This window comes from Mesorhizobium sangaii, from assembly GCF_014207355.1.
Classification (GTDB): domain Bacteria; phylum Pseudomonadota; class Alphaproteobacteria; order Rhizobiales; family Rhizobiaceae; genus Mesorhizobium; species Mesorhizobium sangaii.
The window spans coordinates 283213-337757 of sequence record NZ_JACHEF010000005.1; the positions used below are offsets into that span (position 1 = coordinate 283213).

Consider the following 54545-nt stretch of genomic DNA (forward strand, 5'->3'; position numbering starts at 1 on the left):
TCAAAAATCAAATGGCGACGGCAATGCCGCGATTGGCGAAGAAGCGGTCGAAATCGACCGCCGCCAACACTGCGTTTTCTTGTGTGGCGCTGGTATGGCCGGACGGATTGTGGAAGCGGAGACCCTTGTCCGATGCCGCGGTGACCAGCACCAGATGGCCGCCCTTCGATGGCGGCTCGCGCTCGGGCCAGCGGATCCAGCTGCTGACCGAAGCGATGAAGAACCGCGACCGCGCCAGGATCGCCGGAATATCCGATGTCGCGACATTGGTCATCACCTCGGCTTGCAGGCCGAAGGTCTCCCGCACGAAGCTGACGAAGGGTGCGTAGATCAGCCCCTTGATCGAACCCTGAGTAACGACATAGCCGCCATAGGCGGTGCAGCGCCTGGCGAGCTCGATCGTCGGCACGATCTCGCCGCGCGTCGCCAGGATCATCTTCAGGCACGCCATGCCGCAGATATTGGCGGCCCAGACCGCGTACTCGTCTGGTGTCTCAGCCCCCGAATTCTGCCACAGCGGATCGCGCCGCAGCGCGACTTCAGCACCTTCGGCGAGCACCTCCATAGTCATGTCTGATGTTTCCCACTGGCTGAAAAACGGCACGGTTTCAGGCGGTGGACTCATGCGGCTCCTCGATCAGATTCGGATTCTCGTAAACGAGGATACACGGCGATTGGAAAGCCACTCAGAGACTGTTTCGAAATTCGCTCTTGCGGTGGTGGTTTCGAGAACCGGAACGCAGCGGACATTTGGGTCCGCGAGTACCGGAAGCGCAGAAAACGCCGGCAGATGGCCGCCGGAGTAGAATTTCCCAATAGCCTCTCAGAAGGTGATCTTCACGGACGCGGCGCTGCGCTTTGCCGGGCCGTGATGCACCGCCTCGATGTTGTTGCCGTCCGGATCGAGCAGGAAGGCGGCGTAGTAGCCGGGATGATAGGGCCGCTCGCCCGGCGCGCCATTGTCCTTGCCGCCGCCGGAGAGCCCGGCCTTGTAGAAGGCATCGACCATGGCATGGTCCCTTGCCTGGAAGGCGAGATGATGACGGCCGGTGAGCTTTCCCTGCGCCGCCCGGCTGTCGGCACTGGAGACGAACAGTTCGTCGGCCCAGAAATAGTCGTCGCCGACACCGCCGATCGGAACGTCGAGCACCTGCAGCACCGCCTCGTAGAAACGCCGGCTGGCGGCGAGGTCCCTGACCACCAGCTGGATATGGTCGATGAGCCGGCCGCGATGCAGTTCCATGAAAATTCCTCCTCGTGAGCTTGCGAATTTAGGTCCGCACAGGGCGGCGTCAATGCGGGTGCCCTGCTGACCGCCAGGTCCCACCACAGTCCCACCACGAAGCCCTCGGTCCATCCTTCAAACAGAAAAGCCCGCCGGGAGGGGGATCCGACGGGCCTTTGGAAAGCTGTTACCGAGCTTTCAGATGTCTGACGGGGGGGTCAGACACGGTGAGAACTTTTATGTGCCCTAGAGGTTCCACTCGAACAAAAAAAGATTGCCAACGGATCGTCGAATTCACGCAAATTCAAGCGGTGGAGGCGATTTCTTTCGCAAAAGCCCCTCTCAGCCGGAACTTTCCCCGCCAAGGCAAGTTTTGAGGCGCGGCTGGGAGGAATCAAATTGGACAGTTTTCAGAGGCTTGAGGCGCTGATCGACAGCGCCGGTGTCGACGACGTCGAAGAAGCAAACGCCTTGCTGCATCGCTTCAAGGGCAGATCGCAGAAGATCACGGCGGCCATCGACGAGTTCATGCTGGATTTCATGACACTGGTATTCGTCGTCGAAACCAGCGGGGAAGAGTTCGAAAAACCAATCCGCAAGCAGGCTCGCAGCCGGCTTTCGAAGCTCAACCACATGGTGATCGTGGCGGCGTAGGAGTGCGGAGGCCGCCCTGGGTTCACCCCTTCAGGATGGCCGCCAGCCGCGGTATGCCCTCGCTCACCGCGCGCCGGTCGGCGAGCGTGAAGGAGAGCCGCAGCGTGTTGCGCCCGGTTGCGTCGGCAAAGAACGCGCTGCCGGGCACGAAGGCGACACGCGCCTCCTTCACCGCCCGCGCCAGTAGTGCCGTGGCGTCGGCGCCCTCAGGCAGCGTCACCCAGACGAACATGCCGCCTTCCGGGCGGCTCCAGGTCACGCCTTCAGGCATGTTGGCTTCAAGTGCTGCGAGCAGGCCGTCGCGGCGCTCGCGGTAGGCGCCGATGAGCTTTTCCACCTGGCCGTCGAACACGGCTTCGGCGACGCGGTGCATAACCACTTGGTTGATCGAGGGGCTGTGCAGGTCGGAGGCCTGCTTCATCAGCACCAGCTTCTCGACGATATGGCGCGGCGCGCAGACCCAGCCTACACGCATGCCCGGCGAGAGGATCTTCGAGAACGAGCCGCAATAAAGCGTGCGCGCCTTGTCGATGGAGCCAGAGCGAGCACAGTCGAGCGCCAGGATTGGCGGCACGCCCTCGCCGTCATAGCGCAGCGCGCGATAGGCGGCATCCTCGATGACGGCGATGTCAACTTCGCCGGCAAGGTCGAGCACCGCCTCGCGCTGCTGGCGGTTCAAGGTTTGGCCGGTCGGGTTGGCGAAATCCGGCACCAGATAGGCGAACTTGACCTTGCCGCCATTCGCGGCGGCGACCGTGCGATAGGCCGCCGGCGTCATGTTGCCGCCTTCGACAGTCAGCCGGTCGTAGCGCGGCTCGTAGGCGTTGAACGCCTGCAGTGCGCCGAGATAGGTCGGCCATGTCACCAGCGCGGTATCGCCCGGCGACAGGAACAGTTTGCCGAGATAATCGAGCGCCTGCTGCGAGCCGGAGGTGATGAAGATGTTGGCCTCGTCGCAGGCAACGCCGAGGTTGCCCATCTGCCCGGCCAGCCAGCGCCGCAACGGCAAATAGCCTTCCGAGACCTGATACTGCAGCGCTGCACCCGCCTCGCCGCCGCCGAGCACCGAGGCATAGGCGTCGCGGATCGCTGCGGCCGGAAACAGCGCCGGATCGGGAATGCCGCCGGCAAACGAGATGATGTCGGGCTGGTCGAGCAGCTTCAGCAGTTCGCGGATTTCGGACGCCTTCATGCGCGACGAGCGCGAAGCCAGCAGATTCATCAAGGTCAAGGCGCGCCTCCCGCGACAATTTCGATATAGGTCAACCTGGCTGACCTATATCACCTCTCCCCGGCAATTTGAATAGAGCCTGACAGCCATCCGCTATACGCCAGTTGGCGTCGGCCCGGAACCGCGCCGAGCATCACAAGGTCTTCTTGTAGCCGAGATGACTGCCGGTGAAGCCTAGATCCTCGTAGAAGCGGTGCGCGTCCGCGCGCGACCTGTCGGTGGTGAGCTGGACCAGGCTGCAGCCGCGCGCCCGGCATTCTCCGATCGCCCATTCGATCATCTGCCTACCGATCCCGCCCGAGCGCCTGTGGCTGGCGATCCGGACCGCCTCGATCTGCCCGCGCCAGGCGCCCTTGCGCGAGAGGCCGGCAAGAAAGGTGATCTGCAAGGTGCCAATCACCTCCGCGTCGTCCACGGCCACCGTCAGCAGCTGGTTGGGATCGGCATCGATGGCATTGAAGGCATCGACATAGTCCCGCGCCAGCGGCAGCGAGGCGTCCTCGCGGCCGGCGCCCAGCGGATCGTCGGCCAGCATGGCGACGATCGCGGGGAGGTCTGACGCTTGCGCTCGGCGGAATTCGATCATGGTTGCATGACTTACGGCGCAGTGCCGATGGCGGCAAGGCATTTGAGTTCGCAACGGGAGCGCCGCACCTCATCTGCCTGCCGGCATCTTCTCCCCGTATAGTGACGGGGAGAAGGAGGCCGCCAACGATGATTTCGCCAATCGCCGGCATTGCAGAAGAGGCGCCCGCGTTGAAGCTGCCCCTTTCTCCCCGTCACTATACGGGGAGAAAAGTCCGGCAGGACAATGAGGGGCAGCGCTAGCGTTGGAGGTTCAGCGTCAAGACGCTGCGCCTCCAGCCCCACCATCAATCCGCATCGCCAGGCTTAGCCTTGCCGCACTGCGCCAGCACCTTGCCAATGGCCGCGCTCGAGCCCTTCAGCGGGAAACTGGTCTGGCCGTATTTGGCGGCACTGACACTGACATCGCCTTTCCCGCGCAGCAGGTCCAGCAGCGGATCGGCTTTGGCCAGGTTCACCACGAAGTAGTTGTACATGGCTTCGAGCTGCAGCGTCTTGGTCACCGTCTTGCCGTCGGCCTTGAAGTCGAACGAGCCGCTGATGCCGGGCTCCAGCTGCTGGCCGGTGGCGCCGAGGTCGTAGCTCAGCACAGGCGTGTCGAAACAGGCCAGCATCAGATGCGCATCGCCTTTCGGCCCGCCGCAGACCGAGGCGGTCAGCACGCTGCCGCCCTCGTCTTCCTCCATCTCAGCGCTCCAGCCGCTGCAGGAGGCCGCAAACGCCGGCTGCACGGCCTGCAAGGCCGCCGCCGCACCCGCGACGATCAGATATCTCATGACTTCCCCCTCAGGCATTTGCCGCCGCACCCATCGGCATTCTATAGGAAAAGCGGTTCCGTGGCATCGCCCGTCGCGGCGTCCAGTCCTGATCGTGCGGAGAGCGGTGTTGAGAGCCTGTGTTCGTCTGTGCCTGTCGCTGGCCGCCCTGCTGGCCTTGCCGCTCGCCGCCCATGCCGACTGGAAGCCGGTCGAGAAGGTCGAGACCTACGCCATATCAGGCCAGTCCGGGCCGGACCTCTATCGCTCGATCGGCGACAACGGACCGAAGGTCGGCATTGCCCGCGCCATCGCCCATACCAATTTCAAGCTGACCTGGACCAGGGACTATCAGGCGCGAGCCGGAGCCTGCGTGCTGGTCTCGGCACGGCCGAAGCTCATCATCACCTACACCTTGCCCAGCCCCTCCTCGCCGCTGCCACCAGCCATCCAGAAGAACTGGGAGGTTTTCATCGCCGGCGTCAGCGGCCACGAAAAAGTGCATGGCGCCACCATCGTCGACATGGTGCGCAAGATCGAGGCAGCGACCGTCGGCCTCAGCGTTGCCGATGACCCCAAATGCAGCAAGATCCGCACCGAGATGACAAAGCGCCTGTCCGAACTGTCACAGGCGCAGCGACAGGCGAGCCGCGATTTCGACCGCGTCGAGCTCGGCCAGGGCGGCAATCTGCAAAAACTCATCCTTGCCCTGGTGAATGGCGGCTGACTCGAGCCTCCGAAACCAGACCGTCGAGAAGCGCATAACCTTCCGGCCAGTCGCCCAGGCCACTGTCGGCATTGATGTGGCCGAATGCGCCGATGACGGCCATGCCGCTGCCCCACTGCTTCGCCCTCGCCTCGGCATAGTCCGGCGCGCCATAGGGATCATCGGTGCTGGTCACCACCAGCGAGACAAAGCGCAGCCGGCCCTCGGGAATCTTGGCAAAGGCCATGCCGTAGGCCGGGAACACGGCCGCCCTCGGATCGGGAACACCGACCAGCAACGCCGCCTTGACCGGGCGCCGCGAGATCTTCTGCCAATGCGCGATCAGCAGGCAGGACAGGCTGTGCGCGACCAGCACCGGCGGCTCTGGTGCCTCGATCACGGCAGCCTCCAGCGCCGCCAGCCAGTCGGTGAAATCAGGCAGATCCCAGCTCGAGGGCTGGAACCGCCGCATCGCCGGATTGGCGCTTTCCCAGCGCGATTGCCAGTGGGCTGGGCCCGAACCGCCGCTGCCGGGCAGGATGATGAAATGCGTCATGTCGCCTTGCTCCTATCTTTTCAAGGAGCATAGTGGGTGTCTTGCCACGATCCCGGGAATGGGAAATCATCGGAAAAGTCGCGGCATTTCCGATGGATTCAAGGTGGCCATGAAAAACAACGATGAGCGCGCGCCGCTCGACCCCACCGATATCGCCATTGTCGAAGCCATGCAGGAGAACGGCCGCATCGGCATGTCCGAGCTTGGCCGCCGGGTCGGCCTGTCGCAGCCGGCGACCTCCGAGCGGGTGAAACGGCTGGAGGAGCGCGGGGTCATTGCCGGCTACACCGCGGTGGTCGATCCGGCCGCACTTGGCCTCGGCATGATGGCGATCATCCGGGTGCGCACCACGCATGAGCACATCCGGCCCTGCCTGCAGCAGTTCGCCGAGATGCCGCAGATCACCGAGGTGCACCGGCTGACCGGCGAGGACTGCTTCATCCTGAAAGTGGTCGTCCCCTCGCCGGCGCAGCTTGAAACCATCGTCGACGCGGTGGCGCGCCACGGCGCGGTCACCACGGCGCTGGTGCTACGCAGCGAGCCGCCGAAGCCAATCGGCCGCGACCTGATCCGGAGATCAGGCGGCTAGGTCAAAGGGTCTCGCCGCACTGAGGTCCTGCCTGATCCCGCCTCACCGGCTGAGATCGAGCGCCGCGCTCAAATCGCCCATCGGCGGCTGGTCGTTGTTGCGCAGCGCCTTGTCGCGGGCGACGATGCCGGGCAACACTGGCAAATCGTAGCGCGCGGTGATGAAGCGCAGGATCGACGTCGTGTCGTATTGCGTGTGGTCGACCGTGCCCATCTTCGCATAGGGCGAGATGATGAAGGCAGGGATGCGGTTGCCCGGTCCCCAGCGGTCGGCCTTCGGCGGCGCGACATGGTCCCAGAAGCCGCCATTCTCGTCATAGGTGACGACCACCAGCATATGGCTCCATTGCGGGCTTTTCTCCAGATGCGAGACGACGTCGGCGAGATGCTGGTCGCCGCTCGCCACATCGGCGTAGCCGCCATGCTCGTTGAGATTGCCTTGCGGCTTGTAGAAACTCACCGCCGGCAGCTTGCCGTCGTCGATCGCCTTGATGAATTCGGCCCCGTCGAGGCCGCCATCCCTAAGATGTTCGGCCCGCGCGGCCGTGCCGGGCGCGTATGCCGCGAAATAGTTGAATGGCTGGTGATGGAACTGGAAGTTCGGCACCGGCGTCGCGTTCTTGCCGTCGAGCGCTGCCTGCCAGGCGCCGGAATACCAGGCCCAGCTGACGCCCTTCAGCGACAACAGATCGCCGATGGTGATGTCGTGCTGCGGCGGCAGCGTGGTCGGCTGCGCCGGATCGGCAAGTGCCTTGTCGCCGCCTTCGGCCGGCTTGTTGGCGCTCGGCTGATAGGGCGGCTGCATGGTGTTGACGGCGTGGAAGTCTGGGGTGATGGCGCCGTCATTGACGAATTTCGGCGCGCCGCCGAGCGCCGAGGCCGGCGAATTGTCGGCAACCTTCAGCGTCGTGCCATCGGCCTCGACCACGGCGATCTGCCCCTTGACCGGGCTGGTGTCGGCGTTGGGATAGACCGGCACGCAGGCGCAGGCGAGAATGATGTGGTTGAGGAAGGAGCCGCCGAAGGCGCCCTGGAAGAAATTGTCGGCCAAAACGTATTTCTTCGCCACCGCCCACATCGGCAGCACCGAGCCGTCATAATGGCCCATCACCAGGCCGCCGGAATCGGCCCAGGCGACGAACATGTCGTTCTTCCCGCCGTCGATCTGCATCTGCTCCTGATAGAAACGGTGCCAGAGGTCGCGCGTGATGACGGAGGTCTTCTCGTTGAAGCCGCTGGCGTCGTCGATGGCGAAGCTGGCATTGCTGAGATGCGCCGACTGCGCCTCGGTCACCGGCGGCGTCACGCCCTTGGCGGTCAACCCGCCCCAGGCCGGCGGCAGTTCGGTCAGCGGCTTGCCGTCGCGGTCGAGCTGGCGCACCTGGCCGGCCGAAAGATTGGCCAGGCCATTGGCGCCGGGGAAGCCGCCATAGAGATTATCGAAGCTGCGGTTTTCGGCATAGATGACGACGATCGTGTCGATCTTGTCATAGCCGGGAGGGGCGGCGATGGCTGTAGCCGGAATCGAGGCCAGCGCCGTGCCGGCCAGGCAAACCGAGGTGAAAAACGTGAACCGCGTCATGGGAGGTCCTCATGGCTAGGGTGATGGCTAGAGGGCAATGTATGGCTGAGGCGACGAGCCATGGCTGCAGACGCTAGGTCGATGCCTTGTCACCTTTGTGACATTTACCGCCCGTTCGAACACGGTTGCGTGAGCAGCTGGACCGGTCATCAATCCGTTGCAGTGCGGACCTAATTGCCGAACAAACCGGGCTGAACCTCATGACCGCAAGACGATGGAAAGGCCTGATGATCGCGACCGCCGCGGCATCGATGTCTGGCCTCGCCACGGTCCTGCCCGGCAACGCCGTCAGCGCCGGAAGCGGCAGTGTCCATCCCGGACCGATGTCGCGCGCGGATGCCTTCGCGCGGGCGCAGGCGCTGACGGCGCTTGGCCGCAAAATGTTCTTCGACCCGTCGCTGTCGGCTTCAGGCAAGCAATCCTGCTCGTCCTGCCATGACCCGCACCATGCCTTCGGCCCGGCCTCGGCGGCGCCGGTCGAGATGGGCGGGCAAAACCTCGACCAGCCCGGACTGCGCGCCGTGCCGTCGCTGCGCTACCTTCAGGCGGTGCCAGCCTTCACCGAGCATTTCTACGATTCCGAGGATGAAGGCGACGAGAGCGTCGACAACGGCCCGACCGGCGGCCTGACCTGGGACGGCCGCGCCGACCGCGGCCGCGACCAGGCCAAGATCCCGCTGCTGTCGCCATTCGAGATGGCCAACAAGGATGCCGCCGCCGTCAACGCCGGATTGCGCAAGTCAAGCTATGCCGATGAATTCAAGGCAGCCTTCGGTGACACCGTGTTCGATCATCCAGACGACGCCTTCGACGCCGCCGCCGAGGCGCTCGGCACCTTCGAGCAGAGCGCCGCCGATTTCTATCCCTACTCCAGCCGCTACGACGCCTTCCTCGCCGGCAAGGCGACGCTGTCGGCGCAGGAATTGCGCGGCCGCACGCTGTTCGAGGATGAGACCAAGGGCAATTGCGCCAGCTGCCACCTGAGCGAACCCGCCAAGGATGGCGAGCCGCCGCAGTTCACCGATTTCGGCCTGATCGCCGTCGCCGTGCCGCGCAACCTGGCCATCGCGGCCAATGCCGACCCCGCCTATTTCGATCTCGGCCTGTGCGGGCCGCTGCGCACCGACTTCCATGGCCGCCCGGAGTATTGCGGCCTGTTTCGCACGCCGACGCTGCGCAATGTCGCGCTGCGCAAAAGCTTCTTCCACAATGGCTATTTCCACACGCTGCGCGACGCGGTCGCCTTCTATGCCAGCCGCGACAGCGATCCCGGCCATTGGTATCCCAAAAACGCCGACGGAACGATCCGGCAAAATGACGATTTGCCAAAGGCTTACTGGACCAACCTCAACCAGGATCCGCCCTTCGGCAAGAAGCCCGGCGACAAGCCGGCGCTGACCGACCCCGAAATTGACGACATCGTCGCCTTCCTGCAAACGCTGACCGATGCCGATCAGCAGGCCGGGGCGGTGCCGGCGAACTGATTGCCCGGGCCTGCGAATGCCCAGTCCGACTTTCTCGCACCGGCGTGCTGCGGCGCTGGGATGGACTTTCGCAATAGCGCTTCCTCATTAGCGCTTCCTAAACTGCTCTGGAGTATCCCTCACCAATTGATGGTGGGACGCCGATGAACGCATTCTGGCGAGCAGTCGGATTTTTTGTGATCCTTGTAACCGGCGCAGCGATGCTGGCGGCCTTGCATATCGACGCCCAGCGGAACTTCGCGCTTGCCAAGGAACGCTACATCGAGAACTCCCAGGCGGCGGCCAGGACAACCGCCAAGACGGTCGAAGACGCCTTGCGGGCCGTCTACGAGAATGTGCGCACGCTGAGCTACCTGCCAAGCGTCCGAAACCTCGACCGGCATGGCACCAACCTCGGCGACGAGGGCCGCGCGACAATCCAGCAGATCTACAACAACCTCGCCAACAACGTCTCCATTTCCGAGGTCTACTTCCTGCCGCTGGATTTCGACCCCGACCGCTTTGATGCGGTGACCGGAAAGCTCGAGGAGCCGATCCTCCAGTTCGACCAGCTGATCGTGAATGCCAGGGCGCGGTCCGATGCCGCCGCAGGCGCAAAGTCCGCAAAGCTTGACCAGAACACCCTGACCCGGCCCGCCGAAGAGGTCGAGACCTATGAGTACCAGGAACTGGCCAAACAGCTCGCCTGGCTGAAGGCGAACTATCCGAATTCGAGCGCCATAGACGGGCTGAACGTGCCGATCATTGGCACGAAGGAGCTCATCACCTGCGACAACACCGATTTCATCCACACCGGCAATGACGCGGATCGCTCCGGTTTCATCCTTTCGGTCCCGGTCTTCGGCCAGGATGGCAGCCTGCGCGGCTCCGTCTCGGCAATCATGCTCACCTCGGCGCTGAGGAAACTGTTGCCGAGCAGCGACTATGTCATCGTCAATTCAGGCTACGGATTTGAATCCGACCAGCACAAGATGTCGACGGCCCTGGCGGCGGATTCCCGTGCCTTCACGGCGGCCGATCCCAATCTGATCTATTCCGAAGTCATCCCGCTCTCGCTCAACGATCCCAGAAGCGCCTGGCGCCTCTGGGCCGGTTTTCCCAACAGCAGATACGACAGCAACATGGACGCCCTGTCCGTGCGGCAATTCGAACTGGCCGGTTATGCGGCGGTCGCGGTGGTCACGCTGCTGGCGCTGGCCTGCTGGTATGCGATCGGGCGCACGATGATGATGCAGACCGATGCCGCCGAGACTTTGGAGCGGCGGGTCGAGGAACGCACCGCCGAGATCCAGCACCTTGCCACACATGACATTCTCACCGGCCTACCCAACCGGGGCCTCCTGGCCGACACGATGGACGAGGCGCTGAGAAGCCTCAGGGATGGAGAGAAGCTGGCCGTCCATTGCGTCGATCTCGACCGTTTCAAACCGGTCAATGACACGCTCGGCCATCCGATCGGCGATGAGGTTCTCGGTGCGGTGGCGAGGCGCCTGAAGCAGCAGGCGGGTGAAACCGCCATGGTCGCGAGAACCGGAGGCGACGAGTTCGTCATCCTCCAGCTCCTGATCGATGGCGACGACGAGGCGGGTGTGCTGGCGAGCCGGGTCATTCATGCCCTGGCCGGCGAATTCTTGATACAGGGCCACAAGATCAACATCGGCAGCAGCATCGGCATCGCTGTCTTCCCGGACGACGGACAAAGTTCGGAAATCCTCATCCGCAATGCCGACCTTGCCTTGTACAAAGCCAAGATGGAAGGCCGTGGGACCTGCAGGTCGTTCGAGCCGGGAATGGACGCAAGACTGCAGGAGCGGCGCCAACTCGAATCCGAACTGGCTATCGGCGTCGCAAACGAGCAGTTCGTCGTGTATTATCAACCGCTGCACGACGCAAAGACCTCGAAACTCACCGGCTTCGAAGCCCTGGTGCGATGGAACCATCCGCGCCTCGGCCTGCTGCCGCCGTCGGAATTCATCCCGATGGCCGAGGAGACGGGCGTCATCGACACGCTTGGTGAGTGGATCATGCTGCGTGCGTGCGCCGACGCCGCCAAATGGCCCCTGCCCGTCAAGGTCGCGGTCAATCTCTCGCCGGCCCAGTTCAAACAGCAGGGGCTGCCGCTTCAGGTTGCCGCGGCGCTCGCGGCTTCGAACCTGCTGCCATCACGGCTCGAACTGGAGATCACCGAGTCGGTGCTGCTGGCGCACAATGAAAACACGATAACGACGCTGCACAGCCTGCGCGACCTCGGCGTCAGCATAGCCATGGACGATTTCGGCACCGGCTATTCCTCGCTGAGCTATCTCAGGTCGTTCCCGTTCAACCGCATCAAGATCGACCGCAGCTTCGTCAGCCTGATGTGCGAGAGCAGCGAAAGCCGGGCAATCGTCAAGGCCGTCGCCGAACTTGGCAGCACGCTCGGCATGACCACGACCGCGGAAGGCGTCGAGACCGAGGACCAGTTCAGGCTGGTCAGGGAGAATGGCTGCACGGATGTCCAGGGCTGGTTCTTTGGCCGTCCAATGCCGGCATCCGAGCTTCATACGCTTTTCGAAGAGCCGGAACAGCGAGGCGCCTTGACCGCGTAGGCACCACCAACGGGGCCGTGGAGCGCCAACCGGTCTAGGGTGTGTTGAGATTACTGCGTGTCCGCGTGCGCCCTCAACTCCGCCCGCTTCTCGTCCGACACCACGGCGAGGTCGAGCACCTTCTGCAGGCCGGCGGCGTGGCGAAAGCTGGGTTCGCTCTGCACGCCGCTGGTGACGGCGTCGACGAACCGCTGGTAGTTGGTTGGCACCGTGCCGGCGTCGAGCTCTTCCCATTTGGCATTCTCGACATTCTCACCGACGCAGGCCTTGAGCGCCGAACCGTCGAGATTGTGCACCACCTCGATGCCGCCTCTGTCGCCATAGATGCGCAGGCGCAGTTCGTTGAGATGGCCGGTCGCCCAGCGGCTGGCATGCACCACGCCGAAGGCACCGTTGGAAAAATCCAGCGTCATGGCGAAGCTGTCATTGGCGTCGAGTTCGTACTCGCCGATGCGGTTGCCGGGCGCCTTGTCGAAGGCGCGCAGCCGGCAGAAGACATGGTCGATGTCGAGAGCGGCACCATAGCTGGCGAAATCGAGGATGTGGATGCCGACATCGCCGAGCACGCCGTTCGAGCCATGGCCGCGTGACAAGCGCCAGAGCCATTTCGGATCGGTATGCCAGTCGCCCCAGAATTTCGACACCAGCCAGCTTTGCAGATAGGACGCCTCGACATGCCTGACCGTGCCGATTTCGCCAGCCTGCACCATCTGGCGGGCCTTCTGCAGCGCCGCGACATTGCGATAGGTGAGGTTGACCATGTTGACGAGGCCGGCAGCCTCGGCGGCATCCGCCATCTCGCTGGCCTTGCCGAAGTTCTCTGCCAGCGGCTTCTCGCACAGCACCGGCTTGCCGGCGGCGATCAGCGCCATGGTAGTCGGGTGATGGATGCGGTCCGGCGTGACATTGGCCACCGCGTCGAAGCCGCCCCAAGTCAGCGCATCCTCCAGCGAGGTAAAGCGGTTGGGGATGTTGAAGCCGTCGGCGAATTCACCAACGCGCGCCGCGTCGACATCGACGGCGCCGACGATGTCGACGCCCTCGATGGCGTTGAACCGCTTTGCATGTTCCTGCGCCATCCAGCCGGTGCCGAGTATCAAAAGCCGCATTTTTTGCTCCTTGGAGATATCAGAATCCGTCTTCTCACAGGCGCTGCCAGATCGCCTTCAGCGGCGAACGCAGGAAGGGGCAGCCTCCTTCGGTCGCCGCCTCAGATAGCGCGAATGATGCCGCCGTCGACGCGGATGTTCTGGCCGGTGATGTAGCCTGCGCCTTCGGAAGCCAGGAAGGCGATGGTCGCGGCGATCTCTTCGGAGGTGCCGTAGCGCTGCATCGGCACGCTGTCGCGGCGCTCCTCTGTGGCCGGCAGGCTGTCGATCCAGCCGGGCAAAACGTTGTTCATGCGCACATTGTCTGATGCATAGGTGTTGGCGAAGATCTTGGTGTAGGCGGCAAGCCCGGCGCGGAACACCGCCGAGGTCGGGAACATCGGGCTTGGCTCGACCACCCAGGCGGTCGAGATGTTGATGATGGCGCCGCCCTTCTGCTTGACCATTTGCGGTGCCACGATGCGCACCGGCCGGATGACGTTCAGCAGGTAGACATCCATGCCGGTGTGCCACTGCTCGTCCGTGATATCGAGGATCGGCGCGCGCGGCCCGTGGCCGCCGCTGTTGACCAGCACGTCGATGCGGCCATAGCGCTCCAGCGTCAGGTCGACGAGGCGCTGCAGATCGTCATTCGACTGGTTGGACCCGGTGACGCCGAGGCCGCCAAGCTCCTTGGCCAGCGCTTCGCCCTTGCCGGACGACGACAGGATGGCGACGTTGAAGCCATCCGCCGCCAGGCGCTTCGCCGCCGCCGCACCCATGCCGCTTCCGCCAGCCACGACGACAGCTGTTTTTTCTGAACTCATCTGATTTTCCTTCTCGGGTTGGCGGACGGGCCTTGGCAGTTGGCGGTGTATAGCCGGTTTCGTCAGCCAGTTCGAACCAGAAAGCCTGAACCAGCATGCAGAAAAACTCTCCCATGGCGCTGGGAACTCAGACGGGCAAAAGGGCGTCTGGCTTCACATTGGCGATCGAGGCGTAGGTGTGCGTTTCCCGGACGCCGGGCAGCGGCAGGATGACCCGCTGCAGGAAATCCTGGAACACCGCCATGTCGGCGATGCGCGCCTTGACCAGATAGTCGAAACCGCCGACCACCATGTGGCATTCGATGATCTCGGGCGCCCGCAGCACCGCCTCGGCGAAGCGGTCGAAGACTTGCGGCGCCGTATGGTCGAGCCGCACCTCGATGAAGACGAGCTGTGCCTGCCCGATCCTGGCCGGGTCCAGAATGGCACGCACCGCGCGAATGAAGCCTTCGGCGAACAGCCGCTTGACGCGCTGCGCCGCCCCTGTCGGCGACAACCCAACCCGCCGCGCCAGATCGAGCGTCGTACGGCGGCCATCCTCCTGCAACAAGCGCAGCAGCGAGCGGTCGATACGGTCGAGATCATCCATTTCAGGATTCACACTTTTGACCCAGAGTAAGCGTGATAGTCACGCCGAAATCGCAAAAACAGCATATTTCATCACGCCGTCAGATCGCAATACCGTTGCCGTGCACTCCAGCCGACAACGAAAGCGGAACCCATGACAACAGCCCTATCGATCTCCCGCAGCGCCCAGGCCAAGGGCGATACACCAGTCCTCTTCTTGAGCGAAGCCGAGGTGAAAACCTGCATCGACCTTCGCCAGCTTCTCGACGCGCTGGCCGGCGGCTTCAAGGCGCTGTCCGAAGGCAAGGTCGTCAATCCGGCGCGGCCGCAGCTCGATATCCCTGATGCAGGCTATTCACTGGCGATGCCGGCCTGGATGGCGGGCATGCATCTGACGGTGAAGATCGTCAATGTGTTCGAGGGCAACATCGCCAAAGGCATCCCCAGCCACCTCGCCACCATCCATCTGTTCGACCCGCAGACCGGCATGCCGGTCTGCGTCATGGACGGCACCTACATCACCGCCGTGCGCACCTCCGGCTCGGCCGTGCTGTCGGTGCGCGAACTCGCCCGGCGCGACGCCAAGGTAGCGACGGTGGTGGGCGCCGGCGTGCAGGCCGGCCAGCACTTGCACCTACTGCCGCTGGTGCGCGATTTCGCCGAGATCCGAGTCGTCTCGAAGGAATTCGCCGATGCGCAGGCGCTTGCCGTGCAGCATCCTGGCGTCGTCGCCGTCCGCGATCTCGAAGCCGCGGTACGCTCGTCGGATGTCGTCTGCCTTGCGACGCATTCCTACGAGCCGGTGATTTCGCCCAACTGGGTGCGGCCTGGCACCCATGTCTCGTCGGTGGGCGTCGCACCGCCCGGTGGCGAACTGCCGGTCGACCTCATCAAGAGGGCCAGCCTGTTCGTCGAGACCGGCGAAGCCTTCGCCCCGACCCCGGTCGGCTCCTGCGAACTCGCCGGTCTCGATCCACAAACCGGAACCGAACTCGGCGAAATGCTGCTCGGTCTACGGCCGGGACGCGTCAGCGCCGAGCAGGTCACCGTCTACAAGGCCATGGGTGTTGCCATGGAAGACATGGTGGCGGCCGACCTCGCCTATCGCGAAGCGGTTCGGCGGGGATTGGGGCGGGCTGTTGCGCTGTAGCGGGCTTGGCCGGGCTCATCGTTTAGGTCGGGCGCTGCCCCTCGTAGCCCGTACGATGGGCAGACCGGTTGAATATCAACGCGCCTTGGGCAAGCCGGGCAGCATCTGGCTTCGCACGCGATCGCCAAGGAAGACGTGATGGAAGATGGCCGCGGCGGCGTGCAGGCCGGCGAGCGATAGGATGATATCGCCAAGCGTGCCGTGGATGTCCGCCAGCGATGCACCGGCGCCCCACGGGTCGAAAAACGGACCGATGGCGCCGAAGCCGTAGACCGTCACCGGGTGGCCGCCGAACCATGCGCCGAGCATGGCGGTCGCCGGAACCGCGAACAGAAGCGCATAGAGCGCCCAGTGCGTCACCTTGGAGGCGACGGCCATCCATGCGGGCATCGGCGGTGCATCGGGAACGCGGTCGAACAGGCGCCAGATCACACGAGCGACCAGCAGCCAGAAGACGGTGAAACCGAGCGACTCGTGAAGCAACAGTGTCGAGGCGCGGGCCCCGGAATAGCCCCGCGCCGGGGGACCGCCTTCGGAGACCAGGAAGGCGATGAGCACAAGCAGTGCCGTCAGCCAGTGAAACGCCTGGGCAAGGCTTCCGTAGCGGGTTGTCGTACCGGACAGCGACATGCAAGAGCTCCGTTGGACACAATTGTCGTCAAGTGAACATCCGAGTTTGCCGTTCATGTGGCGGTGGCCTCGCGACGGCCGCGCTGGCGACGGCAAAGATGCCGCGCTGCCGACGGCAAAGCGCCGCACGGGCGGCGGCCGCGCGGAGGTGGAACGCTCCGCCGGGATATGAGACGCTCACCGCCAGGCCTGGCCAGGAGATGCAACGATGAAACCCACACTGCCGCTGCTGTTGAGCCTCAATGGCGGCTATGTCGATACGGCCGGGTTCCTGGCTCTACAGGGCCTGTTCACTGCGCATGTGACGGGAAATTTCGTCACCCTAGGCGCCTCGCTGGTGCTTGGCATTTCGGGCGTGCTGGCAAAGCTTTTGGCGTTGCCGGTGTTCTGCATCGTCGTCATCCTGACCCGGCTCGCCGGCGAGCGCTTGCGCAGACGGGGACGGCCGGCGCTCGGGCCGCTGCTGGCGGCCAAGCTGGCGCTGCTGATCGCCGGTGCTGCGCTGGCGATCCGCTTTGGCCCCTTCGCCAGCGGTGACGGTGCGGCGGCAATCGTCACCGGCATGGTGCTGGTCGCCGCGATGGCGATCCAGAATGCGGTGCACCGCGTCCATCTCGCGGCCGCACCCCCGTCAACGCTGATGACCGGCACCACCACCCAGATCATGATCGACCTCAGCGATCTCATCGGCGGCGCGAAGCCAGAGGCCCGCCCTGCCCTCATTGCCCGCCTGCGGCGCATGTCGGTGGCGGTCGCCGTGTTCGCGGCCGGCTGCGCCGTCGCCGCGCTTGGCTTTGCCTTCGCCAATGTTTGGTGCTTCGTCGTGCCGCCTGTGATTGCGTTCTTCGCCCTGCTGCTGCGGCTTGGCGCGCAGGACGGGGAAACCAGCTAGCCCTCTTCCTCCGTCCAGATCAGCCGCAGCAGGCGCAGCAGCGTCGCCCGCTCCTTTTTTGTCAGCCGGTGCAGGAACCGGTCCTCATGCCGGCGAACCTGCCGCCGCCATCCGGGCATGGCCTCCCTGGCGGCCGGCGTCAGGGCGAGCATCTGCACGCGCTTGTCGCCGGCATGGTCGTCACGCTCGACCAGCCCGCGCTCTTCCAGTTCGCCGAGCAGCGGCGCCATGTTGGCGCTCTTCATGCCGAGCAGTCGGCAGAGTTCGGCGGCGCGGATGCCGGGCTTCTCGTCGATCAGCGCCAGCATGCCATAGGTCACCGGGCGCAGCGCCGCCTCGGCCAGCTCGACCGCGAAATCGTTGAGCGCAATGGCCGAGGCGCGTTTGAGATTGTAGCCGATCTGCGCATCGAGCGCGTCTTCGGGTGCCGCGCCTGGCGCGCTGCGACTGGTGTGAGCCTCGTCCATGTTGCAACCGATCGCCGCGATCAAGCCCCTTGTCAAGCGAAAAAGACTATGCGACATAGCAAACATGATCGCTATGTTGCATAGCAATTTTCACCAGTACAGCAGGGAAACGGGAGGACCTGACCATGACCGAAGAGACCGTTGCCTGTGACGTCGAGAACGGCATCGCCTGGGTGCGCTTCAACCGTCCGGACAAACGCAATTGCATGAACCCGGCGCTCAACCGGCGAATGATGGAGGTTCTCGACGAGTTGGAATTCCGCGACGATGTCGGCGTGCTGGTGCTGTCGGGCGAAGGCAGCGCCTGGTCGGCGGGCATGGACCTCAAGGAGTATTTCCGCGAGACTGAAGCCAAGGGCCTGGGCGCCATCCGCAAGGCGCAATCCGAAGCCTATGGCTGGTGGCGGCGGCTACGTTGGTACGGCAAGCCGACCATCGCCATGGTCAATGGCTGGTGCTTCGGCGGCGGCTATGGCCCGCTCTTCGCTTGCGACCTCGCCTTCGCCGCCGACGAGGCGCAGTTCGCCCTGTCCGAGATCAACTGGGGCATCCTTCCTGGCGGCGGCGCCACCAAGGTCGTGGTCGACCTCTTGTCGATGCGCGACGCCATGTACCACGCGCTGACCGGCGAGCTCATCGACGGCAGGAAGGCCGCCGCCTGGAAGCTGGTCAATGAAAGCCTGCCGCTGGCGGATCTGAAGGCACGTGTCACCGAGGTCGCCACCCTCTTGCTCAAGAAGAACCCGATTGCCCTGAAGGCGACCAAGGACGCCATCCGCCGCGTCGCCGAGATGACCTACGACAATGCAGAGGACTATCTCGTGCGGGCGCAAGAGGCGGCCAATTCCCACGACAATGAGGGCCGCAAGGAAGGCATCCGCCAGTTCATCGACGAAAAGAGCTACAAGCCGGGTCTCGGCACCTACGACAAGGCAAGGTGATCCCGCAAAGTACAGGCAATCCTGGGGAGGAGATGCAGATGCCGGCCTGGACGACATCAGACCCCGTGGCCCTGCACGCCAGGGCGCAGCCGGATCGTCTCGCTTGTGTCGACCTGGCCACTGGCCGGCGCTGGACCTATTTCGCGCTGGACGAAGCCATCCAGCGTGCCGTCGGTGTTCTCGAAGCCGGCCATGGCATCGCGGCCGGCCAACGGGTCGCGACGATAGCCCGCAACAGCGCCGATCTCCTGATCCTTCAGCAGGCTTCGATGCGGCTCGGCGCCATCTTCGTGCCGCTCAACTGGCGGCTTGCCAGCGCCGAGCAGAAGACGATCCTCGAGGATTGCGATCCGCTGCTTCTGTTGCATGACTCGGCCCTCGATTTAGCGCTGCCCAAAAGCTGCAGGCCGGTCGAAGTCGCTGCCTTCGCGGCGGCGGTCGAGGCGCATGCGCCGGCAGCGCGCCGCCCGTTACCGGCGGACGACACGCCGTCGATCATCCTCTACACATCCGGCACGTCGGGCCGGCCGAAGGGAGTTATCGTCACCGAGCGCAACGCCTTCGCCACAGCGGTCAATTTCGGCGTGCTGGGGCGGGTCGGAAACGCCAGCATCTTCCTCTGCGACGCGCCGATGTTCCATGTCATCGGCCTCATCACCAACCTGCGGCCACCTCTGCTTCAGGGTGGCACGGTGCTGATCTCGCCCGGCTTCGACGCCGGCCTCACCAACCGTCGCCTCGCCGATCCCGCACTTGGCGTCACCCACTATTTCTGTGTGCCGCAGATGGCCAGAATGCTGCACGACCATCCGGATTTTGCGCCCGCGAACTGGACTTCGCTCACCGCCATCTTCACCGGCGGAGCGCCAAACCCCGCCGCCGAGATCAACTGGTGGCTGGCGCGAGGTGTGCGCATGGTAGACGGCTTCGGCATGACGGAGGCCGGCACCGTGCTCGGCATGCCGGTCGAGACCGAAAGGATCGCCCGCAAGGCGGGCTCGGCGGGACTTGCGGCGCCGACGATCGGCCTTCGCATCGTCGACGACGATGGCCGCGACGTCGCTGCGGGCGAACCAGGCGAGATCTGGCTGTCCGGCCCCAGCCTCACATCAGGCTACTGGAACCGGCCGGAGGAGACGGCCCGCGCCTTCACCGCCGATGGCTGGTTCCGCACCGGCGACATCGCGCGGCAGGACGGCGAAGGCTTCGTCACCCTCGTCGACCGCCGCAAGGACATGTTCATTTCCGGCGGCGAGAACGTCTATCCGGTCGAAATCGAGATGGCGCTGCTCGACCACCCCGACATCGCCGAGGCGGCCGTGATCGGCGTCGCCGACCAGCGATGGGGCGAAGTCGGGCGCGCCTTTGTCGTGGTCAAACCCGGCTGCGTTGTCGACCCGGCTGATCTGGCAAGCCACTGCGGCGCCCGCATCGCCCGCTACAAGGTGCCGAAGGAGTTCTTGCTCACCGATACGCTGCCGCGCACCGCATCCGGCAAGATCCAGAAACACATTCTACGCACCTGGACAGCACCGACCAGCGGGCAAGCCTGAGGCTCGACCGTCATTCAGCCCGCGGGCGCGGACTGAAACATCGCCACGGCCGCCGCGACGATTTCCGCATTGTCCCTCGCCATGCTGCCATCGGCGAGCGTCTTGCCGTCTTCCAACCCGACCCGCGTCGACCAGCGCTTGCGATGCGCAAGCACGACGAATGGCCAGACCGTGGCGTCGACGCCGTGCAGCAGGATCGGCCGCCGCACCCCGGCACGCTCGAGCACGGCGGCGATGCCATCCGCCTCGTCCAGCGCAGCCGGCAGGTCCTGGATATCGATCTCGATCAGGATGCGCAGCACGCGGCTGTGGTCGGCAAGACCGACGAAGCGCTCGGCATCGGCTGTTGTGGCAAGCCCCGCCTCGATGCCGACGCCGCGCTGGCGCAGCAGCTCCATTACGCCGGGCGCATCGACCTCCGACAAATTGACCGACGCATAGTCGGGCAGTTCCTGCCACGCGCCGATCGCGGCGCGGGTCCGCTCGACATCGTTCTCGATCCAGGCGCCGGTCGACACGCCAATGAGCGTGCCCGGGCAGGCCCGGCGCACCGCCAGCACGGTAGCGTCGACCGCCGCCAGGGTTTCGCGCTCGTCAATGCGCGGATGGATGTGCAGTTCGGCCGCACCGGCGGCGACACAAGCCGCGGCGTCGTTGGCCATCGCCTGTGCATCGAGCGGCAACCTGGGATGGAAATCGCGTGGACGCGCGCCGTTGATGCAGGCCTGGACGATCATCGATCCCACCTCGGACAAGGAGGTTGCAGTCTAGCCGCGCAGCAAGACGCGGCAAAGAGCTGGAGACTCGCTCCTGACAGGGCGCGCAACATTCGACGGCATTTGAATAAAAGCCGCCTGTGGATATTTACCCCGAATTCCGCAGGGCCCGGCAAAATGCATTAGGGCGGGATCATGGAGAGACCATTGACCAGTGATTTTTCAGCGGCCCGCATCCACCTCGAACGCGCCTATCACTATCTGCAAGGCAGTGACGAGACGAGCCGCATGGCATGTGACGCCCTCGATCTGTTGATCGAAACGGTGGCAGAGGCACAGCACAGGCCATCCGAGGCTGGAGTGCTGGAATTTCCGCAGTCGACGGCGCGGCGAACCGCCTAAGATGTTTTGAGACTCAGGCCGGCTGGCCCGGCCTGAATCTCAACACACCTGAATCTCAATATATCTGGGTCACGATGCCTTACGGGTCGCCACCACTTCGGTCGTGCGCGAAACGATCGCCTCCAGCGGTTCCGGCCGGTGCAGCAAGAACCCCTGGCCGAAGGCGACGCCCATGTCGCTCAGCATCGTCAACGTATCCTGCCGTTCGATCTTCTCGCCCACCACATCGCAGCCCAGACTACGGGCAATGCTGGTGATAGCCAGCACGATCTCGCGGTCGAAGCGGCTTTGCGTGATGTGCTCGACAAAGGAACCGTCGATCTTGATCGTGTCGACGGGGAAGCGCCTGAGATATTCGAACGAACTCATGCCGGCGCCGAAATCGTCGAGGCTGACCCGGCAGTGCCGCTCGCGCGCCTTGCGCACGAATTGTTCCGCGGCGTCGAAATTCGTGACCGCGGCGGTCTCGGTAATCTCGAAGCCGATGCCCGAATGCGGCACCCCGGTCTCCTCGATGACGCTGTCGACGAACGCCCACAATTGCGGATCGCTCAACGTCTGCGCCGACAGGTTGAAGCCGAGCGTCAGCGCGCCCGAGCGCAAGGCCGCGCCATGCCGCGACAGCGCGGTGCGGATGATCCAGCGGTCGAGCCTGGAAGCGATGCCGAACCGCTCGGCCACCGGAATGAACTCTCCGGGCGGCACCAGGCGGCCATTGCGCGCGACGAGCCTCGCCAGCACTTCGACATGGCGGCTCTCTTGCCACGGCCTGCCCAGCAGATGGATTTCCTGGCCGAACAGTTTCAGCCGCCCGTCTTCCATGGCGTCGACGGTGTCGGCGGCGATGCGCGCCGCATTCAGCCCGCCCGAGCCCGATGCCGTCTTGACGGAGAACACCGCGAAACGGTTTCGTCCGGCAGCCTTGGCCGCGTAGCAGGCATCGTCGGCGCACGCCAGCGCGTCGGCCACCGTGGTGCCGGCGTCATCGACGAAGGCGATGCCGATCGAGGCCGCCAGCTTGCGCGTCGATGCGGCCGGGCCGAGATCGGCTTCGCGCACCGCGCCAAGCACGGCAGTGGCGATCCGCTCGGCCTGCGCGGCATAGCAATGCGGCACCACCAGCGCGAATTCGTCGCCGCCGAGCCGCGCCGCATGCGCCGATGGCGGCAGACAAGCGCGGATGCCGGCGGCAACGCTCTTCAGCGCCAGGTCGCCGGCCGCATGGCCGGCAAAATCGTTGAGCGCCTTGAAGTAGTCGAGATCGACATAGAACACGGCGAGCGGCGCACCCGCCGCGATATGGTCGGCGAGCAGCCGGTCGAAGGCGGAGCGGTTCCACAGGCCGGTCAGCGCATCATGCCGAGCCGCGTAGGCGAGCTCCTGCTCGCGCAGCTTTTCCTCGGTGATGTCGCGCACCGTGCCGAGGATCTGGCCGGCGGCACCCGCGGCGGCGACGAAGCGGACCAGCGATTCGATGTGGCGGATCTCGCCGTCGCGTCTGATGATACGGTATTGATTGGCGATGACGGCGTCCGTTCCCATCGGTGCCCGGTGCGCGCGCTCGGTGGCTTCCTTGTCTTCGGGATGCAGATAGCTGTGCCAAAGGTCGGCCGTCACCTCGTCGGTGTCGGCGACGAGGCCGAACATGTCCCTGGTGCGGGTGTCCCAATAGCTCTTGTTGGTGGCGATGTCGTAGTGCCAGATGCCGGTGCCGCTGGCGGCGAGCGCCAGGCGGAAGCGCACATTGACCTTTTCGAGCTCGGCTTCGGCCGCCTTCTGCTTGGTGATGTCGGTCTGCACGCCCATCAGCCGCAGCGGCTTTCCGGACGTGTCGCGCTCGACGATGCCGCCGCGATCGAGCACCCATACCCAGTGACCCTGCTTGTGCTTCAGCCTGAGTTCGGTCTCGATGGCGTCGGTCTGTCCGGCAATGTGGCGGTCGCCGCTGGCCAGCGCCCGCTCGCGATCGTCGGGATGGGTCAGTTGCAGCCACAGGTCGCTGGTGTTGGCAAGTTCGCTTTCGTCATAGCCCAGCATCCGCGCCCAGGTCGCGGAATAGAAGCAATCGCCGCTCGCAAGATCCCAGTCCCAGACACCAAGATGCGCGCGTTCCAGGGCCTTGGCCCAGAACGTTCCATTGCGACTTTTCTTGTCCTGACGCGCCATCGTCTGTTTCGCTCATCCCCACCCGCGGGGCAATCTGCAGCAAAACCAGAGAAGAAACAGTTACCGAAGGAGGATTGCCCAGAGCGGCGATCCTGCGTTGCCAGCTGCGTGGGCGTTGCCGGTACCTCCCCGCCTTTCGATTGGCCGGCAAGAACCGGAATTTTGCGCCCGCCGGATCGTCCTAGTGCTTGCCCCAGGTCACCGGTGAACACGGTGATCCCAAGTCAAAAACAAGAGGACCTCCCAATGACCAAGCAAGAAGACAATAAGGCCGTCGTCGTCAGATGGTTCACCGACTTCTGGGGTGAAACCTGCGATCTGTCGGTGGTCGACGACATCGCCGCACCCGACATGCTGCTGAAATACTCGCTGCATGAGCCGCGCCGCGGCCGCGACGACATCAAGGCCTTCATGACCGACTTCCGCGCCGCCTTCCCGGACCTCAACTTCTGGGCCACCGCCGACCTCATCGCCGAAGGCGACTATGTCGTCGGCCAGTGGGAGGGCGGCGGCACGCATACCGGTCCGGCGTTCAGCGATTTCCTCGTCGGGTCGCTGCGGGCCGCCACCGGCCGCACCATGCGCTTCACCGGCACCACCGTGCTGAAAGTGGTCGACGGCAGGATCGTCGAGGAGATCGGCCTCGACGACGGCGTTGCCGCCCTTACTCAGCTCGGCCTCATCAAGGCCGCCTGAAGCGGTTCACGCAACCGCGTGTTGAGTGGCCAGGCGGCATTGGCGCCGCCTGGCCTTGCCGGCTACTGGCTTGGCGCCACCGCGTGTTCGCATGACACTTTCGGGTTCATGTCGGCGAAGGTACCGGTCGGGTTGCCCTTCCACGCCCAGACATGCAGTTCGTAGAACGCGCCCAGGCCGTAGCGGTTGGGCGCGCTGTTGAAGTTGAACAGCTGTCCGTCCAGCGACGCCGGCCCCTTCGAGGTGATGTATTCGACCGCCACCAGCTTCAGCGTGCCGTTGGCCATCGGCTCGTACATCACGGCTTCGGGACGGGCGATGTCGATCTTGTCATCCTTCAGGTACTGGCCGTTGACGTAGTGGATGCCCATGGCGCCGCCGGTGATGCCGCTGGCGCAGGGGATCGGCGCATAGCCCTCGGCCGTCGCGGCCTTGACGTCGACAAACCGGCTGTTGGCACCCCGTACCTTTTCGGCCAGCGGATTGGGTCCGGACGCAGCCGCTTCCTGATGGGCCTGCGCGAATGCGGTGCAGACGGCCAGCATGGCCCCCGCCATGAGAACCCTGTTGCAGAAGTTCGATATCATGATCATTCCATTCTTCTTGAAAAAGCACAGCTGGCCAGCCGCCGAAAATACGGAGGCCCGACACGCAAGCGCTGTGACTGTTGTTGCCTGGTGATCCCGCAATCGATGCGACGAATGCCGGGAACGGTCATCCCTTCGGCAGGTACGGGATCGTTCCGGCGAGATCGGTGTTGTCGATCATCTGGAAACGGCTGTCGCTGCCATCCTGCCGGGCCGATGCGAAGGGCGCATAGGCCGGATCGTTGGTGAACGCGCGCGCCGCCGCTTCCGACGGGAACGCCATCAGGGCGATCAGCGTGGTGTCGAGCGGCTTGCCTTCAAGCGTCTTCACATTGCCGCTGCGCGACAGGTATCTGCCGCCATGCTTGTGGACGAGGTCGTGCACCGAGGCGGCATAGGACGTCATCCACTGCGGGTCCTTCACCTTGATGTCTGCGATAATGTAAGCGGTCATGGGTCGTCTCCTGTTGTGGCGCAAGGGGTATCCCGTGCACCGGCCAAGAGCTCGCATGGCAGGGCGCCCTCCAACCAGTCCGCGATCTGTACTGGGGTGGTACAGTTTCCGTACTGGCCGCTTCATTCATGAAGGCCTAATATTCAGCCCAGGTTCGAGGGAGAGGCACCAGTCATGACCCAGCACGGATACAAGCAGTTCTGCCCGCTATCGATGGCAGCCGAGGTGCTCTGCACCCGCTGGACCATGGTTCTGCTGCGCGAACTTGTGGCAGGCTCGACCCGCTTCAACGACCTGCGCCGCGGCGTGCCGAAAATGTCGCCGACCCTTCTGTCGCAACGGCTCAAGGAGCTCGAACTGGCGGGGATCATCGAGCGCAAGGAAGTGGCGGGCGAGAAAGGCATCTTCGAATATCGGCTGACCGAAGCCGGCAGGGATTTGCGCCCGGTCGTCGAGGCGATGGGCTTCTGGGGACAGAAATGGGTCGAGTCCCGGCTGTCGCTGAAAAACCTCGATCCGTCGTTGCTGATGTGGGACATGCGGCGCAATTTGAACCCCTCGCCCCTGCCCGAGGGGCGCACGGTGATACAATTTCTGTATCAGGATTTACCGGCGTCCAAACGGTCGTGGTGGCTGATCGTCGAGAAGCACGGCGAGGTTGATCTTTGCTGGTACGATCCTGGCTTTGACGTCGATCTCTACGTCTCGACCGACCTGCATACGATGACGGCGATCTGGATGGGCTTGATCACGGTCGAGAAGGCCGGGGCAAAGGTCGCGTTGACCGGCGACCAGCATATCGCGAGGAAAATGCAGACCTGGTTGGGGCTCAGCCCGTTTGCGATCGAACCCAAGCGGGCGGCGTAGCCACTAGAGGTCGGACGACGGCGCTCGGCGGCACTTGGCAGTCCGGCGACGGCTCAGGCGCGCTTGCGGCCTCTGGCATTTGCAAGGTGGTAGGGCTGCACGAGGACGTCGGCAGGAATGTTCCATTCCTTGTTCAGTTTGAAGATCATATCCAGGGTCAGGGCGCGCTTTCTGTTCAGCACCTCAGTCGCCCGAGGCGATGACCCGATCACCTCGGCCAGAGCCTTTCGCGACAGGTTGAACAGTTCCATGTGCGAGTGAATAGCTTCGACGGGATCGGGCGCTTTGATCGGATAGTGCTTATCCTCATAAGCCTCGATCAGAGTTGCGAGAATGTCGAAGCGGTCACCATCGAGGGAGCCGACCTCCGGCTCATTCTCGAAATACTTGGTGATTTCAGCGATCGCCCAATCGTAATCGGCTTCGGTCTTAATGGGTCGAATATTTTCCATCACACCTTCTCCGGATCAATCTTGTCATACTCTTTGTGCGTCCCGACGAATTTGATCAGAACGCGGTGAAACTTGTAGGCGACATGGACAATCAAGCGAAACTTATTGCCGCCGATGTCGAAAATGAGGCGATTGTCACCCACGAAGTCGACTGTCGCCCCAAACGCGTCCTTGATGTCAGCCGGGGTCTTCCAATCAGCATTGCCAACAGCCACATACCAAGCTGTCAAAGGAGCTTCGGCCTGATTGTGTTTGGCCCAAAAGTCCTTCAGGGCTTTCTTGGCAATTATCTGCATGGCCTGTTATAGCAAGTTCCCAATTTGGGAACAAGAGGGTTTCCCAAATCGGGAAAGGCAGCTATGAGGCTTGCGCCCTCCTGACACTTGGCAGGAAACGGGTGGCGAGGCCGGCTTTTGGCGGTTTCAATGCCGGCCATGTTCATCACCCTGGCCAAAAATCTGAAATCCACGCCGCGGCCGGTTGCCGACGATCCGCGCTGGGCGCGCATCGTTGCGCGCGACAAATCGGCCGACGGAGAATTCTGGTATTCGGTGGCGACGACCGGCGTCTATTGCCGGCCCTCCTGCCCGTCACGGCGCGCCAATCCGAAGAACGTGCAATTGCACGACACGCTGGATAAGGCGCAGGCAACCGGCTTTCGCCCGTGTCGGCGCTGCAATCCGGACGGCCCATCGCTGGAGGCCGGCAACGCCGCGATGGTCGCCGATGCCTGCCGCAGGATCGAACGGAGCGAGGAGGAACCGTCGCTCGTCGAACTGGCGGCCGCCGCCGGGCGCAGCCCCGGTTATTTCCACCGCGTCTTCAGGGCCGTCACCGGGCTGACGCCGAAGGACTATGCCGCCGCGCATCGCGCCGCCCGCATCCGCCAGGGCCTTGAGGACGGTGCCAGCGTGACAGCGGCGATCTACGATGCCGGCTTCAATTCGAGCGGGCGCTTCTACGAGAAATCGACCAGCATGCTCGGCATGACGCCGACGCGCTATCGTGCCGGCGGCGCCTATGAAGAGATCCGCTTTGCCGTCGGCGAATCCTCGCTCGGCGCCATCCTGGTCGCATCGAGCCAGAAAGGCGTCGCTTCGATCTTGCTCGGTGACGATCCGGACACGCTGGTGCGCGACCTGCAGGACCGTTTCCCCAAGGCGCGGCTGATCGGCGGCGACCGCGACTACGAGGCGCTCGTCGCCCGCGTCGTCGGCTTCGTGGAAGTGCCGGCGCTTGGCCTCGACCTGCCGCTCGACCTGCGCGGCACCGCGTTCCAGCAGCGCGTCTGGCAGGCCCTGCAGGATATCCCGGTCGGCAGCACGGTTTCCTATGCCGAGATCGCAGAGCGCATCGGTGCGCCAAAGGCGACCCGCGCCATCGCCGCCGCCTGCGCCGCCAACACGCTCGCCGTCGCCATTCCCTGCCACCGCGTGATCCGCAAGGACGGTGCCTTGTCGGGCTACGCCTGGGGAGCGGAGCGCAAACGCGCGCTGCTCGATCGCGAGGCGGCGCCCAGAGAATTGGGCTCTGTGAAGGCACCCGACATCGCCGCATACCGGTCTTCAAGGGCCTGACGGCGGGAGGACCTGGCGACAATGCGCGCGATGGCAAGGTCTCCCACCACCGATGCGAAGACCCGCAACGGCGCCACCGCCAGCCCACGCACCCAAGACGCGAAATCACTGGTGATGACCGCCATTGGTCAGATGGTCGATAACGGCAAAGCCGAGTGGAACCTGACCACGACCGGCGAGATCGAGCTGCGGCTCCTGACCGGTGAAGTGTTCCTGCTCGGCGAAATCTCCGTCACCCGCCTCGCGTGACGAAGTGTGAACGGTTCAAAATCAGGGCTCTACGGTGACAACTGAATTCTTCTCAGGTGCGATTTGAATTTGAAAGCAAGCATCGGAGTGAGACACGGCCGAAACGCGACTAGGGTTCAGGCACAGACAAAGGAGTGAAGGCAATGAACCTTATGCAAACCCAAATGACCGCACCGACGGCGATGGCTGCCCTCGACACCATCGCCTATGCCATCGGCCAGTCCGCGATCGGCAAGATCCTAGCGGCGCGCAGCGATATCGGCGTCTGCGCCATCCTGATCGGCTCGGACGCCGACGCGCTGAAGCAGGACCTTGGCAATCGCTTCCCCAGTAAGATGCTGGTCGAAGATGAGACCGCCTTGCGCGACGATCTCGCGGCGATAGCGCGCTTCGTCGAAACGCCTGGCGCCGGTCTCGACCTGCCGCTCGACTTGCGCCACGGCACGCCGTTCCAGCAGAGGGTGTGGGACGTGCTGCGCACCATCCCGTGCGGCGCCACCCTCACCTACACCGCCCTTGCCCGCCGCCTTGGCCAGCCCAATGGTGCCCGCGCCGTGGCCACGGCCTGCGCGGCCAACGCGATCGCGCTCGGCATTCCTTGCCACCGCGTTGTCCGCGCCGACGGCACGCTGTCCGGATACCGCTGGGGCATCGAGCGCAAGCGCGCCCTGCTCGACAAGGAGGCAATGCTATGAACGCCCATGCCAAGGTTGCCGCTTCCGTGGTCGAGGCCGCAGAGACGCGCGTCGCCGCGTACGACTGGCCAGCCCTTGCCGCCGAGCTCGACGGCTTCGGCTGCGCGGTGATCGAAAAGCTGCTCTCGCCGCAGGAGTGTCGGCGGATCGCCGGCCTCTATCCCCATGAACAGCACTTCCGCAGCCACATCCACATGGCCAGGCACGGCTTCGGCAAAGGCGAGTACCGCTATTTCCGCTATCCCTTGCCCGACCTTCTGGGCGGCTTGCGCAGCGCGCTCTATCCCAGGCTGGCCGGCGTCGCCAATCAGTGGAACGAGCGCATGGGCCAAGCCATGCGCTATCCGGCTACGCATGCCGAGTTTCTCGAACAGTGCCATGCCGCCGGCCAGACGCGACCGACGCCACTGCTGTTGCAATATGTGCCGGGCGACTTCAACTGCCTGCACCAGGACCTCTATGGCGACCTGGCCTTCCCGCTGCAGGTGGCGATCCTGCTATCCGAGCCGGGCGAGGATTTCACCGGCGGCGAGTTCACGCTGACCGAACAGCGGCCGCGCATGCAAAGCCGGGTCGAAGTGGTGCCCTTGCGCCAGGGCGACGCGGTTGCCTTCGCCGTCCACAACCGGCCGGTGCAGGGAACCAAGGGCAACTACCGCGTCAATTTGCGCCACGGCGTCAGCCGCCTGCGCTCAGGCATGCGCCACACGGTCGGCATTATTTTTCACGACGCCAAGTGAGGCCGACTCCCCTTCTCCCCTTGTTGTGAGAGAAGGGAAGGCTCTTCATCCGGCGTCGGCGGATGCCATGTCCAGGATCCAAGGACACGCATAGTAGTCGCTGATACGGTCGATCACACCACCGTCGGCATGGATCCGCACCAGATACGCCGGACGCCAGACTTCGCCATGCAGCCGGTCGACGACCAGCACGTTCTCCCCTTCGAACGCACCTGGCCGTATGCGCCAGGGCAGCTCGCTGCGCTCAAATTCGGCGAAATAGGGCGAACTGGAGAGCAAGCCATTGTAGCAGTCCGAAACGCGCAAACGGGCATCGGCGCTGGTCAGCGCCCGCACCCCGTCCCAGTCTCGTTTGTTGAACAATTCGACATAGCGCTCGAGCAGCCGCGCCAGCTCGGCATCGTGTGCCGGTGCCGCGACCGGCTGCGCCGGCAAGACGGCGAGCTTGGCGCGACCGCGGTTGAGCGCCGACTTGACGCCGCCTGATGTCGAGCCGACCAGATCGGCGATCTCCTCAAGCGAATGGTCGAAGACATCCTTGAGCAGCACGCAGGCGCGTTCCTTCGGCGGCAGATGCACGACCAACCGCTCGATGGCACGGCCGGCGCCGGGACCGGCGGGCTCAACAGGCAGCACGATCTCGTCGCCGGCATAGCCGGCCTCGGCTCGCTGCCGCGCGCGGCGGCTCCTGATGAAGTCGATGCAGCGGTTGTGGGCGATGCGGAACAGCCAGGGCCGCAGCGCCTGCGCATCGTCGAGCAATTCGATCTTGCGATAGGCCTCGAACAGCACCTCCTGCATAATGTCCTCACCATCGAGGGCCGAACCGGTCATGCGCGCGCAGTACCGGTGCAGCTTGACGCGCAGATGCGAAACCGTCTCCAGGAACTCTTTGTAGCGCGGGTCGAACAGGCCTTCGGGGTCAAGCCGCGGCTGTATCCCTTGTGCCGGTGCAACGGATTTGCGGATCTGCTGGTTCATCGCGGCATATCGGTCAGCGTCACCACACCATTGCGCAAGCGCTCCACTTCCACAAGCACGAAGCTCGATACGACCAGCCGGCGCATGCTCATGCCGCTCTGTCGCCTGCAGCCTTGTCGCGGGTGGCTTTGTCGTTGACACCTGGCAAGCCCAGTCTCGGCCGCACCCAGGAGGCGAACCGGCCGATCGCGTCGTCGGCTTCCGGCGCCTTGCCGGCCATCATTTGGAAGGAATGCAGCATGCCTTCAAAGACGTCGAGCCGCGTCTCGACGCCGGCGAGCCTGGCGCGCTCGGCGAACATGCGGCTTTCATCGACCAGCGTCTCATCCCCGCCGGCCTGCAGGAAGACAGGCGGAAATCCGCTGAGGTCGGCATAGAGAGCACTGACCTCCGGATCGAGCCGGTCGCCATCGCCGATGAAGTTCGTCGCCAACCAGTCGACGGCAGCCTTGGCGAAAGCCGGGTCCTTGTCTCGGTTGGTCTCATAGCTGGCACCGGTCAGCGCCATGTCGAACCAGCCGGAGATGACCAGCGTCGCGGCAGGCAGCGGCCGGCCTTCCGCACGAAGGCGCTGCAGCACGCCGTAGGTCAGCACCGCGCCGCAGGAATCGCCGGCAAGCGCGATGTGCCTGGTGTCGAAGCCTTGCCCGGTGCGGTCGGTGAGCCAGTTCAAGGCGGTCATCGCCGCATTGAGCTGGGCGGGATGCTTCGCCCGATGCGCCAGCGGATAGTCGTAGAGCAACGCCCGGCAGCCGACGGCCTTGGCCAGATGCCCGACCAGCTTGCGGTGCGTGTAGATCGAGCCGCCGACGAAGCCGCCGCCATGCGCATAGAGCAGCACCCGCTGCTCGTCGGCGCTCTTCGGCACGATCCACATCGCCGGCACGCCGCCGGCATCGACCTCGATATAGTCGACGCCGCCGGGTTCGCCGGTCAGCGCCGTCCAATGCGTGTCGTTGTAGTCGATGATCGCTTGCGGGCTCGTCAGTTTGCCGGCATTGGCAGCCAGCGCCGCATAGTGGTTCCTGTTTGCCTCACTCTGTATGCTCGCCATGATGGTTCTCCCGGGGGCTGTGGATCGCGGGCCGCGCGACCTTCGAAGCCTAGGACGGACGAGCGGTCAGAAAGGATACGTGGCCGCGGATGATTTTTTCGCGGGCGCGGCTAGTGCTCGCCGCCAAACATCGCGGCATGACGCCGGGCGAATTCGACGAACGGCGTTGCCCGCACGCCAAACATCTCATGCGTCGCCAGATGCACCCGCGATTTCGGCCGCCGCAACCGCTCGGCCAGTTGTTCGTCCAGCGCATCGGCAAAGCCGGCTGAAATGCCGCCGGCCAGCAGATTGCGGCGCCGCACTTCATGGCTCACATTGACATAGCGAACCGGCTTGCCGATCGCTTGCGATATCCGTGCCGCGACATCGCACATCGTCAGCGCCTCGGGCCCGGTCATGTCGAGGCTTTCGCCTGCATGGCCGCCATCGCGCAGCAGCCGGAAGGCCACCTTGGCGATGTCCTCGACATCGACCGGCGACAGCTCGGTGTCGCCGAGTGCGAGACGGAAGACGCCCTCGGCGGCAATGGTTGGCGCGTCGCGCAGATAGACCTGCATGAACTGGCTGGGGCGCAGATGCGTCCACGCCATGCCTGCCCCTTCGAGATAGCGCTCGATCTCCTCATGCATGCGCGTGAAGCGGAATTTCGTCGCGTCATAGCCGATGTTGGATTCCGCGCCGGAAAACTTCACAATATGGGCAACACCGGCCTGCTTGCAGGTGTCGATGAAGCGGCACTGCGTTTCCGTCATGTCCTCGGCGGCGGTCGAAATCATCAGCACGCGATCAATGCCGTCGAGTGCAGCGCCCAGCGTTTCAGGCCGGCGCATGTCGCCCTCGACCAGTTGTATCCCGGCGAGTTCGTCGAGGCCCGCCGCCGAGGCCCTGGCCGGGTCCCGCACCAGCGCCCTTATCGCATGCTTCTGCCGCGCGAACTCGCGCACGATCGCCTTGCCGTTCAGGCCCGTGGCGCCTGTCACCAGGATCATGGTCTTGTCTCTCCGTTCAGGATTGATGCGCCCACCCTGCCGGCGACCGCAGCTTGAAGACGAAGAGACGCGGGCAAAGGATTCCGCCCAAACATCTTTTTATCGGCGAGATGCCTTCGCCATGCCTCGGATCACGCCGCCGGCGCATAGCGGTTGACCACCATGCCGCAGGCATAGGCTTTCGAGCCGAGCAGCCGCAGGGTCTTGAAACCGCCCTGGTCGAAGATCCGCCGTCCCGCGCCCAGCACTGCCGGGTTGACGAACAGCTGGAACTCGTCGACCAGCCCGGCAGCGATCAGCGCGGAGGCGAAACCGGCGCCGCCGAAGACGGCCATGTCGCCGCCCCCGCCCGCCTTCAGCGCCTTGACCTCGCGCGGCAGGTCGCCACTGGCCACCGTCGTGCGCTCCCATCGCGAGTCTTTGAGCTTGTCGCTCAGCACCACCTTTCGTGCTTCGACGATGCGCTGCGCAAAGGCGTAGAACGCATCGCGCGGAAATTTCTTCGCCGCATTGCCCCAATGGGTCAGGTACCCCTCTTCGGCCATCTTGCGGCTGAGCAGGATGGTGTCGATGCCGGCGAAGACAGCGTTGAAGTCCCGCTTCAGCTCCTCGTCCCAGGCACTCTCGTCGCCCCATTCCCAGAGCTGCCAGGGATGGTCCTCGTTGGCGCCGACAAAGCCGTCGACTGACAACTGCATCTGCAGGATCAGTGTCCTCATCGTCATTCTCCTCGGTTTGTCAGGCGCTGGCGAATGGTTTACTTATGGAACCATTTGACGCATTGCGCAGAATGATGTCAATAGTAAAGTGATTTAAAAATGGAACCATAGAAATGTCCACCAAGGGAAAGTCCGGCTGTCCGATCAACCTGTCGCTCGAACTGCTCGGTGACCGCTGGACGCTGCTCATCATCCGCGACCTGATCTTCGCTGGAAAAAAGCATTTTCGGGAATTCCTGCACTCCGACGAAGGCATCTCCTCGCGCACGCTGGCCGAGCGGCTGCAGACGCTGCAGGACGAAGGCATCCTCACCCGCAGCGACGACCCGACACACGGGCTGAAAACGGTCTACAGGCTGACCGAGGCCGGCATCGACCTGTTGCCCGTGCTGGCGACGCTCGGCGCCTGGGGCAGCAAGCACCGCAAGGCCGACGACAAGCTCGCCCGGAACGCCGAGGCTCTGGCGGCCGGCGGCGAGGTTGCGCTGGAGCAGATGAAGGCGGCGTTGCGGGCGGAGCATCTGGCGAAGACATGATCGCCAAAGCTCTGCCAAGGCAGGCGTTCCCTCGCGCCGATAAAGGACAATCAGCAACCATCATACTCATCGTGAAGACGAACCCAATCGCCCAGCGTATGTGACGGCCCATTTTCATTGCGGCCGACCGGAGTCAGGTCGAGATAGCTATATGTCCCGATCAGGTTCTCGCCACCACGGCCCCGCACCTGGAAAGTGCAATAGATCTTGCCATCGTCATCTTTGTAGAAAACGGTGGTACCTCCGCGATCTCTGCCTGATATCGCGACCTCCTCGAAATTGAATAGCACCTTGCCCGAGTTGATCTGGTCCTCGGTGAACGATACTTGGAGGTCGAAATTGAAATCGCTTCCGAAAGACGACACCCAGTCAAACTGCCAATTCATCCGCGCCTTGAAGTCCAGTAGCTCGATGAGAGGAGCGCGCGAGCAGACGGCCAGGGAGACGTCGTGATGCATCAGATGCTGGTTGGCGGCGTCGATGTGGTCGCAAAGGAATGAACAGCCGGTGCACCGATAGTCCGCATTGGGCGGAAACATGAAATGATAAATGATCAACTGGCTTCGGCCCTTGAAGAAGATCGGCCAGCGATTTCCTCCCCTGGGTCGTATCGAACTCGTAGGGCTTGTCGATCCGCAGCCACGGCAGTGCCCGCCGGTCCGCCGCGAGTTGTTGACGCTGGCGCGTAAACGCCTTTTCTTTCTCGAGATGGGCTTTGTGCGCTTCAAACCAATCCGTGTACGGCGCGACGATGTGGTCGGTCATGTCGTCCTCCTTCCGCTCTCTGGCGCGTGCTGACAGTCTCGTTGCCTGTCTTTAAGACGTTGTTGAAAATCGCGATCCGACGTCACCTGTGCAATTTGTGCTGACGAACGCGGCTGATAGCACCGGACGCCGACATTCTGCTTGACAGTCGTGCGTGCTTTGTTCTCTATATGTTCCGGTCTATCAGCAACTGCGGATGTGCGGTCGGGATGGAAACGACAGCCACCATCCTGCATGCCGATCTCGACGCCTTCTATGCCTCGGTCGAGCAGTTGCTCGATCCGTCGCTGCGCGGCAAACCTATTGCGGTGGGCGGCGGCGTCGTGCTTGCGGCCTCCTACGAGGCGCGCGCCTTCGGCGTGCGCGGCGGCATGCCGGGACGCAAGGCGCGCGAGCTCTGCCCGCAGCTGATCTTCGTCGGCGGCAATTTCGGCGACTACCAGCGGCTAGGCGACGCGGCGATCAAGGTGCTCGACGATTTCACGCCGGTGGTCGAGCGCATCTCCATCGACGAGGCCTTTGCCGATGTCGCCGGCTGCACTCATCTGTTCGGATCCCCGCAAGAGATCGCCACGACCATCCGCCGCCGCGTCCGGGCAGAGCTCGGCCTGCCGATCTCGATCGGCGTCGCGCGCACCAAGCATCTGGCCAAGATCGCCTCGCAGGTCGCCAAGCCCGACGGGCTGGTGGTGGTCGACCCCCGCACCGAGATCGCCTTCCTGCACGACCTGCCGGTCGGGCTGATGTGGGGCGTCGGCCCGGCGACGAAGGCGCGGCTGGCCGAAATCGGCATCGAGACCATCGGCCAGTTGGCCAGGACGCACAGCGGCGCGCTGACGCGGCTGCTCGGTCCCGCCGCCGGCGAAAAGCTGTCGGCGCTGTCATGGAACCGCGACCCGCGCAAACTGGAGACGAAGCGCCGGGCGCACTCGGCCGGCGCCCAATCGGCACTTGGGCAAAAGCCTGCCGTGGCGCGGATCATCGTGCCCACTTTGCTGCACCTGGCCGACCGCGTCGCCAGCCGGCTGCGCGCCAAGGCAAGGCCCGGACGCACGGTGACGGTGCGCGTGCGCTTTGCCGATCTCAGCGCGGTCACGCGCTCGATCACCCTCGACCAGCCGATCTCGGCGACCGCGATGCTGGCCGAGATCGCCGGCGACCTGGTGCGCGGCGCCCTTGCCGACCACCCGTACGAGAAGACGATCTCGCTGCTGGCGATCTCGGTCTCGCATTTCGAGGAAAGTGCCGAGTTGCAACTCGAACTGCCGCTCGGCCTCGCCGACGAGAAGCACAGGCCGGGCACGCTGAAAGGCCTGGCACGCTTCGGTGCCGACCGCGCCATCGACAAGATCCGCGAGCGCTTCGGCAAGCAGGCGGTCGGCTACGGCACGGTAGCGCTGGAGGCCGCACGATCCGTGCCCGACGAATTCAGGGAATTGGCGCAGAAGGAGCTCTGAGGGCAGCGGAAGCCAATCGTGCCCTGCATATGACCGCGCAAGTTGTAACCGGTAGCGGCAAAGAGTGACTTGATTTCAGGCCCTGGCTATTCGAGTAAGGTGTAGCCGCCACAAGCCATGGAATGCGATGTTCACAGCCTTCATCGTTTGCGCGTCAGTCACAGCTCTCAGCGCGGTCGTCAGTCTCGGTTTCTCCTTGGCCGCCGCCATGAACGAAACTGGCAACGCCCGCACGATAGCATTGTACGGTTGTGCACGCAGCGTGGCTTTGGTGGTTGCGAGCGCCGTGCCATTTTTCACAGGTTCGACGGAATGGCTTGAAGCCATCGCCTGGATCATGATCCTTGTGCAGGCTGGGGATGCTGTCATAGGCGCCACGATCGATGATCGGATGAAAACCTTCGGCCCGGCCAGTGCATCGCTCGCCAACCTTCTGGCTCTCCTATGGCTCATCCAGTCAGTTCAATGAGACCATGACAGGCCATCCTTGTGGCCGCCCGCCTTAGAGACTGTTTCGAAATTCGCTCTGGCGAGTCATATGGTGGTGGTTTCGAGAACCGTAGCGCAGCGGACATTTGGTCCGTGAGCAACGGAAGCGCAGAAAACGCCATCAGATGGCCGCCAGAGCGAATTTCGAAACAGTCTCTCAGCCCCTGATCGCCTTGCCGGCCTGCTGCAGCAGCTCGAACGCCGCGAAACGCTTGGCGTGCCAGCCGGCCAGCGAAGCATCGGGATGATAGATCTCGCCGAGTTCCGACATACCCGCCATGGCCGTTACTAGGTCCTTGTAGGCGCCGGCGGCGACGGCGCCCAGCATCGCCGAGCCGAGCAGCACCGGCTCCGGCGAGGTCGACGCCACCACCACCATGCCTGTCGTGTCGGCCAGCAACTGGCGCACCAGCGGGCTCTGCCCGGCGCCGCCGCTTACAACGATTGTGTCGACGGGGATGCTCTTGTCATGCTCGGCCCGCACGATCTGGCGCGCGCCGTAGCCCAGACCGCAGACCCCGGCGACATAGAGCCCGACCAGGCTGTCGAGGCTGGTGTCGAGATCGAGCCCGGCAATCAGCGCGCGCGCATCCGGGTCGGCAAAGGGCGCGCGGTTGCCGAGGAATTCCGGCACGACATGGATATCGCCGGCCAGCGCCGGCGTCGCCGCGGCACCCCCACGGCTTTGCGCCTGCAGCGAGAGCCAGGCGCTGAGGCTGAGCTCCTCGGCCTGCGCCTTGGCCGCCGCTTCGCCGGCCGCCGGGTGCATGCGCACCAGATGGTCGATGGCCGCACCTGCCGCCGATTGACCGCCCTCGTTCAGCCACAACCCCGGCACCATGGCCGAGAAATACGGACCCCAGACACCGTCGACGAAGGCCGGTTCGGCGGTCGACGACAGGGTGCAGGCCGAAGTGCCGAAGACATAGGCCATGCGTGACAAAACGCTGCCGAAATCGCCGCGCGCGCCGACCGTGCCGACACCGCCGGCATGCGCATCGATCAGCCCGGCCGCCACCGCGGTGCCGGGGGCGAGGCCGAGGTCGGTCGCCGCCTGCGCGGTTAGTCCGCCGCCGAGCGATGCTCCCGCCGGCACGATCTCGGTGCCGATGCGCGCAAACGCCTCGTCGCCCAACGCGCCGAGGCCGATGTCGCGGAAATAGGTCTCATCCCAGCGGCTCTCATGCGCCAGATAAGTCCATTTGCAGGTCACCGTGCAGATCGAGCGGGCCAGGCTGCCGGTCGCCCGCCAGGTCAGGAAATCGGCGAGGTCCAGGAACTGCCAGGCGGCGTTGAAGGTGGCGGGCATGTTTTCGGCCAGCCACAGGAGTTTCGGTGTTTCCATCTCCGGCGAAATGACACCGCCGACATAGCTCAGCACCGCCGCGCCGCTGCGGTTGATGCGGCGCGTCTGCTCCATCGCGCGGTGATCCATCCAGACGATGATGTTGCGTTCGGGATTGTTGGACGGGCCGACCGGCAAAGGCACCCCGCCCTCGCCCAGCACCACCAGCGAACAGGTGGCGTCGAAGCCGATGCCCGCGATCGCCTCGGGCGCTATCTCAGCCTGGGCGACGGCGGCGCGGGTGGCAATGCACACCGCCCGCCAGATGTCGTTGCTCGACTGCTCGACGATGTCTCCGGGCTCGCGCCAGACCTCGATGTCCTGCTTGGCCGACGCCAACAGGTTTCCCACTTGATCAAACACCCCAGCCCGCGCGCTGCCGGTGCCGACGTCGATGCCGAGATAGTGGGGCATGGGGGAAACCTTCGGTTAGGGGAGTACGGGAGTAAGGGAGTAACGCAGTAGGGGAATAGGCAGCAGACGAATGGCGACTAGATTTGAGCCCGGACTTTGGGCCGCAGAACAGCATACTGCCCTACTGCCCTACTGCCCTACTCCCTTACTCCCCTACTCCCTTACTCCCCTCACAAATCATTGCTCTGCGGCAGGATCACCAGATCGCGGATCGTCACGTTGCGCGGCCGGGTCAGCATGAACATCACCGCCTCGGCCACCTCGCGCGGTTGCATCAGTCCGCCGGCGGCGAGCTCTTCCTCGAGCTTGGCCTTCGGCCAATCATCGACCAGGGCGGTCACCACCGGGCCCGGCGCCACCGCGCCGACGCGCAGGCCGTGCTTGGCAACCTGCCGGCGCACCGTGTGGACGAAAGCCTGCACGGCATGCTTTGAGGCCGTGTAGATCGGCTCCCAGACCACCGGGACAAGCCCGGCGATCGAACTGGTGACGATGATGTCGCCGGTCTTGCGCTCGACCATGTGCGGCAATACCGCGTGGATCGAGCGGAAGACGGCGTTGATGTTGAGGTTGAGCATGCGGTCCCAGGCGTCGGGATCGCCGGTCAGCACCTCGCCGCCGACATAGGCGCCGGCATTGGCATGGAAGATGTCGAGCTGCCCGGCCTTTTCCAGGATCTGCGGCATCATGGTGGCAACGCTTGATGGCTGCATCAAATCGATCACCAGCGGGATCGCCTTGGGCCCGAGTTCGGCGCACAGGCTGTTCAGCGTCGCCTCGGCGCGGTCGACCAGCACCACGCTGGCGCCTGCCGCCAGCATGTATCGGGCGCATTCGAGGCCGATCCCCGACGCCGCCCCGGTGACGGCCGCAACTTTTCCGGACAGTTGAGTCATATCTCTCTTCCTGTTGATGGGTTCAGGCCCGGCCATGGGAAACACGCGAACGGCGGGCCAGCGAGTCGACGATGACTGCGATGGCAAGCACGGCGCCTGTGATCATGTACCGAAGCGACGAGGACAGATCGAGCAGCGTCAAGCCGCTGGCGATCGACTGGATGACGATGATGCCGAGCAGTGCCGAATAGGCGCTGCCGCGGCCGCCGAACAGGCTGGTGCCGCCGATGACGGCCGCCGCGATGGCGTTGAGATTGACGTCGCCGGTGCCGGCCTGCTGGCTGGCCGAGGCAAGCCGGGCCGCCGACAGCACGCCGCCGAACGCGGCCAGCATCGAGCACAGCACGAAAGCGCTGGAATAGATCAGCCGCACATTGATGCCGGCGCGCCTTGCCGCCTCGCGGTTGCCGCCGACCGCCGACATCGAACGGCCCCATTTCGTCCGCGTCAGCGCGTAGTGCATGGCAATGACCAGGCCGACGAACAGGCCGAACATCCACGGGATGCCGCGCGCCTGGTTGAGATAGAAGACGATGAGTTCGAGCACGATCGTGATCGCCACCGCCCGCGTGACGATGCCGCCGGTAGAAGGTGCCGACAGGTTGGCGGCGCGGCGGCGCGCAACGGTGCGCAGGCCGGTGATCAGCATGACGATGCCAGGCACCGCCGCCAGCCCGAACGATACGAATTTCGGCATCACCAGCAGCTGGCCGAAATTCACCAGGTTCGAGCCGTAAGGCAGGTTGATCGAGCCGGTGGAGCCGAGGATGTAGAGCTGCAGGCCAAGCACCGCCAAAAGACCGGCCAGCGTCGAAACGAAGCTCGGCATGCCGAGCCGGTTGAACAGCAGCGCGTAGAGTGCGCCGATGAATCCACCGACGGCGATCGCTGCGAGGATGGCGAGCGCCACCGGCCAGCCCTGGTTAACCCAAAGCGTGCCGACAAGGGCCGAGGCAAAGCCGCTGATCGAGCCGACCGACAGGTCGATCTCGCCGACCATCAAAACGCAGACGATGCCGAGCGCGATGACGCCGACGGTGGAGGAATCGAACAGCAGATTGACCAGGTTGCTGCTCGACAGGAAGATCGGATTGATGCTGGCGAACACTGTCCAGATGATGACCAGCCCGACGATGACCGGCAGCGAGCCGAGATCGCCCGAGCGCACCCGGTCGAAGAAGGCGCGAATACTGCCGCTCAAGCCGGCCTCGTGCTTGACGCGCACATCGGCGCGGTCGAGCTGCGGCGGAGCTGCCTGTTCCACTTGACGGCTCATGGGCGTGGCTCCTGGATTTGATCCTGTCGCGCCTGCCGACGCTCGGCGCGTCGCGACACCGAATTGTTCGACGCGCCGGTGATGGCGCTGACCAGTTCCTGGTTCGAGGCGTCTGGGGTGAAGATGCCGTTGTTGCGGCCAAGCCGCAGCACGACGATGCGGTCGGCGACTGCGCGCACGTCTTCCATGTTGTGGCTGATGATGACGACGCCGAGGCCGCGGTCGCGCACCCGCTCGATCAGGTTGAGCACTTCGGCGGTCTGCGCGACGCCAAGCGCCGCCGTCGGCTCATCGAGCAGGATGAGCTTGGGTTCGAGCAGCAGCGAGCGGGCGATTGCCACCGTCTGGCGCTGGCCGCCCGACAGCGACGCGACCACTTCGCGCACACTGGGGATGCGCGCCGAAAGCTCGTTGAGCAGCGTCCAGGCGCGCACTTCCATCGCCACCTCGTCCAGCCGCAACGGGTTGAGTTCGCGGCCGAGGAAGATGTTGGCGACGATGTCGAGGTTCTCGCACAGCGCCAGATCCTGGAACACGGTGGCGATGCCGAGCGTCAGCGCCGCACTCGGGTCGGCCAGCGTCACCTGCTTGCCGCGATAGCTGATGGTGCCGGAGCTCGGCTGATGCACGCCGGCCAGGATCTTGACCAGCGTCGACTTGCCGGCGCCGTTGTCGCCGACCAGCGCCACCACCTCGCCGGCATGGACATCGAGATCGATGTCGGTGAGTGCCGAGACGGCACCGAAATTCTTCGAAATGCCGCGCAGGCTGAGCACCAGCTCGCCTGTCGGAACCGGTTCGTCCGGGGTATCGATCATGCCTGGAATACCTTTCAAGAAAGGACCGGTTCAAAAAGCGGGTGGACGCTGCCTGGCCACCGCCGGAGCCTGTCCACCCCGATGCATTCGAGGTGGGACTCCAGCCTATTGTTCGGCCAGGCAGCGGAACGGGGCAAGGGTCGCGGTCAGTTCCCGATGCCCAGCTTCTTGCAGCCTTCCGCGTAGCGATCGACGCAGAGTTCGGCCGCGGTGTTGATCTTCTTGTCGATGATCTCGGCCTTCAGGTTTTCCTGCGTCACCACCGCCGGCGTGAACAGCTGCGAGGGCGTGTCGTACAGCGTCATCTCGGCCTTCGGCGTCTCGCCCGAAAGCAGCTTGATGGCGACGTTGGCGGCGGCTGCCGCCACGATCTCGCTCGGCTTGGAGATGGTGTTGTACTGGTCGCCGGCGATGATCAGCTGCAAGGCGGCGATCGTCGCGTCGTTGCCGGTCACCGGCGGCACCGGATCGACGCCGGCTGCCTTGAAGGCCGCGATGGCGCCACCACCGGTGCCGTCATTGGCGGCGACAACGCCGAGGATTTTTGGTCCGAAGCGGGTGATCTGGCCACCGGCCCATTGCTGCGCCTTTGGCGGCGCCCATTCCGGCGTGTCGTATTCGGCCAGGATCTGGTAGCCGCTGTTGTCGAGGCCTTCATGGATGCCCTTCTTGATCAGGCCCGCCGCCGCGTCGGTCGGCGAGCCGTTGATCTGCAAAACGCCGCCGGTGGCCGGATCGACCTTCAGCGCCTTCAGATGCGCGACCAGCGAGTCGGCGATCGCCTTGCCGATGCCTTCATTGTTGAACGAGACATAGAAGTCGGCCGGTGCGGTCGGGATCGGCCGGTCATAGGCGATGACCTTGATGCCCTGGCTCTGCGCCAGCTTGACCAGGGAGGCGGCGGCGGTCGAGTCCACGGGATCGAGCACGATCGCCTTGGCGCCCTGCGAGATCACCGAGTTGAACTGCTGCTGCTGGCGCGAGGCGTCGGCATCGGCGTTCTGGTAGAGCACCTTGCAGCCCGGGCACAGCTTCTTCATCTCGGCGGCGAAGCCGGGATAGTCGTGCTGTTCGTAGCGGGTCGAGGCCTGGTCGGGCATCAGGAAGGCGACGGTGGCGTCGGTAACCTCGGCGGCCCTTGGGATCGCAGCGGTGCCGGCCAGCAGCGACAGCGCAATTGCTGCCATGCCAGCGGACTTCAATGAAGATGAAAAATTGGTCATTCGGTCTTCTCCGTTTCTGGATATGGTTGTAAGAAGGTCGTTGACTGCTTTTGTTGTGAAGACACGCCTCCGCCCTCGCCCCAACCTGCAATTGGGAACCAGGGCCCGGCGTCGGCCTCGTGGCCGCGCCGACATCCTCCGCTGACGAAGGATTTCTGGGACAAGCGCTCTCCATCGCGGACCGCGCTATGCGGGCCACGTTGTCAGGCGAAAATTGTGCTTCCTCCCTTGGTTCCTCCCTGGCTCCTCCGTTAAGCGGCTTTTCCCGCGTTGATGTTATCGGCCAGCAGGCGCCTGAAGCGCGAGGGCGGCATGCCCTTCTCCGCCAGGAACTGCCGGTTGAAATTGGACAGGTTGTTGAAGCCGACCTCGTAGCAGATGTCGGTGATCGAGGCCTGCTCGTCGCTCATCAGGATCTGGCAGGCGAGGTTGATGCGCAGCCGCTTGACGTATTGCACCAGCGACATGCCGGTGTGGCGACGAAACGAGCGCGAGAAGGCGCCGGTCGACTGGCCGGCAATGGCCGCCAGATCCGTCTCGTCGAACAGCTGCGTCAGGTTTTCCCGGATGTAAGCCAACGCCTTGTTCATGCCGGCGGTCATGTAGCCCGAGGGATCGGGCCGGTAGCTGGCGCTGGCGAGCAGTTGGAATTCCTGGACCCGGCTGAGCAGGCCTGATATCATCATGAACAGCTCGATGCGGCGCACCCCTTGCGCCTGCATCATCTCTTCCATCAGCGGCGCCAGTTCCTTGCTGGTGCGGCTGGAAAACAGCACGCCGCGCCGCGACGCCTCGAGCAGCGGCCCTAGCCCCGCCAGTTCCGGCAGCACATGCATGGCGTCGCCAATGAAGCTTTCGGAAAACTGGATGATGCGGCCGCGCAGCGGAATGGAGCTGTCCCTCGGGATATCGCTCACCCAATTGTGCGGCAGGTTGGGTCCGGTCAGCACCAGATTGCCCGGCTCGAACTCGCCTATGAAGTCGCCGACGAAATAGCGGCCGTTGGTGAAGATCACCTGATGCAGTTCATATTCGGGATGGAAGTGCCAACGCACCGTGTGGAAGGGGTAGCCATGCGACCACGCCTTGAAGGACTCACCGCGTCGTATCTGGACAACTTCCAGGTCCGGTTCCATGTCCGTCTCCTCCGGGCCGGCACGGATCGTTGCCGCGTTCGGCCCACATTCTCTAAACCGGCCGAATTGGTTTCGGCTCTGCATTTCGAGACCACGCTACCGGCTCATGACAGCAGGCGCCACCACGATTCAGGGCAACGGATGATACTTTTTTAACCGGGATAGGGACGTGGAAAGGCAATATTCGGGCAGGATGGGATCAGCGCTGCTGACGGCAACGCGCATGGTTCGGGCCGAGGCAACCCTTTTGGACCTACGTTCCTAGCCATCAGCCTCGACACGGTTCAGTCGGAACCTCCTCAGTCGGGCGCCGACATGACGACGAAGTCCTGGCCGGAGCGGCTGTCGGGATGAAGCGGCGCGTCGGTGAGCACCATCACCATGCCCGGATGCATCCTCGCCTGCATGGCGTCGAGGAAGCTCCTTTGCGTGCTGAGCCGCTTGAGCATGTCCTGCTCATTGTTGAAGAACGAGCCGGAACTGGCGCTGCGGCTGATGTCGACCCATTGCCAGTCATTGGCGGCGCCCGCCACCTGCAAGGTCAGCACATGGCTGCCAAGTCCGCCGGAGCCGGCGATTGTCAACGGCGCCTGCGCGACGACCGCGCCGTTCTCGATCAGCATGATCTGCTTGTCGCCCGACGAGGCGATGATCGAGGTGACCGGGAAATCCTCCGGCTCCACCCAGTCGGCGGCGCGCTTGTGGCCGTCCTTGGAAGCGACGACGTTCTGGAACTGTCCGGCCGCGTAGCCACCCAGCACCATTCCGGGATTGGTCAGTTCGGCCGGGTCGCCGCGCGCGCCCGAAATGATGACCGGCGTACCGATATGGGTGATGCCGAACAGATTGCTCGAAAAGGCGAGCGGCAGCCGCACGCAGCCATGCGAGGCCGGATAGCCCGGCAGATTGCCGGCATGCAGCGCGATGCCCGAGGCGGATCGGGTCCCGCCCCGCCCTCATCCGAACCGGGCCGGCGTCCACACTCCATCAGCCGCATTTGACTCCACCGCCGATGCGACGAACTTCACGCCGCGCGCGCCGTCAACGACGTCAGGCACTTGCGCCGCGCGGGCCGGATCGATCGCCGCGCCTGAGCGGTGCGCGCGGATGATATCGGCGGCGTCGCGGTAGAAATTGGCGAAGGCCTCGATGTAACCTTCAGGATGCGCCGCCGGCATGCGCGACACCCGCCGGCTCTCTTCCGTCGAGCCATGGCCGCCGCGCACCAGCGTGCGTGTTTCCTCGCCGTAGATGGAGAAACGCAGTTCCTCCGGCCGCGCGCCCGACCATTCGAGCCCGGCTCTGTCGCCATAGACGCGCACGGACAAATCATTGTAGTGGCCGGGCGATGTCTGGCTGGCCAGGATCGTGCCGCGCGCCCCGCCGGTCCAGCGCACCAGCACATGCGCGTTGTCGTCGAGCCGACGCCCCGGCACTGCGGTGAACAGGTCGGCCGAAACCGCCTCGGCCTCGCAGCCCGAGATGTAACTCGCCAGATTGAAGGCATGCACGCCGATATCGGCCAGCACCGCCGACTGCCCTGCCCTTGCCGGATCGGTGCGCCATTCCGCCTGCTTCTGGCCTTCGGCGTCGATCGGCCTGGTCAGCCAGTCCTGGATATAGGCGCCATGCACGGACACGATGCGCCCGAGCTCGCCCGCCGCCACCATCTCGCGCGCCTGGCGGACCATGGCGTAGCCTGTGTTGTTGAGGGTGACGACGAAGCGGCGTTTTTTCGCCCGCGCCAGCGCCACCAGCGCTTCGGCGTCGGCCAGTGTCGTCGACAGCGGCTTGTCGCAGATCACGTCGATGCCGGCTTCGAGGAAGGCTGTCGCGATCGGCGCGTGCAGATGGTTGGGCGTGACGATGACGACGGCTTCGATGCCGTCCGGCCGCGCGGCTTCGACCTGCGCCATGACGCGATAGTCGGCATAGCTGCGCTCCGGCGCAATGCCGATCTCGGCGGCCGATGCGGCGGCGTTCTCAGGGTCGGATGACAGCGCGCCGGCGACAAGCACGATCTGGTCGTCGAGCCGCATGGCCAGCCGGTGCACGGCGCCTATGAAGGCATTGCGGCCGCCGCCGACCATGCCGACCCGCAAGCGTTGGCGTGTCGAGCCGTCCGATGTTGCATAGACCATGATTCTTCGAACTCCTCCGGACAGACGACTTTCCGACAGTGCGCAAGCTGTGACGCCGCCCGCGCTTTCGAACACGATTTCCAATTTCCATATTGTAAAAGGATCGTGCCGCGCTAGCCTGAAATCATGAGTGGGGCAGGCAAAACATCGGGACGGTCCGTTGCCGACGAAGCGGCGACCCGCAAACGCGGACGCTCGCTGGCGGCGCTCGGGTACATCCAGCCGCAGACCTATGAGGAGTTGCGCGCGGTGCTGTCGTCCGGCACCGTGCATTTCCCCAAGCGCCTGCGCCAGGTCGCGATCTTCCTGTGGCAGCATCCGAGCGATGTCGCGCTCGGCACCATCGCGCAGGTGGCGGCACAGGCCGGCGTGCAGCCTTCAACCCTGGTGCGCTTCGCCCAGATCTTCGGCTATGCCGGCTTTTCCGATTTCCAGGGCCTGTTCAAGGACCATATCAAGGGGTCGTGGCCGGAAGGACGCGGCGAGCAGCGGACCGAACCCAACGCCGATCTGCATTTCCTGCACGGCATGGTCGGTGCCTCGCAGGCCTCACTTGGCCGCGTCGAGAGCGGTTTCGACATCGAGAGTTTCGAGAAGATGGTGACGCTGCTGGCGGCCGCCGACCTGATCTATGTCATCGGGTCCAAGCGCGCCTTCCCCGTCACCACCTATCTGTCGCTGACGCTCTCGCAGCAGGGCGTGCGCAACGTGCTGGTCGACAATGTCGGCTCCACCGCGCTCGACCAGGTCGGCTGCATCGGCAGCCAGGACGCCGTGCTGGCGGTGTCCTTCAGCCCCTACAATTCGATCACGCCCGACCTAGTCGCCGTGGCGCATGAGCGCAACGCCGGCATCGTCACCATCACTGACAGCACCTTCAGCCCGCTGATCCGGCTGTCGGACACCTGGCTGGAGGTGGTCGAGTCCGACTTTGCCGGCTTCCGCTCACTGGCGGCGTCGCTGGCCGTCGGCATGGCGCTGGTCCACGCAGTCGTCGCGCGCCACGGCCAATGAGGCGCTGCTGGCACAATTGACTGCCGGGAATTGACGTTCCATATTCCGAAAAATAGAAACTTTGTTCCGGGAGGAGGAATGGAGCTTCAGCTCAAAGGCAAGGTGGTGCTGGTCACCGGCGCGACGCAAGGCATTGGCCGAGCGATCGCCGAAACGCTTGCGCGTTCGGGCGCCGGCGGCCTGCTGGTCACCGGTCGCGAGAAGGCGCGCGGCGATGCCGTGGCAGCTGAGCTTTCGCGGCTCGGCACGCCCACGGTTTTCGTCGCCGCCGACCTCTCCGACACCGAAGCCCCTGCCCTGCTGGCGCAAGCCTGCATCGATCGCTTCGACCGCATCGATGGCCTTGTCAATGCCGCTGGCCTGACCGACCGCGCGTCCTTTCTCGATGCCGACCTCGATGACTGGGCGGCACTTTTCGCCGTCAATGCGCGCGCGCCGTTCTTCCTCATGCAGGCGGCGATTGCCGACATGAAGAAGCGCGGCCAAGGCGGCGCCATCGTCAACATCCTATCGATCAATGCCCATTGCGGCTCGCCTGAGCTCGCCGTCTACTCCGCGACCAAGGGCGCGCTGGCCACGCTGACCAAAAATGCCGCCAACGCCCATCGCTTCGACCGCATCCGCGTCAACGGCATCAATGTCGGCTGGACCGACACACCGGCAGAACGCACCATGCAGGCCGAGACGCTCGGCAACGGTCCGGGCTGGCTCGACGCCGCCAACGCCTCGCAGCCTTTCGGCCGCCTGTTCTCGACTCGAGATGTGGCGAACCTCGCCGTCTTCCTGCTTTCCGACGCGGCCGGACCGATGACCGGCACGCTGGTCGACCAGGAACAATGGGTGATCGGGGCGAACCGGTGAGCGTCGCCGTCTCCCCCGAGACACTTGGGCCGGCGCTGCTCGCCCGATTGCCTGCCGCCGTCCAGAAACCGGCCTATGACCGCGCGGCGCTCGCACCCGGCATGGCGCATCTCGGCGTCGGCGCCTTCCACCGCTGCCACCAGGCCGAATACACCGACGATCTGCTGGCCAGCCATTTCGACCGCTGGGGCGTGGTCGGCATCAACATCCGCCCGCCCGGCCTCGCAGACACGCTGGGCCGGCAAGGCGGTCTCTACACGCGGTTGATCCGCGAGAACGGCAGTGTCGAGGCGCGCGTCATCGGCAGCATCATAGAGGTTGTCGACAGCCAGGCGAGTGCCACACCCGCGCTCGACATTCTGTCCTCATCCGACATCGAGCTGGTGACGATGACGGTGACCGAGAAAGGTTATTGCCACATCCCGTCCAGCGGCGAACTCGATCTCGACCATTCCGACATCATCCACGACCTCGCCAACCCCGGGACGCCGCGCAGTGTGCCCGGCCTGTTGGCGCGGGCGCTGGAATTGCGCAGGGCGACACATAGCCGGCCGCTGACGCTGCTCTCCTGCGATAACATCCCGGCCAATGGCGTTATCCTGGCCAATGTCGTGCAGGCTTTTGCCGAACGGCGCGGTAACGGCCTTGCCGACTGGATCTCGGCCAACGCCGCCTTCCCGTCAGCCATGGTCGACCGCATCGCACCGGCTGTCACCCAAGCCGATCTTGACGGCGTCGAGCAGCGTTTCGGCTACCGCGATGCGGCGGTCGTCGTCGGCGAGCCGTTCCGGCAGTGGGTGATCGAGCAGAAATTTGCCGGCCGCATGCCGCGCTGGGATCGGGTCGGCGCCAGCTTCGTCGACAACGTCACGCCGTTCGAACATCTCAAGATGCGGGTGCTCAACGGCGCCCAGACGACGCTCGCCACGCTCGGCGTGCTGGCCGGCCTCGAACACACATTCGATGCCATCGCCGACCCGCTGCTGTTGGCCTTCGTGCGCCGCATGCTTGTCGAGGAGACGCTGCCGACGCTGCTGCCGGTGCCCGGCATGGAACCGCTGGCCTATGTCGCGCAGTGCCTCGGCCGGCTGCGCAATATCGCGATCCGCCACCGCAACCACCAGATCGCCACCGACGGTTCGCAAAAGATCGTCCAGCGCCTGCTCAACCCGATCCGCGACCGCCTGAGCCAGGGCCAAAGCATCGCGCTGCTGGCGATCCCGGTCGCTGGCTGGATGGCCTATCTGATCCAGGCTTCGGCACGGTTCGGCAAACGCTGGCCAGTGTCGGACCCCTATGCCGGCAAGGTCGCCGACATATCCGACGCAACCGGCCGCGATCCACAGGCACTGGTGGCCGGCATCCTTGCCATCGACACGATTTTCGATCCCGGCCTTGCCGCGAACGATGTGTTCCGCAGGTCCGTCACATCAACGCTCGGCGAGCTGCTGTCGGACGATCCGATGGCCGCCGTCAGGCACAGTCTGGAACAGAGCGAGGCCGTACGGTTGAAGCGGCCCGCACAATCGGCATAGTGGAAGTCGGTCGTGAAGCCGCGACCAGGGGAGGCATGATGAAACTTGGACTGCTCACCGCACCCTTCGCGGAGACGCGGCTTGGCGAGGTCGCCGGCTGGGCGAGTTCCGCCGGCTTCGAGGCGCTCGAAATCGCCTGCTGGCCGAAATCGTCGGGCGCCAGCCGCCGCTATGCCGGCACCAGCCACGTCGACGCCGCCTCGACTTCCGCTGCGCAGGCCAAGGAGATCGTCGCCTCGCTGGCGGAGAAGAACCTCTCGGTCTCCGGCCTCGGCTACTACCCCAACCCGCTGCATCCCGACGCCGCCCACCGCGAGGCGGTCATCGGCCATCTGAAGAAGGTGATCGTGCTGGCCGCCAATATGGGCGTCCCTGTCGTCAACACCTTCTGCGGTGGCGATGCCGCCAAGACCGTCGACGTCAACTGGCAGGAGGCGCTCAAGGTCTGGCCCGAAATCGTCGCCCATGCCCGCGGCCATGGCGTCAAGCTCGCCTTCGAGAACTGCCCGATGATCTTCAGCTATGACGAGTGGCCGGGCGGGCACAACATCGCCTATTCGCCGCAGGTCTGGCGCCGCATCCTGGAAGTGTGGGGCGGCGATGTCGGCATGAATTTCGACCCCTCGCATCTGGTCTGGCAGATGATCGACCAGGCTCGTTTCATCCGGGAATTCGGCCCCTACATGCTGCATGCCCACGCCAAGGACCTGATGATTGATCATGATGGACTTTACGAGCGCGGGATCCTCTCGGCTGGCATAGGCTGGCAGGTGCCGCGCATGCCGGGGCTCGGCGATGTCGACTGGAGCGGCTTCTTTTCCGGCCTCTACCGGGCCGGCTATGACGGACCCATCATCATCGAACACGAGGACAGGCGATTTGAAGGCAGCGACGATCAAGTGAAGCGGGGCTTTCTGCTTGCCCGCGACGTGCTGCGTCCGTTCGTGAAATGACGGCGCAAATGCATGTCGTCCGAAGCGCGGAGGAGCGATTTTGGGACAACGACATGCATGGAACAAGAACAAGAACTTAAGGCGCGCCTCCTGAATCTCTTTCTACGCGACGCGGTTTAACGGTTTGGAACTCAACTGAAAAACAATGTGGAGGAGTCTGAAATGAAGAAATACCTGACCATGGTCCCGCTGCTTGCCGGCGCGGCCTTCCTGGCCTCGATGGGCGCCTCGTCCGCCGCGGGCAAATACACCATCGGCATCTCCAACACCGTGCAGGGCAATGGCTGGCGCGAGGAGATGGTCTGCGCCATGAAGGCGCAGGCGCTGGCTTCCGGCGAGGTCGCCAAGCTCAACATCGCCCACCGCAACACCGATGCGGCCGGCCAGTTGGAAGACATCCGCAACCTGATCAGCGCCAAGGTCGACGCCATCGTCGTCAACCCGGCCGATCCAGCCGGCATCAAGGCGGGCCTCGAGGAAGCCACCAAGGCCGGCATCGTCGTCGTCGCCGTCGACCAGGCTGTCACCGAACCATCGGCCTACATCATCTCCAACAACCAGGAGCAATATGCCTATCTCGGCGCCAAATGGCTGTTCGGCCAGATGGGCGGCAAGGGCGAGGTGTTCTATATGCGCGGCGCCGCCGGCGCGTCCGCCGACAGCGACCGCGACAAGGGCTTCAAGAAGGCGCTGGCCGAATTCCCCGATGTGAAGGTGGCGCAGGAGGTCTTCACCGGCTGGCAGCAGGACCAGGCCAAGCAGCAGATCCTTTCCTTCCTCTCGACGGGAACGCCGATCAACGGCATCTGGACCTCCGGCATCGACAACGTCATCGTCGACGCGCTGGTCGAGTCGCAGGCGCCGCTGGTGCCTATCGTCGGCGCCGACAATGCCGGCTTCGTCGGCCAGCTGAGCTCGGTCAAGGGCCTTGTCGGCGCGGCCGTCACCAACCCCGGTTCGATCGGCGGCGCCGGCGTGACGCTCGCTCTGCAGATCCTCGACGGCAAGAAGCCGGCACAGCAGACCGTGCTGGTCGAGCCGCAACTGTGGGAAAACGCCACCGACGAAGGCAAGGCCAAGTTGAAGGCCGCCGCCGACCCGTCGCTGAGCCCCGAATGGCCGGTCTCGATCTCGATCCCCGACTGGACCACCTACACCAAGGACCAGATCGTCGCCTGCAAGGGCCCGGGCGAGTAAGTCTGGGCTTTCGCCAATGGCCGTCGGTCGGCGCCGCCCCTCACCTGCCTGCCGGCATCCTCTCCCCGTATAGAGACGGGGAGAGGGACGCTGTCGCCGGCGTCCGGCAGGACAGTGAGGGCGGCGCTGACATTCGAAGTGATACGAGCACGCAACCCGAGAACAACCCAATTTGACCAGCAACCCGCTCCTCGATGCCACCGGCGTCGCCAAGAATTACGGCGCCGTTGCCGCGCTGCGCAACGCATCGCTGTCGGTGCTGCCGGGCGAGGTGCACGCGCTGATGGGCGCCAATGGCGCTGGCAAGTCGACGCTGGTGAAGATCCTGACCGGCGCTATTCCTGCCAATGCCGGGCGCATCCTGATCCGTGGCGAGGCCCGCGACATACGCTCGCCCGCCGCCGCGCGTCGCGCCGGCCTTTTGCCCGTCTACCAGGAGCCGTCGCTGATCCCCGATCTCGACGTGCTGTCCAATCTCAGGCTGACCAGCACGCCGGTCGAGCCGTTCCGCGCCTGGGTGCGCGAACTCGGCATTCCTGATCTCGATATCCGCGACACCGCCCGCGACATTCCGCTCGCCGTGCTGCGCGTGCTTGACCTCGCGCGGGCGCTGGCCGTCGAGCCCGACGTGCTGCTGCTTGACGAGATGACGGCGGCGCTGCCCGCCAACCTTGCCGAAAAGGTGCTGGAAGTCGTGCGCCGCCAGGGCGACAGCGGCCGCGCGGTGATCTTCATCTCGCACCGCTTCGTCGAGATCTCGGCGCTGTGCGACCGCGCCACCGTGTTGCGCGACGGCGAGACCGTCGGCGTCGTCGACATCGTGCCCGGCGTCGAGGAAAAGATCGTCGAGCTGATGCTCGGCACTCGCATCGTCAAGACCCATGTCGCCGCCCGCAGCGCTGCCCAAAAGGCTGTGCCCGCCCCTGCCCGCCCGCGGCTCTCCGTGCACAACCTGCGCGTCGGCACCAAGCTCAACGATGTCTCCTTCGATCTCGCCGATGGCGAGGTCGCGGGCGTCGTCGCGCTCGAAGGCCAGGGCCAGGACGAGCTGTTCGCCGCCCTTGCCGGCTCGATCCGGCCCTCGGGAGGCACCATCGAGGTCGACGGCCAGCCGGCGAAATTCTCCCACCCGATCGACGCTATCCGCGCCGGCCTCGCCTATGTGCCGGGCGACCGCGCCGAGGCGCTCGCCATGCAGCGCTCGGTGCGCGAGAACATCGCGCTGCCCTTCAGTGCCGCTTTGCGCAACTGGGGGCCAATTGCCATGCGCCAGGAGCGCGCCAAAGTGGTCAGCGCCATCGAGCGGCTGCAGATCGACACCCGCGCGCAAGGGGAAGTCCAGCGCTTGTCCGGCGGCAACCAGCAGAAGGTGACCATCGCCCGCTGGGTCGCCGCCGACACGCGGACCCTGCTGTGCTTCGACCCGACGCGCGGCATCGATGTCGGCACCAAGCAGGAGATCTACAAACTGCTGCGCGAGGTCGCCGGCCACGGCAAGTCGGTGCTGTTCTACACCTCCGAACTGGAGGAGGTGCAGCGTGTCTGCGACCGCGTCATCGTCATCTTCGGCGGCCGCGTCGTCGACATCTTCCCGGTCGAGGAGGCCGACGAGCCGGCGCTGATGCGCGCCGCCTACGGCCTGCCGCGCGGCGCCAAGGCCGACATCGGCATCCTGGCCGACCCCCATTGTTCTTCCCCGGAGAGCGCGAGTTCATCGGCTTCGACTTCGCCAGGGGCGACGCCATGAGCCATTTCCTGCGCCGTCAGGGCTGGGTCGCCGGCCTGTTCGTCCTCTTCGTCGTCCTGTTCATCATCACACGACTGATCCAGCCGGCCTATGGCAGCGGCGATTTCGGCTCACTGGTGCGCGCCGTGCTGCCTTACGCCTTTGCCGTCGCCGCCCAGACCGTCGTCGTCATCGCCGGCGGCATCGACCTGTCGGTCGCCGCCATGATGGCGCTGACCAGCGTCACCGCCGCCTCGATGATGTCAGGCGCCTCGGAGGAATACGCGCTGTTCGTGGTGCCCTTCGTGCTCGCCATGGGGTTCGTGCTCGGCGCCATCAACGGAATGCTGATCGTCATCACCCGCGTGCCAGACATCGTCGTCACCCTGGCCACCTTGTTCGTGCTGCAAGGCGCTGCCCTTTTGGTGCTCGATGCGCCCGGCGGTGCTGCGGCCGATTGGCTGAAGGCGTTGATCTCGGGCACAGTTCCGATACCCGGCCTGCCCGACGGCATCGATGCCTGGCTTCCCAAGGCGCTGCTGCTGCTCATCGTCTGCCTCTGCATCATCTGGATACCGCTCAGGCGCTCACGCCTCGGCCTCTCCATCTACGCCATCGGCTCGAGCGAGCTCGCGGCGTTCCGAAGCGGCGTGCCGGTAGCACGCACCCGCATCATCGCCTATGCGCTGTCGGGCCTGTTCGCCGCTTTTGGCGGGCTGGCGCTGACCATGAGCACCGGCATTGGCGCGCCCATTCCCGGCCCTTATCTGCTCGCCAGCGTCGCGGCGGTGGTGCTCGGCGGCGTCGCACTCGGCGGCGGCAAAGGCGGCCTGCTCGGCCCAATCGTCGCCGTCTTCGTGCTGCGGCTGGTGCGCACCGATCTGACGCTGCTTGCAATCGACCCCAACCTCACCGCCATCATCGAAGGCGCCATCATGGTCGCCGTGGTGATGTTCGGCGCCTTCATCACCATGCGGAGCCGACAGTCATGAGTGGGCATGAAATGGGGCGCCGTGGAGCACTATCCCCTCCTGTCAACCGAACCAACATCGGGCGAAGCCAGTCGCGAGCACGACCATGAGCACAACCGCGATCCAACCTGTCCCCTTCGGCCGCCGCGTAAAGCGCTTCATGGCCGACCGGCCGCTGATCCCGCTGATCATCCTGCTCATCATCCTGGTGGTGATCCTGCAGATACTGCGCCCCGGCATCGTCAACGAGCGCTGGATCGCCAATACGATAAAGTTCGCCATACCGCTGGCGATCCTCGCCGGCTGCCAGACCATGACCATGCTGACCGGCGGCATCGACCTGTCGATCGGCACGGTGGCGACGATGAGCGCCTTC

Annotated in this window: 57 protein-coding genes and 1 pseudogene (1 of these 58 running past the window's edge); 27 read left to right on the forward strand and 31 right to left on the reverse strand. The window is 64.6% G+C overall.

The window, feature by feature from the left end:
• Window positions 1-7: 7 nt before the first annotated feature.
• Window positions 8-625 (reverse strand): C39 family peptidase, encoded by a 618-nt coding sequence (locus tag HNQ71_RS24155; protein WP_184875189.1) that lies wholly within the window; start codon window positions 623-625, stop codon window positions 8-10.
• A 198-nt stretch (window positions 626-823) separates the two neighbouring features.
• A complete protein-coding gene (locus HNQ71_RS24160) occupies window positions 824-1243 on the reverse strand; it encodes a VOC family protein (protein ID WP_184875191.1) in 420 nt (139 codons plus the stop codon).
• Between the two features lie 381 nt (window positions 1244-1624).
• On the opposite strand from HNQ71_RS24160, the gene HNQ71_RS24165 reads away from it, so the two are divergent.
• Window positions 1625-1879 carry a hypothetical protein gene (locus HNQ71_RS24165; protein WP_246461960.1) on the forward strand — a complete coding sequence of 85 codons (255 nt, stop codon included), beginning with the start codon at window positions 1625-1627 and terminating at the stop codon, window positions 1877-1879.
• A gap of 22 nt (window positions 1880-1901) precedes the next feature.
• Here the strand turns inward: HNQ71_RS24165 and HNQ71_RS24170 are convergent, their stop codons facing one another.
• The 3 genes from HNQ71_RS24170 to HNQ71_RS24180 all read right to left on the reverse strand — a co-directional run bounded on the left by HNQ71_RS24170 (window position 1902) and on the right by HNQ71_RS24180 (window position 4471).
• Window positions 1902-3101, reverse strand: a complete 1200-nt coding sequence (locus tag HNQ71_RS24170; RefSeq protein WP_184875585.1) for an aminotransferase-like domain-containing protein — start codon at window positions 3099-3101, stop codon at window positions 1902-1904.
• Between the two features lie 142 nt (window positions 3102-3243).
• Window positions 3244-3696, reverse strand: a complete 453-nt coding sequence (locus HNQ71_RS24175; RefSeq protein WP_184875192.1) for a GNAT family N-acetyltransferase — start codon at window positions 3694-3696, stop codon at window positions 3244-3246.
• A 286-nt stretch (window positions 3697-3982) separates the two neighbouring features.
• Entirely contained in the window at window positions 3983-4471 is a 489-nt protein-coding gene (locus HNQ71_RS24180) for a hypothetical protein (protein WP_246461961.1), read from the reverse strand.
• Window positions 4472-4580: 109 nt separating this feature from the next.
• On the opposite strand from HNQ71_RS24180, the gene HNQ71_RS24185 reads away from it, so the two are divergent.
• Entirely contained in the window at window positions 4581-5177 is a 597-nt protein-coding gene (locus HNQ71_RS24185; protein WP_246461980.1) for a DUF922 domain-containing Zn-dependent protease, read from the forward strand.
• On the opposite strand, the gene HNQ71_RS24190 is transcribed toward HNQ71_RS24185, so the two are convergent.
• Window positions 5149-5712, reverse strand: a complete 564-nt coding sequence (locus HNQ71_RS24190; protein WP_184875197.1) for an RBBP9/YdeN family alpha/beta hydrolase — start codon at window positions 5710-5712, stop codon at window positions 5149-5151. The genes HNQ71_RS24185 and HNQ71_RS24190 overlap by 29 nt on opposite strands.
• A gap of 109 nt (window positions 5713-5821) precedes the next feature.
• On the opposite strand from HNQ71_RS24190, the gene HNQ71_RS24195 reads away from it, so the two are divergent.
• Window positions 5822-6301 (forward strand): Lrp/AsnC family transcriptional regulator, encoded by a 480-nt coding sequence (locus HNQ71_RS24195; protein ID WP_210334019.1) that lies wholly within the window; start codon window positions 5822-5824, stop codon window positions 6299-6301.
• A gap of 42 nt (window positions 6302-6343) precedes the next feature.
• Here the strand turns inward: HNQ71_RS24195 and HNQ71_RS24200 are convergent, their stop codons facing one another.
• Complete coding sequence (locus HNQ71_RS24200; RefSeq protein WP_184875201.1) at window positions 6344-7882, reverse strand: acid phosphatase; 1539 nt, start codon at window positions 7880-7882, stop codon at window positions 6344-6346.
• 251 nt (window positions 7883-8133) lie between these two features.
• Here HNQ71_RS24200 and HNQ71_RS24205 point away from each other — a divergent pair, with 251 nt between their 5' ends.
• Window positions 8134-9366 (forward strand): cytochrome-c peroxidase, encoded by a 1233-nt coding sequence (locus tag HNQ71_RS24205; RefSeq protein WP_425492267.1) that lies wholly within the window; start codon window positions 8134-8136, stop codon window positions 9364-9366.
• A 176-nt stretch (window positions 9367-9542) separates the two neighbouring features.
• Window positions 9543-11954, forward strand: coding sequence for a putative bifunctional diguanylate cyclase/phosphodiesterase (locus HNQ71_RS24210; RefSeq protein ID WP_343068229.1), 2412 nt, complete (start codon window positions 9543-9545; stop codon window positions 11952-11954).
• A gap of 50 nt (window positions 11955-12004) precedes the next feature.
• Here the strand turns inward: HNQ71_RS24210 and HNQ71_RS24215 are convergent, their stop codons facing one another.
• The 3 genes from HNQ71_RS24215 to HNQ71_RS24225 all read right to left on the reverse strand — a co-directional run bounded on the left by HNQ71_RS24215 (window position 12005) and on the right by HNQ71_RS24225 (window position 14458).
• Window positions 12005-13063 (reverse strand): Gfo/Idh/MocA family protein, encoded by a 1059-nt coding sequence (locus HNQ71_RS24215; RefSeq protein WP_184875204.1) that lies wholly within the window; start codon window positions 13061-13063, stop codon window positions 12005-12007.
• 101 nt (window positions 13064-13164) lie between these two features.
• A complete protein-coding gene (locus HNQ71_RS24220) occupies window positions 13165-13869 on the reverse strand; it encodes an SDR family oxidoreductase (protein ID WP_184875206.1) in 705 nt (234 codons plus the stop codon).
• A 127-nt stretch (window positions 13870-13996) separates the two neighbouring features.
• The gene (locus tag HNQ71_RS24225; RefSeq protein ID WP_095091332.1) at window positions 13997-14458 is read right to left on the reverse strand and encodes an Lrp/AsnC ligand binding domain-containing protein; all 462 of its coding nucleotides are present in this window, start codon (window positions 14456-14458) and stop codon (window positions 13997-13999) included.
• Between the two features lie 132 nt (window positions 14459-14590).
• On the opposite strand from HNQ71_RS24225, the gene HNQ71_RS24230 reads away from it, so the two are divergent.
• Window positions 14591-15586 carry an ornithine cyclodeaminase family protein gene (locus HNQ71_RS24230; RefSeq protein ID WP_184875208.1) on the forward strand — a complete coding sequence of 332 codons (996 nt, stop codon included), beginning with the start codon at window positions 14591-14593 and terminating at the stop codon, window positions 15584-15586.
• Between the two features lie 75 nt (window positions 15587-15661).
• On the opposite strand, the gene HNQ71_RS24235 is transcribed toward HNQ71_RS24230, so the two are convergent.
• Window positions 15662-16216 carry a cytochrome b gene (locus HNQ71_RS24235; protein ID WP_184875210.1) on the reverse strand — a complete coding sequence of 185 codons (555 nt, stop codon included), beginning with the start codon at window positions 16214-16216 and terminating at the stop codon, window positions 15662-15664.
• 208 nt (window positions 16217-16424) lie between these two features.
• Between HNQ71_RS24235 and HNQ71_RS24240 the strand changes: the two genes are divergently transcribed.
• Window positions 16425-17108 carry a YoaK family protein gene (locus HNQ71_RS24240; RefSeq protein WP_184875212.1) on the forward strand — a complete coding sequence of 228 codons (684 nt, stop codon included), beginning with the start codon at window positions 16425-16427 and terminating at the stop codon, window positions 17106-17108.
• Here HNQ71_RS24240 and HNQ71_RS24245 read toward each other — a convergent pair.
• Window positions 17105-17575 (reverse strand): MarR family winged helix-turn-helix transcriptional regulator, encoded by a 471-nt coding sequence (locus HNQ71_RS24245; RefSeq protein WP_184875214.1) that lies wholly within the window; start codon window positions 17573-17575, stop codon window positions 17105-17107. The genes HNQ71_RS24240 and HNQ71_RS24245 overlap by 4 nt on opposite strands.
• Before the next feature lie 125 nt (window positions 17576-17700).
• On the opposite strand from HNQ71_RS24245, the gene HNQ71_RS24250 reads away from it, so the two are divergent.
• Window positions 17701-18516, forward strand: a complete 816-nt coding sequence (locus HNQ71_RS24250) for a p-hydroxycinnamoyl CoA hydratase/lyase (RefSeq protein ID WP_184875216.1) — start codon at window positions 17701-17703, stop codon at window positions 18514-18516.
• Between the two features lie 32 nt (window positions 18517-18548).
• Window positions 18549-20069 carry an AMP-binding protein gene (locus tag HNQ71_RS24255; RefSeq protein WP_184875218.1) on the forward strand — a complete coding sequence of 507 codons (1521 nt, stop codon included), beginning with the start codon at window positions 18549-18551 and terminating at the stop codon, window positions 20067-20069.
• 14 nt (window positions 20070-20083) lie between these two features.
• Here the strand turns inward: HNQ71_RS24255 and HNQ71_RS24260 are convergent, their stop codons facing one another.
• Entirely contained in the window at window positions 20084-20806 is a 723-nt protein-coding gene (locus HNQ71_RS24260; protein ID WP_184875219.1) for a 3-keto-5-aminohexanoate cleavage protein, read from the reverse strand.
• A gap of 186 nt (window positions 20807-20992) precedes the next feature.
• Between HNQ71_RS24260 and HNQ71_RS24265 the strand changes: the two genes are divergently transcribed.
• Complete coding sequence (locus HNQ71_RS24265; RefSeq protein ID WP_246461984.1) at window positions 20993-21187, forward strand: hypothetical protein; 195 nt, start codon at window positions 20993-20995, stop codon at window positions 21185-21187.
• A 69-nt stretch (window positions 21188-21256) separates the two neighbouring features.
• Here the strand turns inward: HNQ71_RS24265 and HNQ71_RS24270 are convergent, their stop codons facing one another.
• Entirely contained in the window at window positions 21257-23353 is a 2097-nt protein-coding gene (locus HNQ71_RS24270; protein ID WP_184875223.1) for an EAL domain-containing protein, read from the reverse strand.
• A 246-nt stretch (window positions 23354-23599) separates the two neighbouring features.
• On the opposite strand from HNQ71_RS24270, the gene HNQ71_RS24275 reads away from it, so the two are divergent.
• Window positions 23600-24049: an ester cyclase gene (locus HNQ71_RS24275; protein WP_184875224.1), complete on the forward strand. Its 450-nt coding sequence runs from the start codon at window positions 23600-23602 to the stop codon at window positions 24047-24049.
• 62 nt (window positions 24050-24111) lie between these two features.
• Here HNQ71_RS24275 and HNQ71_RS24280 read toward each other — a convergent pair whose 3' ends face one another.
• Together HNQ71_RS24280 and HNQ71_RS24285 are read right to left on the reverse strand one after the other, a co-directional pair.
• Window positions 24112-24642 (reverse strand): hypothetical protein, encoded by a 531-nt coding sequence (locus tag HNQ71_RS24280; RefSeq protein ID WP_184875225.1) that lies wholly within the window; start codon window positions 24640-24642, stop codon window positions 24112-24114.
• A 121-nt stretch (window positions 24643-24763) separates the two neighbouring features.
• Window positions 24764-25090: a DUF1330 domain-containing protein gene (locus tag HNQ71_RS24285; RefSeq protein ID WP_184875226.1), complete on the reverse strand. Its 327-nt coding sequence runs from the start codon at window positions 25088-25090 to the stop codon at window positions 24764-24766.
• A 174-nt stretch (window positions 25091-25264) separates the two neighbouring features.
• Between HNQ71_RS24285 and HNQ71_RS24290 the strand changes: the two genes are divergently transcribed.
• On the forward strand, window positions 25265-25957 hold the full coding sequence (locus HNQ71_RS24290; RefSeq protein WP_184875227.1) for a winged helix-turn-helix transcriptional regulator: 693 nt from the start codon (window positions 25265-25267) through the stop codon (window positions 25955-25957).
• Window positions 25958-26010: 53 nt separating this feature from the next.
• Here HNQ71_RS24290 and HNQ71_RS24295 read toward each other — a convergent pair whose 3' ends face one another.
• Complete coding sequence (locus HNQ71_RS24295; RefSeq protein WP_184875228.1) at window positions 26011-26409, reverse strand: helix-turn-helix domain-containing protein; 399 nt, start codon at window positions 26407-26409, stop codon at window positions 26011-26013.
• Window positions 26409-26705: a type II toxin-antitoxin system HigB family toxin gene (locus tag HNQ71_RS24300; protein WP_184875229.1), complete on the reverse strand. Its 297-nt coding sequence runs from the start codon at window positions 26703-26705 to the stop codon at window positions 26409-26411. The genes HNQ71_RS24295 and HNQ71_RS24300 overlap by 1 nt, the downstream gene beginning before the upstream one ends.
• A gap of 138 nt (window positions 26706-26843) precedes the next feature.
• Between HNQ71_RS24300 and ada the strand changes: the two genes are divergently transcribed.
• From ada to HNQ71_RS24320, 4 genes are all read left to right on the forward strand, one after another.
• Window positions 26844-27986, forward strand: coding sequence for a bifunctional DNA-binding transcriptional regulator/O6-methylguanine-DNA methyltransferase Ada (ada, locus tag HNQ71_RS24305; RefSeq protein ID WP_184875592.1), 1143 nt, complete (start codon window positions 26844-26846; stop codon window positions 27984-27986).
• Window positions 27987-28007: 21 nt separating this feature from the next.
• Entirely contained in the window at window positions 28008-28235 is a 228-nt protein-coding gene (locus HNQ71_RS24310; protein WP_184875230.1) for a hypothetical protein, read from the forward strand.
• A gap of 143 nt (window positions 28236-28378) precedes the next feature.
• Window positions 28379-28930 carry a methylated-DNA--[protein]-cysteine S-methyltransferase gene (locus HNQ71_RS24315; protein WP_184875231.1) on the forward strand — a complete coding sequence of 184 codons (552 nt, stop codon included), beginning with the start codon at window positions 28379-28381 and terminating at the stop codon, window positions 28928-28930.
• Window positions 28927-29670 carry a 2OG-Fe(II) oxygenase gene (locus tag HNQ71_RS24320; RefSeq protein ID WP_184875232.1) on the forward strand — a complete coding sequence of 248 codons (744 nt, stop codon included), beginning with the start codon at window positions 28927-28929 and terminating at the stop codon, window positions 29668-29670. The genes HNQ71_RS24315 and HNQ71_RS24320 overlap by 4 nt, the downstream gene beginning before the upstream one ends.
• A 45-nt stretch (window positions 29671-29715) precedes the next feature.
• On the opposite strand, the gene HNQ71_RS24325 is transcribed toward HNQ71_RS24320, so the two are convergent.
• From HNQ71_RS24325 to HNQ71_RS24340, 4 genes are all read right to left on the reverse strand, one after another.
• Entirely contained in the window at window positions 29716-30651 is a 936-nt protein-coding gene (locus HNQ71_RS24325; RefSeq protein ID WP_184875233.1) for a sigma-70 family RNA polymerase sigma factor, read from the reverse strand.
• Window positions 30652-30739: 88 nt separating this feature from the next.
• Window positions 30740-31705 carry an alpha/beta hydrolase gene (locus HNQ71_RS24330; protein WP_184875234.1) on the reverse strand — a complete coding sequence of 322 codons (966 nt, stop codon included), beginning with the start codon at window positions 31703-31705 and terminating at the stop codon, window positions 30740-30742.
• Window positions 31706-31815: 110 nt separating this feature from the next.
• Entirely contained in the window at window positions 31816-32697 is an 882-nt protein-coding gene (locus HNQ71_RS24335) for an SDR family oxidoreductase (protein WP_184875235.1), read from the reverse strand.
• Between the two features lie 131 nt (window positions 32698-32828).
• Entirely contained in the window at window positions 32829-33416 is a 588-nt protein-coding gene (locus HNQ71_RS24340) for a dihydrofolate reductase family protein (protein WP_184875236.1), read from the reverse strand.
• A gap of 113 nt (window positions 33417-33529) precedes the next feature.
• Here HNQ71_RS24340 and HNQ71_RS24345 point away from each other — a divergent pair, with 113 nt between their 5' ends.
• On the forward strand, window positions 33530-33952 hold the full coding sequence (locus HNQ71_RS24345) for a winged helix-turn-helix transcriptional regulator (RefSeq protein WP_184875237.1): 423 nt from the start codon (window positions 33530-33532) through the stop codon (window positions 33950-33952).
• Between the two features lie 50 nt (window positions 33953-34002).
• On the opposite strand, the pseudogene HNQ71_RS24350 reads toward HNQ71_RS24345, so the two are convergent.
• Window positions 34003-34717: pseudogene (locus tag HNQ71_RS24350) on the reverse strand (DUF899 domain-containing protein).
• Between the two features lie 209 nt (window positions 34718-34926).
• Here HNQ71_RS24350 and dinB point away from each other — a divergent pair.
• Complete coding sequence (gene dinB / locus HNQ71_RS24355) at window positions 34927-36174, forward strand: DNA polymerase IV (protein WP_184875238.1); 1248 nt, start codon at window positions 34927-34929, stop codon at window positions 36172-36174.
• 127 nt (window positions 36175-36301) lie between these two features.
• Complete coding sequence (locus tag HNQ71_RS24360) at window positions 36302-36643, forward strand: hypothetical protein (RefSeq protein WP_210334021.1); 342 nt, start codon at window positions 36302-36304, stop codon at window positions 36641-36643.
• A 177-nt stretch (window positions 36644-36820) separates the two neighbouring features.
• On the opposite strand, the gene HNQ71_RS24365 is transcribed toward HNQ71_RS24360, so the two are convergent.
• From HNQ71_RS24365 to HNQ71_RS24400, 8 genes are all read right to left on the reverse strand, one after another.
• On the reverse strand, window positions 36821-38422 hold the full coding sequence (locus HNQ71_RS24365; RefSeq protein WP_184875239.1) for an FGGY-family carbohydrate kinase: 1602 nt from the start codon (window positions 38420-38422) through the stop codon (window positions 36821-36823).
• A 170-nt stretch (window positions 38423-38592) separates the two neighbouring features.
• The gene (locus HNQ71_RS24370; protein WP_184875240.1) at window positions 38593-39318 is read right to left on the reverse strand and encodes an SDR family oxidoreductase; all 726 of its coding nucleotides are present in this window, start codon (window positions 39316-39318) and stop codon (window positions 38593-38595) included.
• Window positions 39319-39340: 22 nt separating this feature from the next.
• Window positions 39341-40594, reverse strand: a complete 1254-nt coding sequence (locus HNQ71_RS24375) for a sugar ABC transporter permease (RefSeq protein WP_184875241.1) — start codon at window positions 40592-40594, stop codon at window positions 39341-39343.
• Window positions 40591-41412, reverse strand: coding sequence for an ATP-binding cassette domain-containing protein (locus HNQ71_RS24380; RefSeq protein ID WP_184875242.1), 822 nt, complete (start codon window positions 41410-41412; stop codon window positions 40591-40593). Before HNQ71_RS24380 ends, HNQ71_RS24375 begins: the two co-directional genes overlap by 4 nt.
• Before the next feature lie 146 nt (window positions 41413-41558).
• Window positions 41559-42635 carry an ABC transporter substrate-binding protein gene (locus tag HNQ71_RS24385; RefSeq protein ID WP_184875243.1) on the reverse strand — a complete coding sequence of 359 codons (1077 nt, stop codon included), beginning with the start codon at window positions 42633-42635 and terminating at the stop codon, window positions 41559-41561.
• 251 nt (window positions 42636-42886) lie between these two features.
• On the reverse strand, window positions 42887-43771 hold the full coding sequence (locus tag HNQ71_RS24390; protein WP_184875244.1) for an AraC family transcriptional regulator: 885 nt from the start codon (window positions 43769-43771) through the stop codon (window positions 42887-42889).
• 299 nt (window positions 43772-44070) lie between these two features.
• The gene (locus HNQ71_RS24395) at window positions 44071-44697 is read right to left on the reverse strand and encodes a hypothetical protein (RefSeq protein WP_184875596.1); all 627 of its coding nucleotides are present in this window, start codon (window positions 44695-44697) and stop codon (window positions 44071-44073) included.
• Between the two features lie 30 nt (window positions 44698-44727).
• Window positions 44728-45912: a Gfo/Idh/MocA family protein gene (locus HNQ71_RS24400; protein WP_184875245.1), complete on the reverse strand. Its 1185-nt coding sequence runs from the start codon at window positions 45910-45912 to the stop codon at window positions 44728-44730.
• A 126-nt stretch (window positions 45913-46038) separates the two neighbouring features.
• Between HNQ71_RS24400 and HNQ71_RS24405 the strand changes: the two genes are divergently transcribed.
• The 8 genes from HNQ71_RS24405 to HNQ71_RS24440 form a co-directional block, all read left to right on the forward strand.
• On the forward strand, window positions 46039-46926 hold the full coding sequence (locus tag HNQ71_RS24405; RefSeq protein WP_184875246.1) for a MurR/RpiR family transcriptional regulator: 888 nt from the start codon (window positions 46039-46041) through the stop codon (window positions 46924-46926).
• A gap of 78 nt (window positions 46927-47004) precedes the next feature.
• Window positions 47005-47787 (forward strand): SDR family oxidoreductase, encoded by a 783-nt coding sequence (locus HNQ71_RS24410; protein ID WP_184875247.1) that lies wholly within the window; start codon window positions 47005-47007, stop codon window positions 47785-47787.
• Window positions 47763-49322: a mannitol dehydrogenase family protein gene (locus tag HNQ71_RS24415; protein WP_184875248.1), complete on the forward strand. Its 1560-nt coding sequence runs from the start codon at window positions 47763-47765 to the stop codon at window positions 49320-49322. Before HNQ71_RS24410 ends, HNQ71_RS24415 begins: the two co-directional genes overlap by 25 nt.
• 38 nt (window positions 49323-49360) lie before the next feature.
• Entirely contained in the window at window positions 49361-50275 is a 915-nt protein-coding gene (locus HNQ71_RS24420; RefSeq protein WP_184875249.1) for a sugar phosphate isomerase/epimerase family protein, read from the forward strand.
• Between the two features lie 162 nt (window positions 50276-50437).
• Entirely contained in the window at window positions 50438-51472 is a 1035-nt protein-coding gene (locus HNQ71_RS24425; protein WP_184875250.1) for an ABC transporter substrate-binding protein, read from the forward strand.
• A 172-nt stretch (window positions 51473-51644) separates the two neighbouring features.
• The gene (locus HNQ71_RS24430; RefSeq protein ID WP_184875251.1) at window positions 51645-53219 is read left to right on the forward strand and encodes a sugar ABC transporter ATP-binding protein; all 1575 of its coding nucleotides are present in this window, start codon (window positions 51645-51647) and stop codon (window positions 53217-53219) included.
• Window positions 53216-54190 carry an ABC transporter permease gene (locus tag HNQ71_RS24435; protein WP_184875252.1) on the forward strand — a complete coding sequence of 325 codons (975 nt, stop codon included), beginning with the start codon at window positions 53216-53218 and terminating at the stop codon, window positions 54188-54190. The genes HNQ71_RS24430 and HNQ71_RS24435 overlap by 4 nt, the downstream gene beginning before the upstream one ends.
• An 85-nt stretch (window positions 54191-54275) precedes the next feature.
• A protein-coding gene (locus tag HNQ71_RS24440; protein WP_184875253.1) for an ABC transporter permease crosses the window boundary here: on the forward strand, window positions 54276-54545 show its 5' end (the start). The gene runs 711 nt beyond the window's last position; 270 of the gene's 981 nt are visible here — the first part of the coding sequence; it begins with the start codon at window positions 54276-54278; its stop codon lies beyond the right edge, outside the window.

What these genes read in the sequence shown, in the direction of transcription:
- HNQ71_RS24285 (WP_184875226.1), bottom strand. Translation starts at nt 25,090, where the DNA reads ATGACCGCTTACATTATCGCAGACATCAAGGTGAAGGACCCGCAGTGG.
- HNQ71_RS24335 (WP_184875235.1), bottom strand. Translation starts at nt 32,697, where the DNA reads ATGATCCTGGTGACAGGCGCCACGGGCCTGAACGGCAAGGCGATCGTG.
- HNQ71_RS24370 (WP_184875240.1), bottom strand. Translation starts at nt 39,318, where the DNA reads ATGACTCAACTGTCCGGAAAAGTTGCGGCCGTCACCGGGGCGGCGTCG.
- HNQ71_RS24215 (WP_184875204.1), bottom strand. Translation starts at nt 13,063, where the DNA reads ATGCGGCTTTTGATACTCGGCACCGGCTGGATGGCGCAGGAACATGCA.
- dinB (WP_184875238.1), top strand. Translation starts at nt 34,927, where the DNA reads ATGGAAACGACAGCCACCATCCTGCATGCCGATCTCGACGCCTTCTAT.
- HNQ71_RS24260 (WP_184875219.1), bottom strand. Translation starts at nt 20,806, where the DNA reads ATGATCGTCCAGGCCTGCATCAACGGCGCGCGTCCACGCGATTTCCAT.
- HNQ71_RS24155 (WP_184875189.1), bottom strand. Translation starts at nt 625, where the DNA reads ATGAGTCCACCGCCTGAAACCGTGCCGTTTTTCAGCCAGTGGGAAACA.
- HNQ71_RS24275 (WP_184875224.1), top strand. Translation starts at nt 23,600, where the DNA reads ATGACCAAGCAAGAAGACAATAAGGCCGTCGTCGTCAGATGGTTCACC.
- HNQ71_RS24380 (WP_184875242.1), bottom strand. Translation starts at nt 41,412, where the DNA reads ATGATCGATACCCCGGACGAACCGGTTCCGACAGGCGAGCTGGTGCTC.
- HNQ71_RS24360 (WP_210334021.1), top strand. Translation starts at nt 36,302, where the DNA reads ATGTTCACAGCCTTCATCGTTTGCGCGTCAGTCACAGCTCTCAGCGCG.
- HNQ71_RS24240 (WP_184875212.1), top strand. Translation starts at nt 16,425, where the DNA reads ATGAAACCCACACTGCCGCTGCTGTTGAGCCTCAATGGCGGCTATGTC.
- HNQ71_RS24400 (WP_184875245.1), bottom strand. Translation starts at nt 45,912, where the DNA reads ATGGTCTATGCAACATCGGACGGCTCGACACGCCAACGCTTGCGGGTC.
- HNQ71_RS24250 (WP_184875216.1), top strand. Translation starts at nt 17,701, where the DNA reads ATGACCGAAGAGACCGTTGCCTGTGACGTCGAGAACGGCATCGCCTGG.
- HNQ71_RS24190 (WP_184875197.1), bottom strand. Translation starts at nt 5,712, where the DNA reads ATGACGCATTTCATCATCCTGCCCGGCAGCGGCGGTTCGGGCCCAGCC.
- HNQ71_RS24295 (WP_184875228.1), bottom strand. Translation starts at nt 26,409, where the DNA reads ATGGAAAATATTCGACCCATTAAGACCGAAGCCGATTACGATTGGGCG.
- HNQ71_RS24410 (WP_184875247.1), top strand. Translation starts at nt 47,005, where the DNA reads ATGGAGCTTCAGCTCAAAGGCAAGGTGGTGCTGGTCACCGGCGCGACG.
- HNQ71_RS24200 (WP_184875201.1), bottom strand. Translation starts at nt 7,882, where the DNA reads ATGACGCGGTTCACGTTTTTCACCTCGGTTTGCCTGGCCGGCACGGCG.
- HNQ71_RS24325 (WP_184875233.1), bottom strand. Translation starts at nt 30,651, where the DNA reads ATGAACCAGCAGATCCGCAAATCCGTTGCACCGGCACAAGGGATACAG.
- HNQ71_RS24220 (WP_184875206.1), bottom strand. Translation starts at nt 13,869, where the DNA reads ATGAGTTCAGAAAAAACAGCTGTCGTCGTGGCTGGCGGAAGCGGCATG.
- HNQ71_RS24180 (WP_246461961.1), bottom strand. Translation starts at nt 4,471, where the DNA reads ATGAGATATCTGATCGTCGCGGGTGCGGCGGCGGCCTTGCAGGCCGTG.
- HNQ71_RS24405 (WP_184875246.1), top strand. Translation starts at nt 46,039, where the DNA reads ATGAGTGGGGCAGGCAAAACATCGGGACGGTCCGTTGCCGACGAAGCG.
- HNQ71_RS24425 (WP_184875250.1), top strand. Translation starts at nt 50,438, where the DNA reads ATGAAGAAATACCTGACCATGGTCCCGCTGCTTGCCGGCGCGGCCTTC.
- HNQ71_RS24310 (WP_184875230.1), top strand. Translation starts at nt 28,008, where the DNA reads ATGCGCGCGATGGCAAGGTCTCCCACCACCGATGCGAAGACCCGCAAC.
- HNQ71_RS24420 (WP_184875249.1), top strand. Translation starts at nt 49,361, where the DNA reads ATGAAACTTGGACTGCTCACCGCACCCTTCGCGGAGACGCGGCTTGGC.
- HNQ71_RS24280 (WP_184875225.1), bottom strand. Translation starts at nt 24,642, where the DNA reads ATGATCATGATATCGAACTTCTGCAACAGGGTTCTCATGGCGGGGGCC.
- HNQ71_RS24330 (WP_184875234.1), bottom strand. Translation starts at nt 31,705, where the DNA reads ATGGCGAGCATACAGAGTGAGGCAAACAGGAACCACTATGCGGCGCTG.
- HNQ71_RS24375 (WP_184875241.1), bottom strand. Translation starts at nt 40,594, where the DNA reads ATGAGCCGTCAAGTGGAACAGGCAGCTCCGCCGCAGCTCGACCGCGCC.
- HNQ71_RS24390 (WP_184875244.1), bottom strand. Translation starts at nt 43,771, where the DNA reads ATGGAACCGGACCTGGAAGTTGTCCAGATACGACGCGGTGAGTCCTTC.
- HNQ71_RS24270 (WP_184875223.1), bottom strand. Translation starts at nt 23,353, where the DNA reads ATGGCGCGTCAGGACAAGAAAAGTCGCAATGGAACGTTCTGGGCCAAG.
- HNQ71_RS24225 (WP_095091332.1), bottom strand. Translation starts at nt 14,458, where the DNA reads ATGGATGATCTCGACCGTATCGACCGCTCGCTGCTGCGCTTGTTGCAG.
- ada (WP_184875592.1), top strand. Translation starts at nt 26,844, where the DNA reads ATGTTCATCACCCTGGCCAAAAATCTGAAATCCACGCCGCGGCCGGTT.
- HNQ71_RS24290 (WP_184875227.1), top strand. Translation starts at nt 25,265, where the DNA reads ATGACCCAGCACGGATACAAGCAGTTCTGCCCGCTATCGATGGCAGCC.
- HNQ71_RS24195 (WP_210334019.1), top strand. Translation starts at nt 5,822, where the DNA reads ATGAAAAACAACGATGAGCGCGCGCCGCTCGACCCCACCGATATCGCC.
- HNQ71_RS24435 (WP_184875252.1), top strand. Translation starts at nt 53,216, where the DNA reads ATGAGCCATTTCCTGCGCCGTCAGGGCTGGGTCGCCGGCCTGTTCGTC.
- HNQ71_RS24315 (WP_184875231.1), top strand. Translation starts at nt 28,379, where the DNA reads ATGAACCTTATGCAAACCCAAATGACCGCACCGACGGCGATGGCTGCC.
- HNQ71_RS24320 (WP_184875232.1), top strand. Translation starts at nt 28,927, where the DNA reads ATGAACGCCCATGCCAAGGTTGCCGCTTCCGTGGTCGAGGCCGCAGAG.
- HNQ71_RS24385 (WP_184875243.1), bottom strand. Translation starts at nt 42,635, where the DNA reads ATGACCAATTTTTCATCTTCATTGAAGTCCGCTGGCATGGCAGCAATT.
- HNQ71_RS24170 (WP_184875585.1), bottom strand. Translation starts at nt 3,101, where the DNA reads ATGAATCTGCTGGCTTCGCGCTCGTCGCGCATGAAGGCGTCCGAAATC.
- HNQ71_RS24160 (WP_184875191.1), bottom strand. Translation starts at nt 1,243, where the DNA reads ATGGAACTGCATCGCGGCCGGCTCATCGACCATATCCAGCTGGTGGTC.
- HNQ71_RS24230 (WP_184875208.1), top strand. Translation starts at nt 14,591, where the DNA reads ATGACAACAGCCCTATCGATCTCCCGCAGCGCCCAGGCCAAGGGCGAT.
- HNQ71_RS24300 (WP_184875229.1), bottom strand. Translation starts at nt 26,705, where the DNA reads ATGCAGATAATTGCCAAGAAAGCCCTGAAGGACTTTTGGGCCAAACAC.
- HNQ71_RS24235 (WP_184875210.1), bottom strand. Translation starts at nt 16,216, where the DNA reads ATGTCGCTGTCCGGTACGACAACCCGCTACGGAAGCCTTGCCCAGGCG.
- HNQ71_RS24175 (WP_184875192.1), bottom strand. Translation starts at nt 3,696, where the DNA reads ATGATCGAATTCCGCCGAGCGCAAGCGTCAGACCTCCCCGCGATCGTC.
- HNQ71_RS24255 (WP_184875218.1), top strand. Translation starts at nt 18,549, where the DNA reads ATGCAGATGCCGGCCTGGACGACATCAGACCCCGTGGCCCTGCACGCC.
- HNQ71_RS24340 (WP_184875236.1), bottom strand. Translation starts at nt 33,416, where the DNA reads ATGAGGACACTGATCCTGCAGATGCAGTTGTCAGTCGACGGCTTTGTC.
- HNQ71_RS24245 (WP_184875214.1), bottom strand. Translation starts at nt 17,575, where the DNA reads ATGGACGAGGCTCACACCAGTCGCAGCGCGCCAGGCGCGGCACCCGAA.
- HNQ71_RS24415 (WP_184875248.1), top strand. Translation starts at nt 47,763, where the DNA reads ATGGGTGATCGGGGCGAACCGGTGAGCGTCGCCGTCTCCCCCGAGACA.
- HNQ71_RS24365 (WP_184875239.1), bottom strand. Translation starts at nt 38,422, where the DNA reads ATGCCCCACTATCTCGGCATCGACGTCGGCACCGGCAGCGCGCGGGCT.
- HNQ71_RS24205 (WP_425492267.1), top strand. Translation starts at nt 8,134, where the DNA reads ATGTCTGGCCTCGCCACGGTCCTGCCCGGCAACGCCGTCAGCGCCGGA.
- HNQ71_RS24345 (WP_184875237.1), top strand. Translation starts at nt 33,530, where the DNA reads ATGTCCACCAAGGGAAAGTCCGGCTGTCCGATCAACCTGTCGCTCGAA.